The organism is Parathalassolituus penaei (assembly GCF_026626885.1).
GTDB classification, from domain to species: Bacteria; Pseudomonadota; Gammaproteobacteria; order Pseudomonadales; family Oceanobacteraceae; genus Oceanobacter; species Oceanobacter penaei.
Genome location: NZ_JAPNOA010000005.1, coordinates 1 through 57,671 on the forward strand (window position 1 = coordinate 1; position 57,671 = coordinate 57,671).

The following is a 57,671-nucleotide window of genomic DNA, read 5'->3' on the forward strand; positions in this document are numbered from 1 at the left end:
TTGCATGTGTTAAGCCTGCCGCCAGCGTTCAATCTGAGCCATGATCAAACTCTTCAGTTCAAAGTGTTTCGAGTGAAAGAATTCACTCTAAATCTTGCTCAGGAAAAAACTGACAATAAATGAATCATCGACAGAGTCTTACCTGATAATCTTATGACGCCAGATCATCCCGGTAAGCACCCACACGAATTACTTATGCAGATTGTTAAAGAACTTCTGAATGTCGACTTCGTCGTTCATTTCAGCGCAATGCATTCTACAGCATCATTCTTCATTGTCAAGCGTTATTTTAAAATTTATTTTTAAAATCAACCACTTAGAAGACTGATCGAGCTTCGCCTTGCAGACTTGCTCAATCGAGGCGGCGAACTATACCGGGATTTTCGGCAGGGTCAACCGTATTTTGCAAAATTATTTCAAAACGACTTTGGTCGTATCTGAGTGACCAAAAAACGCTCAAAAAGAAGAATAAACAGCATAGACGAGAACAGTACCGGTTCCAGCCAGTTGGCGCGGATTTGCAGTAAATAATGAATCGCTACCAGAACCGCAACGACATACACCAACCGGTGCAGCTTTTTCCAACGCGAAGCAAGACGGCGTTGCCAGTTACGGGTCGAGGTAACGGCCAACGGAATCAGCAACAACCAGCCAAAGGCACCGAGAAGCAGATACGGACGCTTGATGATTTCAGATGCAACGTCCTGCCACTGCCATTCCAGCAAAAATGCGCAATACGCGAGCAGATGCAAGGTTGTATAGAGAAAACACAAAAGCCCGAGCGTACGTCGATGCTGCAGAAGCAGTCTTTGACGGCCACGACGCCATAGCGTCGTGGCCGTCAAAGACGCGATAAGACAGTACAGCCCCCATTCACCAGTGAAGTGCACAATCGCCTTGCCGGGTTCAGGCCCGAGAATTTCCCAATCACCACTCTGAAGCTGCCAGATCTGAACCAGCAGCCAACCAAGAGGAATCAGTCCCAGTAACCAAGCAATAACACCTGCACCTATCGCACGCATGAGGAGATCCTGCCAATAGCGATGAATAACCCGGTTAATACAGTCGGGTCAGATCCATTCCTGTGTATAACGACGCAACTTCCTCGCCGTAACCGTTAAATGGCAGCGTCGGAATGCGGCTGTCTGAAAACAGTCCTGCCGGTAAACGGCGTTCTGAAGCCTGGCTCCAGCGTGGATGATCAACTGCCGGGTTCACGTTCGCATAAAAGCCGTATTCACGAGGATCGGTCTGGTTCCAGGTGGTCATTGGCATCTCTTCAATGAAGTCGATCCCGACAATCGATTTGATGCTTTTGAAACCGTATTTCCACGGCACAACCAGACGTAATGGCGCACCATTCTGATTGGGTAACACCTCGCCATACAGGCCCACAGCCAGAATGGTTAACGGGTGTGTCGCTTCATCCATGCGCAGGCCTTCACGATATGGCCACTCGATGGTTGAAAAACGGCTCTTCTGACCCGGCATTTGTGTCGAATCTTCGAGTGTACGGAAGCTGACATATCGGGCTGACGACAACGGACGCGCCTGACGGATCAGATCAGCCAACGGAAAACCGATCCAAGGAATCACCATGGACCAGGCTTCGACACAGCGCAGGCGATAGATACGCTCCTCGAGCTCTACACCAGCCAGAATATCTTCGAGGGTTCTGGTTCCAGGTTTTTCACACAAACCACCAATTGTCACCGACCACGGGTCGGTCTTGAGGGTATGCGCGTTGGCTGCCGGATCCGTCTTGTCGTAGCCAAACTCGTAGAAATTGTTGTAACCGGTGATAGCACCCCATGGAGCCGGCTTGTCGGTCTTGCCGTACTGGCTGTCATGAGCCTTGAGAATTTGCTGTTGTAACCATATTGGTCCAGCAGACACTTCCGGTGGAGTACGAGGGCGCTGCAGAGCAAACGCAGAGGAAGGAGCAAGAGCAGCCAATGCCAGTGCACCGGCTTCCGCCATAAATTGGCGACGATTCAGATATGCCCCTTGCGGGGTGATCTCGGACGGCAGTACATCGGATCGTTTACGTGTGCGAATCAGCATACGATTTCTCCAGCACGATCGGGTCAGGAAGGATATAGACCACTACCGTCCGCGAGGTTCACCCCGTCATCAAGCCTGACGACGGGATTTGCGCATACGGCGCGAAATGTAGAGCGCAGGGCCAGACAGTGCATATCCGAAGAAAATGGACAGCAGCACCTTGGCAGGGTCGAGGAATACCACAACAAACACTAGCACGATCACCAGCAGTGCGACAAACGGCACCTTGCCACGCAGATCGAGCCCTTTGAAGCTGTGATACTTGAGATTGCTAACCATCAGCAGACCCGCGACAGGTACCAGGAACGCCATCAACCAGCGAACGTCTTCGCCACTTACACCCATCTCACTGAAAGCCCATACAGTCCCCGCCACCAGAGCAGCAGCAGATGGGCTGGCCAAACCGGTAAAGAAGTTCTTGTCGGCAACAGCCAGCTGGGTGTTAAAACGCGCAAGACGCAGTGCAGCAGCAGCGGCATACACAAATGCAGCCATCCAGCCCAGCTTGCCGAGATCCTGCAGTGACCAGGTAAATGCCACCAGAGCCGGTGCCATACCAAAGGACACCATGTCAGAGAGGCTGTCGTACTCCGCACCAAAGGCACTCTGGGTATTGGTCATACGAGCCACACGCCCATCCAGACCATCCAGAACCATGGCGATAAAAATCGCAATCGCCGCCTTGTCGAAGAAACCGTTCATGGCGCTGATAATGGCGTAGAAACCAGAGAACAGCGCTGCGGTGGTAAACAGATTAGGAAGCAGGTAAATCCCCCGTCGACTGGCACGAACCGGAGCAGCTTCAGCAGTCTTGCAAGCATCAGGGGTTTGATCATCTGTCATCATTAGCCGAAATATCCCGATATTGGCACAAGGCCCGCATTATGCGTCATCCGGCGATGGCTGTCTTCCATAACGCCTGAATCAGAGGTTCCTCCAGTCTTGAGCTCTGGGCACAGACACCAATCAGAAACGGTTCCAGCTCTGGCTGAACCGACAGGACACGCACACGGCCAGATACCGGACTATTACGTAAAACCAGCTCAGGCACGACACCAACCCCCACCCCCAGAGCCACCATACTGACGATGGCTTCATTCCCCGCCACTTCAGCATCTATATGAGGGATCAAGCCCTTGGCACTGAACCACTGATTCACGCGCAGACGAGCAAGGCCACTGGCAGACAACACCATAGGCACCCTACTCCAGTCGGGATTGACCCGATCCAGTTGCGGAACCGACGCCATATTCCGCGGAGCAATAAAGAGTAATGGACTCGACGTCAGCGCCCGAAACGTTAACCCTGCCTCCAGCTGCTCTGGCCGTGCAGCCACCACAATGTCAGCATCAGCGCTCAGCACCTTGGGGATCGACTCGGCGGCATCACCGGTCTGGATACGCAAATCCACTAACGGATAACGCTCACGAAAACGAGTAAGAAGGTCCGGCAGGATGCTGATACTGGCCGTCACCGAACAATACAGGGACAGACTTCCATGCAAATCACTGACACGGGTATTCACCTCATTACGGAACGTATCCCACGACACCAGTGTCTGTTCTGCGTGCCGACGAAAACGCTCACCGGCAGAGGTCAGAACCAGCGGGGTACTGTCACGATTCACCAGAACCGTCCCCGCTTCCTCTTCCATACGCGCCAGTCGTCGGCTCAGGGTCGAAGGGCTCATATGTAACTGCTCCGCTGCCCTTCCCAGATGAAGGGTTGAGCAAAGCGTGAGGAATGCTTGCAAGTCTCTGTATTCCAAGACTTTTTACTCCGACACCAGAATTCACGTTGTAACGCTGCAGTGCTATTGCAGCAAATGCAACGCCACCGCGCAAATATTGCATTTTACGCAACAGCAAAGTTGCCATACCATGCGGTGGTTTTTTACTCCATCCACACCAGAATGAGGAAAAGAAGATGGGTGCCAATTACTTCAACACGCTGAACCTGCGTGAAAAGCTGGATCAGCTGGGCCGTTGCCGCTTCATGGATCGCAGCGAATTCGCTTCCGAGTGCGATTATCTGAAAGGCAAGAAGATCGTCATCATCGGCTGTGGCGCCCAGGGTCTGAACCAGGGTCTGAACATGCGCGATTCTGGTCTGGACGTTTCCTACACCCTGCGTGCAGAAGCGATTGCTGAAAAGCGTCAGTCCTGGAAAAACGCTACTTCTAACGGTTTCCCTGTTGGCACCTACGAAGAACTGATTCCACAGGCTGACCTGCTGATCAACCTGACTCCTGACAAGCAACACTCTGCTGTTGTTGGCGCCGTTATGCCTCTGATGAAGCAAGGCGCTGCGCTGGGTTACTCCCACGGCTTCAACATCGTTGAAGAAGGTATGCAGGTTCGTAAGGACCTGACCGTAGTAATGGTTGCTCCAAAGAGCCCAGGTTCTGAAGTACGTGAAGAATACAAGCGTGGTTTCGGCGTTCCTACCCTGATCGCTGTTCACCCTGAAAACGATCCAAATGGCGACGGTATCGAAATCGCCAAAGCATGGGCTGCCGGTACTGGCGGTCACCGCGCGGGCGTTCTGGAATCTTCTTTCGTTGCTGAAGTGAAGTCCGACCTGATGGGCGAACAGACCATTCTGTGCGGCATGCTGCAGACTGGCGCCATCCTGGGCTTTGAAAAGATGGTTGAAGACGGTATCGACGAAGGTTACGCCGCCAAACTGATCCAGTTCGGCTGGGAAACCGTTACCGAAGCTCTGAAATACGGCGGCATCACCAACATGATGGACCGTCTGAGCAACCCTGCCAAAATCGAAGCTTTCGATATGGCTGAAGACCTGAAAGAACTGATGCGTCCACTGTTCCGCAAACACCAGGACGACATCATGACTGGTCACTTCTCCAGCACCATGATGGAAGACTGGGCTGCTGGCGATGCCAACCTGCTGAAATGGCGTGAAGAAACCGCTGAAACCGGTTTCGAAAAAGCACCAGCTTCTGACGTTGTGATCGACGAACAGGAATACTTCGATAAGGGCATCATGCTGGTTGCCATGGTTAAAGCGGGTGTAGAACTGGCTTTCGAAACCATGGTTGAGTCTGGCATCGTTGAAGAGTCTGCTTACTACGAGTCTCTGCACGAAACCCCACTGATCGCCAACACCATCGCTCGTCGCAAACTGTACGAGATGAACGTTGTGATCTCCGACACCGCTGAATACGGCAACTACCTGTTCTCCCACGCTGCAGTTCCACTGCTGCGCGAGAAGTTCATGCCACACATCAGCACTGACGTGATCGGTAAAGGTCTGAACGTGAAGTCCAACTCTGTGGACAACAAGCGTCTGATCGAAGTGAACGACGCCATCCGCAACCACCCTGTTGAGTGGGTTGGTCAGGAACTGCGTGGTTACATGCAAGACATGAAACGTATCGTGGAAGCTTCCAACTGATACGTTTTCAGCTTGAAACGCTTAAAAAACCCGGCTGATGCCGGGTTTTTTATTGGGATATATTCGCCAGATTATCCACGCATTGGCATACACAGAAGAATATCAGGGATTTACCGGCGCCACGGCTTGCAGCCATTCCAGGCAAGTCGATACATCAAACGGCCAATCCAGCTCTGCACCGGACTGATCATGCCGTAACACCGGAATTCGAACGCCATAACGTTCAATATCGACCTCACTTTCACCAATATCTTCAAGATAAACCGACAGGTCAGTTCGGTAAACCGAACACTGGATCAGCACCTGCTGAGCCAGTTCACACAAATGACACCCCTCGGTACCGAGCAGGGTTAACTCCAGCATTACCTTCTCCTGAATATATCGTCATGCGCCTGAAATAATCTCATTAACTGACCTATCTGCAGACAAGTTTTTCAACAGCTGGCACATTCGCAGGCGATGCCTTCATATACGTTCGGAACAGTTGACCGAACCAGCCAGTCACATGAGATTGTCTTTTTAAGGTGATCACTATCCGGCCAGTTGCTGAAATACCGCTCGTCAGCCCCAAAGCACAAGTTGATAAGCACCTCATTATAATTTATAAGCATATGCAACATTCATTCTATACCCATTAAATCCGGGTATCCGTCATATCCCTGCATCTTTCGGATACAGGGCGGATAACGAAAACTACGAGTCTGACGAATGAGCCCCGAGCAAGGGTACCTGGCAGCCCATGTCATCAAACCGTTGGCGGTCACGCTGGCACACGTGGACGAGGATGCCAACCGCCTGCAAATACGCAACAGCACTCGCCAACTGGGTGAAGCTCCGGTATTGCTGCCGGCCGAGCAAGCCGACGAGCTGTTAAAGCGCTGGATGGCACTGAGTGATCCGGCTGCTTGCGTCATGGCCGCTCGCCGCTTCGACCCGGCGCAAAGTGCAGCACTGCATCATCTGGTGTTGTGCAGCAACAGTCTGCGCGAAGGCTTGTACTATCTGGAGAAATTCTCCGGCCTGTTGTCCGAGCAAATGTCGGTACAGGTCATGCGCCACCGCTCGGGTATGATCCGGGTGCGCATTTCATTACGCCAGAATATCAGGAGCAATACCGATCGTTGGCGCATGGAATTGCTACTCAGCACACTGGTGAGCTGGCTCTGCCAGCTGTGTGGTCCACAACTGAAAATCGAACACCTGTATCTACCATGGGAAGAACAACCATACGGGAGCTTATATGCACAGCGTTGGAATACTTCAGTCAGTTTTGATAATGAACACTGTGTGATGGAGTTCCAACCCAAAAGTCTCGACATGGGTTTGCATCAGACTAATCCGAATATCACCATGCTGTTACGTAGGGAAGTGGAAACCCATTTCCGCAAACTGGTACGCAGCGGAGCCCTCGCAGATCACATCGCCAGTGCATTTTCCACCGGAGTTCTGGCACTGTCAGCCGACCAGAAGGAAGTCGCTGAACACTTTCATATCAGCCCAAGAACGCTCAATCGTTATCTGCAGAAAGACAATACATCGCTAAAGCAGTTGATTACCGAAGCGCGCATCCATATGGCTCGTGATCTGTTGATGAATACTCGCCTGGGTATCGATGAGATAGCCCAGCGTCTGGGCCTGTCAGGTCGCCGGGCTCTGGACCGGATTTTTACCCGCTCCGAAAACATCAGCCCGGCGCGTTACCGCGACCAATCCTGCTTCCAGTCCGAGACCGAATAAGCCTGAGCGTTACGCTCATGCCAGTCCCATCAACCGCACACGCTGAATGGTAGCAACCGATACCAGGTCGGTAATACGTCCATCCATGGTCATATCAAACGCTTCCTGAAATGGTAAGCGACGGATTTCCAGAACTTCGGTGTCATCAAACTCGGTTTCACCTTCCGTCAACCCAGTTGCCAAAAACACAAAAGCCTGTTCATCGGTAATGCAGTTACTGACACAGAAACGTCCGAGTGGTATCAACGCTGAAGCCAGCAAACCGGTTTCTTCACGCAACTCTCGCAGCGCCGACTCTTCCGGAGACTCGTCCATCGGCCCACCGCCCATTGGCACTTCCCAATGATATTCATCAAAAGGGAAACGATGTTGGCCAATCAGCCAGACATCACCGTTATCTGCCAGCGGCAACACGGCAATAGCACGATTCTGGAAGGACACCACACCGTAGATACCCGGCAAACCATTCGGCTTGAGTACCTGGAATTCATTCACACGAATCCAGGGATTGGTATAGATTTCTTCTGAGGAAGTTATGGTGAAAGGACCGCGTTTTACGTGGCTCATGGTCGAAAATCCCTGACATCAGTTTCTGGGTAATTTCCCGAACAGTGCCATAGCCATCAGCCAGATACCACCGGCAATTACGCCGAACAGATGCGCTCTGGTTTCAACCCGACCGCCGATCACATCCATCAGCGCCTGATCGTTATAAAACGGGGTTTGCTCCCACAACACCTTGCCAACAATCACCAGCAACAACAGCCACGCAGGCCAGCCGCGATACAAGGGCATCAGGAATGGCACCACCAGCAACATTCCGTGTAACACACCAGAAAGGCCAACATACCGCTGCAGATCCGGTGCAAACCAGTACAACCCACCACCAACACCCAAAGCACACCAGGCGAACAGCCATACCAGCAGTTTCTCGGAAAGGTCATGGCGAATGATAAAACCGAGAAACGCCAGCCCGGCGGCATTTCCCAGTACATGGGTTAACGACAGATGAACAAAATGGCCACTGAACAAACGCCATATCTGGCCCTGATCAATCGCCTGACGATTAAACTCCAGCCATTCTCCCAGGCCCGGAATCAGCAATAGCAGCATCAGGGCAAAAGCACCGAACTCAAGCCGATAATCATGCAAACGCAAATCCAATGCCGAAGGCATCAAATGGCTCTTCTTCCAGCACGTCCCTGATGTTCCGCTTTACGGAGACGACGCCACATCCAGAATCCGGGCACCAGCCACCAGGGCTCAAGAAAACCGCCACCGCTTCCACCACCAGAGCCTCCAGATTCGCCCCCCGAATTACCGGAAGAACTCCCGGAGGCCGGTGCAGCGCTGACATCCGTCGTCACCGAATCCACGATTGGCTCAGCGTCCGGTGCTGCAATCGGAGTGGAAATTGTGGCACGCACCAGCAAGGCCATCATCAGATGGCGATCAGCAGTCAGCCAGGCATCTCCTTCTCCGCGCCAATTATTGTCAGCAAAACCATCGGCCAAACGCGAGCCAAGAACCGCACTGCCCTCCTGACTTGAAACAATCACTGCCACTGCGCTAGCAATCGGCACCTCGACAGGGTAGTCAAACAACATGCGTTTCCAACCAGGGGCGGCCTGACTGACCGTAGCGTGTGCCAATAACACCCCGCTATCCGGATCGCGTAGTTCAACATCAATACTGCCCTCTTCAATCACCAGCAGATCGATGCCATCCAGCCACTGCCAGCGATTACTAACATCCAGCTCCACTATCTGCAGCCACTGCTCACCCGAGAAACGGGGAATCCAGCCAGAATCGGCGGGAATATTGCCATCCCCGACAAATCCGCCCACCACAGAAGACTCCTCAAAAGACGTCAACACCTCTCCGCTCCAGTTCAGAGTGGCCAACGTCTGGCTATTGTCGTTACTGCTTACCGACGCCAACGATGTCACAGCCGTTCCTGAGGTGAGTGTAATAATCGGATTGCTGTTATCCAGAGGAAGGATCACATTGTCAAAGCGGCTCAATCCCGCGCTGCCATTCACATCCAGCAGAACCGCTTCCGGCAAGCCTGTCACCGGATGAGGACGGCTTTCGAGCAACAGATACCGCCCATGACGGTAAGGGTCCAGATCAATCCGGCGCACACCCGGAGCGGCCGGTATCGAAGTCACCTCCCGGCTCCACCCCAACAACGCCGACGGTGTTTCACCGGCACTGCTGCCGTTCCAGCCCCCCAACGCCATAAGACCACGACGACCAACGCCTTCAGCAATACCGTATTCAGGAATCAGGTCTGGCAATCCCAGCAGCAGATGCCCCAGTTCGTGGCATAACAAACCGATGGTGGCCAAGTGGTCGTTGTGTAACTCCCCTGCCATCACGTAGGTCGTCATGTGAATGGCACCGACAGTACCACTGGCGAGCAGGCCCTGATGCGCCCATATATTCGGATGGGGTGACAGACCGCCAGCAACCGCCTGTTCATAACCGGCCAAAAATACCACCAGCGCCAGCTCGTTGCCGTCCAGCCACCCATCATGATTACGATCGTACTGACCAAAGGCTTCGCCATAGCCGGCTTCATCCAGAGCGCCCAGTACGTCTACCATCAGATTACGGCTGTTACCGGAACCTGCGGAACGACCAAAGTCAGGGTGAGGATAAGGCAGGACAATATCAACAATGCCGCCATCGGCGATGCCATCGGCAGGGGTAATCCGGAAGTTCTGTTCAGAACTGTTCAGATAGAAATCTCTGACGCTATTGCCAGAGCCAAAAAAAAGATCGCCAACCTCGGCGTCAGAATAAGCTGGCAGAATATCGCCGAAACCAACCCGTACTACCAGCAAGGGTTGTTCAAACGGCCCTCCCCCATAGCGGTACTCACGACGGCCCGCTTCTTCAAGAGCAAAACTGGTCCCGGGTGCCAGCACCACCACGGCCATACAAACAGTAAAAAGGCGAACAAGGATGACAGGCATACCAGCAACAAGCTCGGAGAGAATCCTGCTTGAAGATTAGCTGGCAGCCCACACGCCAGAGGGCGTTGCAACAAGACGCTACCAATCAGCGAGCAATGTCACTGACAGATTACAAACAACTACAGAGCGTCAAATAACAGGCGATATAAGAAATCAGAAACGACGTTCGAGGTACTCAAGAATGGCTTCAGGACTGTAGAGCCAGTCACTGGTTTTGTCGCCGTCGACACGCAGACAAGGAACTCGTGGTGCACCACCACCATGAACCAGCTCGTTCAGAAAAGCATCAACTCGACGGACGTCTTTTTCAACCACTCGCAAACCCAAACGCTTGCAGTGGCGTTTGATCGAAATAGAAGAGGGGCAATTAGTGGCAAGATACAGATGCATGCGCCTGGACTCGCGCTCCAGAGTATTCAACTCCTGGATTGGACGAACTACCGGCTTTACCGGAATCAGGCGATCAGCGATATGCAACGCAAATCCCTGGAGCTGTCGGGTAATCTTCATACTCAGACGCACCACACAACAAAGAGGCAGCGAATTGTATTCCCACCAGCGAAAACTTCCAGTCCCGAAAACATGAAAACTGCTGCGACCAAAGCATCAAAAATCGTTATGTACCTGGGTAGCAGATCACAGATTCATCAAAAGTATGGTAGCCATGAGCGACAGAGTGACGGCAGTCATCATCCAGCGTGACCAGCGGCAGACCTTACAGGGACGGGCCATTTCGGTTCTCGGCGGTAATCAGTCATGATTTACAGACTAGACCGAAATGGCTGTTATGCCACTCGTTATGCCACTACAGGAGTCGCCGGGCACAAGTCCCGGCTCGGGGATTATTTGATCCAGTGGTTACGATCCAGCGAAGGCACAGAATTCCAGCCTTTCCAGTGCATCCACACTGCAACAGCCTTACCCACAATGTTCTTTTCTGGCACAAAACCCCAGACACGGCTGTCGCTGCTGTTACCGCGGTTATCACCCATCATGAAGTAATGCCCTTCTGGCACAACGTCGTTGTAGTCAGGACCTGCACTCACACCCACATTACCGAACATATCACTACGCACCACCCACTGGACGGTTGCTTCAGCATTGTCGAGTTTCTCGGTCGCCAGGAACTTGACCGGCGCAAATGATGGCTCACCACCCAGCTCGGTCGTTTCAATGGCTTTGCCGTTAACAGTAAGACGACCACCATGGTATTCAATCCGATCTCCCGGCAGGCCAATTACACGCTTGATGAAATAACGGGCGTCGTTCGGCGGGAAAAACACCATCACATCACCACGCTGCGGAGTACCGATGGGCACCAGCGTGTTACCAAATACCGGCATACGCAGACCATAGGCAAACTTGTTCACCAGAATAAAGTCACCCTCGATCAGGCCTGGCTCCATGGAAGCGGATGGAATCTGGAAAGGCTCAGCCACAAAGGAACGCAGTACAAACACCAGCGCCAGCACCGGGAAGAAGGATTTGCTCTGCTCCACCAGCATAGGCTCGGCAACCGAACCATCGTTGACAGTCAAACCGGCAGCGGCCAGACGACGAGGGGCCAGCCAGAGCTTGTCTACCAGCGCGACCAGACCGGTAACCAGAGTGGCGACCATCAGGACAAGGGGGAAATCAATGTTCATATATAAAGAGATTATCCGGATTCGGTAAAAGGCAGGATTCTACCCGCCAAGGGGGTTGCAGGCGAGTCAACATAGGCTAACGGCCGCGCCTTGATAGACCATCGGAGTTCACAATAATTCCGATGCAGCATTCTGGCGCCATTTTGTGGCACCTCTGCCACAATCCAGCAGCACTCAAAAATGACTACCGGGGTTATAACCGGAGAACTGGCGGGCCAGACTGGCAGCATAACTGTCGGTCATACCAGCCACAAAGTCGATGACACGCATGTAGGCTTGATACAACGGCCAGTTTGGCTGCGGCGCGGAACGTCCCATCAATTCCAGCAAACGCTGGTTGCGGAATGTTGAACGGCCATCGAGTGCACATTCTCGTGCAGCGCCCAGAAATGCCTCCAGCAGAATCGCCAGAGTTGAGTAGGAACCAATCTCGATCGACAACTTGCGGCCATCCCGGAAAATACGCTGCCGGGCCAGCTCCTTGGCACCATGAATCACCATTCGCACAGCTTCAGGGCAATAGTCGATCAGACCACCCACCAGCGCGCCGGCCAACAATGCCTTTTCATTACGCACAAATACAGAAGCCACTTCCTGCACCAGAATTTCCATGCAGTAACCGCGCAGGATTTGCAGATGACGGCGGGCCCCATCTTCGTTATCAAGATCGGCCTGAACCTGATCCCACTGGTTCTCAAGCAACGGCCGCAACAGGTCTTCCACCTCCTGATACTGCAGAAGTCCCATTTCCACACCATCTTCGAGGTCGATCAGGCCATAACAGATGTCATCCGCGGCTTCGACCAGATATACCAGCGGGTGCCGACACCAGCGATTCTCGCCACGCTCCAGCAATCCCAGAGAGTTGGCGACTTCACGCAAAATCGGCAGCTCGGACTGGTAACAGCCGAACTTGGCAGCACGTCCGTTACTGACTTCCGCCGACGTCCAGGGATACTTCAGAAACGCTCCCAGGGTGGCATGGGTCAGACGCATACCACCGTTGAAACGGTTGTACTCCACCTGGGTCACCAGACGAAACCCCTGGGCATTACCTTCAAAGGTCATCAGATCAAGCCGCTCGGCATCTGACAGCCCTTCCAGAAAACCGGCATGCGCTGGAGCCCGAAACCAGGCCCGGATAGCATCTTCACCGCAATGGCCATAAGGCGGATTACCAATATCGTGCGCCAGACAGGCCGCCTGAACCAGCGCACCGATATCGGCGGGATCGATATTCTCGGGCAATGTCAGGGAATATCCGACCAGACTCCCTAATGAACGGCCGACACATCCCACTTCCAGACTATGAGTCAGACGGCTATGCACGTGATCGTTATCCGTTAATGGATGAACCTGTGTTTTGCGGTTAAGACGACGAAACGCCGATGAAAACACAATACGGTCATAATCCTTGTGATAAGGCGTGCGTCCGGGGTCCAGCGATAACTTGCCTTGCGCCTCCCCGGAACGAACCGGAGCCAGCAAACGCTTCCACGACATAGTCCCATTACTCATCAGGTGCCCTCCGGGTAACTCCTGCGAACCGTAGTCCAAATCCATCTGACCATCCTAACACAGTGCTATAAGACTATTGTCTCGGCATCATCAAAGCAAAATAACCACATGATTTATATAATATTTTTAATATGCCAATCGTTATCTTTAACGCTAAGACCAAGGTCTATCTGTCGTTTGCCAGCAACCACCGCTACGTTAACAGGACCTGAAAAATAAAAATTAGGAGGGGTTTATGGCTTTCAAGTCAGAAGATGACAAAAAGGCGTACTGGAGCCGCAATATCAACCTGATGATCACACTGCTGGTTATCTGGGCGCTGGTATCGTACGGATTCGGTATTGTTCTGCGTCCAATGCTCGACGCAATTCCTGTTGGTGGTGTTGGCTTGGGATTCTGGTTTGCCCAGCAAGGCTCCATCTACGCGTTCCTTGTGATCGTGTTTTTCTACGCCAAAAAAATGCGCGAACTCGATAAAGAGTTCGGCGTTGACGAATAATAATAAGGGGTACCAGGAATGGATCTGACAACTTTAACCTACCTGGTGGTAGGTGCGACGTTTGCCCTGTATATGGGCATCGCGGTTTGGGCCCGAGCGGGTTCTACCGGTGAATTCTACGCAGCAGGCGGTGGTGTTCACCCGGTTGCCAACGGTATGGCTACCGGTGCTGACTGGATGTCTGCGGCATCCTTTATCTCCATGGCAGGCCTGATCGCCTTCCAGGGTTACGACGCTTCTATCTTCCTGATGGGTTGGACCGGTGGTTACGTTCTGCTGGCCTTGTGCCTGGCTCCATACCTGCGCAAGTTCGGCAAGTTCACAGTGCCTGACTTCATTGGTGACCGCTTCTACTCCAGCACAGCCCGTATCGTTGCGGTTGCGTGTCTGATCATTGCTTCCATCACTTACGTAATCGGCCAGATGAAAGGTATCGGTGTTGCGTTCTCCCGTTTCCTCGACGTGGACTACGCAACCGGTCTGTATGCCGGTATGGGTATCGTATTCTTCTACGCCGTACTCGGTGGTATGAAAGGTGTTACCTACACCCAGATCGCCCAATACTGCGTACTGATCTTCGCTTACACCGTACCAGCCATTTTCATTTCCCTGAACATTACTGGTAACCCGATTCCACAGCTGGGCTTCCTGGGTGACACCGCCGACGGCACGCCGTTTATGGTGAAACTCGACCAGACTCTGGTTGACCTTGGCTTCGCTGAATACACCGCCCAGAAAGGCAATACCTTCAACATCCTGATGTACACCCTGTCGCTGATGTTTGGTACTGCCGGTCTGCCACACGTAATCATCCGCTTCTTCACCGTACCAAAAGTAGCGGACGCTCGTACCTCTGCCGGTTGGGCACTGCTGTTCATCGCGATCCTGTACACCACTGCTCCAGCAGTAGGTTCCATGGCTCGTCTGAACCTGACCAACACGGTACAGACTGGCCCTGTTGGTTCTGCCGAAGGCAACCTCGCTTACGCTGAACGTCCTGACTGGTTCAAGAAATGGGAAAACACTGGTCTGCTGGCTTTTGAAGACAAGAACGGTGACGGTCGTATCCAGTACTACAACGACAAGAACGCTGACTTCAACGCCAAAGCTGCCGAGTTCGGCTGGAAAGGTAACGAACTGGTGAAAGTGGATCCGGACATCATGGTTCTGGCCAACCCTGAAATCGCCCAACTGCCTAACTGGGTAATTGCCCTGGTGGCTGCAGGCGGCCTGGCTGCTGCACTGTCTACCGCTGCTGGTCTGCTGCTGGCGATCTCTTCTGCCATCTCTCACGACCTGCTGAAGAGCACCTTCATGCCAGACATCAGTGAGAAAGCCGAACTGAATGCCGCTCGTATCTCCATGGCGGGTGCAATCCTGGTAGCCGGTTACCTGGGTCTGAACCCACCAGGCTTTGCTGCTCAGGTAGTAGCTCTGGCGTTCGGTCTGGCAGCTGCGTCTATCTTCCCGGTTCTGATGATGGGTATCTTCTCTACCCGCATTAACAACCACGGTGCGGTAGCCGGTATGCTGGTTGGTCTGGTGTCCACTCTGGTGTACATCTTCACCTACAAAGGCTGGCTGTTCATTCCTGGTACCGAAATGCTGGCCAACACTCCAGACAACTGGTTCCTGGGTATCTCCCCAGAAGCCTTCGGTGCTCTGGGCGCCCTGCTGAACTTCGTGACTGCCAATATCGTCACTGGTATGACCAAACCAGTACCGGAGCATATCCGTCACATGGTTGAAGATATCCGCGTTCCAAAAGGTGCCGGTGCAGCCCAGTCTCACTGATATCCACAATATAAAGTAGTAGCGCACACAGACGGCCAGGATTTCCTGGCCGTTTTTTTATGCCTGAAATTTAAACAGCAACCACACACCGATAATAAAAACCCCCGTCACTGCTAAAGCGACAGGGGTTTCAGGGTAACAATGCGGACCGATCAGAAGCGGGTCAGTTTGATATGCATCAGTGCCGTCGAAATCACATCACCAATCGCGGTATGACGCTCGATAATGGGTACATTCAGATCGGTCGCCAACGCTTCAAAGGTCAGCTTTAACGGCAAATCCGGATACAACCTACGCTTCTTGCGCACATAAATTTCCGATACTTCAATAAACTGATTAGGTAACTGGAAGTTGTGCAGCTGACGGATGTAGCGATTCAGAATGGCGCGATCGTATTCGATATAAAAGCCACATATTGGGCGGTTGCCGATAAAATCCAGCAGCTTCTCGATTGCTTCCGCCAACGACACCCCATTCAACCGGTCTTCACGCCGCAAATAATGCACACGAACCGCATTCGGGTCAGTCACTGCATCGGAACGAATGGTCAGATCCAGAGCATCTGCCAACAGGATTTCGTTCCCCCGCACCCGCACCGCGGCCACACTCAGTAACTCACCTTTTTTCTTGTCGAAGATACTGGTTTCACAGTCCAGCACGACGATTTCGTCCCCTTCGTAGGGTTCAGCCATATGGCGCCAGCGGCCTTCGGGGGGCAGTTGTCCGGGAATATGTTTGCGTAACCAGTGTGGCAACATCAGAAATTCTCCAGACGGAAATGACTGACCAGGGTTTGTTTGAACTTCTTAACCCGATGCAAGGCGTGGCGCAGCATGTTGCGGTCCACACTGCGCAGCAGTTTGACATCCAGCTGCTGGCTTAACCCGGGATTATCACCGCCGCGCTCCAGCTGCTGGCGCAGACGAATCCGCCAGAAAAAGATCAGCGCGTCCTTCAGACCCTGAGCGGTTTCGGCATCCACCAGCCCTTTTTCCTGCAGACGGTCGATACGTTCGAGAGTGTTGCAGTCATCAATCGCCTGTTCAAATGCAAGTGCTCGCACACCGTGCACCAGCGGAAAAATGCCACCCTTCTTGATATCCAGCTTGCCGTGATCCTCGCGGATATTACCGAGGATGGTCAGTGGCGTTTCAAACTGCAGCGCCGGTTTGGCAAAACGTGCCGACACAATACTGGCGCGCAGGGATTCCAGCTGCCAGCTGGCCTTGATCGGATGAAACAGGTGTGGACTACCACACACGGGTTCGGCATCCATAAAAATGGCCATATTCATCATGGCTTCCGGCTTGCCGGAGTCCAGCCAGCGCCGTACTCGGGCCTTCCAGCCATCGATGGTGTCAATCCAGCTATCGTTGATAAACATTACCCCGCCCGGACAAGGGGGATAACCAAAATCGAGCAAGGCCTGGTGCAACTGCTGCAACAACGGCAATACGGCTTCGCGATCGTGCTCGTTTTCCAGAATGATGGCGTTGTCCTGATCCGTCTTGAGGATCTGCTCCCCTCGCCCTTCACTGCCCAACACCAGAATACACACCGCGCGGCGTAGACGTTCCGGGAAAATCAGTTCAAACGCACGGTGAATCAGACGGCGGTTAAGAGTGGTAATCAGCTCCTGCAGGGCAATCATCTTCACACCCTGGTTGTTCATGGTAGCCACCAGGTTTTCCAGACGACGCGATGCCGATACCAGATCTTTCAGGCTCTTGGCCTGTTCGATACGCATGGCAATGATATGAGAGTGAGTCGAGAAGGTACTGAGCATATCCATCAGCTCCAGCAACCCGACAATTTCGCCGTCGCGTTTTACAACAACACGCTCGATTTTATGCTGGGTCATTTTCAGCAGCGCGTTGAACAGGAAGTCGCCGTAATTCACATGGATAAGATTGAACTGGGCAATGTCCTCCACCCGGGTCTGTTTGGTTTTGTCACCCAGCAGAGTCGACTTCAGCAAATCCGTGCCGGTAACAATCCCGACCCGCTCGCCATCACGCACCAGCAAGGCATCGTGCTTTTTTTCGAACATCAGCGAGGCCACACGGCTGAGATTGGTCTGGGGGGATACATACACCGCCGGGCGAATAACATCGTCATCAACCCGTGACAGAATAAATTCCGATACGCTCTGATCCTGCTGTTCTACCATCGACTGCTGGGTGCCGAGATCGGTATTGAAGAAAATCGACAGATCCCTGGACTCATTCAACAGCTCAATAAAATCCTTGGCCTTGAGCAAATAACACAGGGTTTCTTCCAGTGCCCGGTATTGATGTTTGCAGCCGGACTCCAGCACTGCCCGCACATCAAAGATGTCCTCCTTGCCGTATTGGGTAAAGACATGCTCACCGGTTTCGTCCGTTTCCTCCACCACCCCCTTATAGATGATATAGACCCCTGGTGCCGACTGGCCCTTGCGCAAAATCACTGCCCCAGCTGGAAAGAACACCAGATCCAGTCGCTGGGTCAGCCACGCCAGCTGGTCTTCCGATAGAAAACTGAAAGGCGGTTGATGAAGGTTGATCTGCAAGGTCATGACAGGGCTCCTTTCGGACATTATCCGTGCCTGCCGCTACGGCAATCAGCCGGAATTGCGGACACTCGTTATTATTGTTGGCCCGCCAATCACGGGCATCCAGCTTTTCATTTAGCCCCCGTCATGAGTAGCAGGGAATGTGACCAAAGGCTAAAAATGCCAGCACTATGACCGGGATCAGTCCATAATTGGTTAATGACACAATCGTTTATATGCCAATATAAATGCCAGATATACAACTTTGGTCATTCATCCATGACCATATCGATACGTCAGTAAGGGAGCGTGTTATGCTCCGCGGCGGTCAAAAAAGGCACAGTCTGCCCCGGCAGACCCGATAAGAACGAACACAAGGTGCAGCATGATTCCGGTTTGGCAACTGGTCCTGATTTCAGTCCTGTATATCGTCACCCTGTTTGGTATCGCCTGGTACGGCGATCGTCGGGCTCACCTCGGCAAACCGATCCACAATTCCGGCCTCGTTTACAGTTTGTCGCTGGCCGTCTACTGCACTTCATGGACGTTTTACGGCGCGGTTGGCCAGGCGGCTACCAGTGGCTGGATGTTCCTGGCTATTTACCTTGGGCCGATTCTGTTTCTGACCCTCTATTGGCGTTTGCTAGGCAAGATCATCCGGATTGCCAAGGAAAAACGTATCACCTCGATTGCCGATTTCATCGCCACCCGTTATGGCCGCGATCACACCCTGGCGATTCTGGTAACTCTGGTGGCAATTCTCTGCGTGGTGCCCTACATCGCCCTGCAGCTAAAAGCCATTTCCACCACCTTTGACCTGCTGATTGTGCCATTGGGGAATGACCCAACGGGGCCACATGACTTCTGGGAAGACACGGCGTTTTACATCAGCCTGGTGATGGCCATGTTTGTGATCGTATTTGGCACTCGGGATATCGACGCCAGTGAGCAACACCCCGGCATGATGTTGGCGATTGCATTTGAGTCGGTGGTGAAACTGGTGGCGTTTGTCGCCGTTGGCATCTGGGTGATGACCTATCTGTACGACTCTCCTACCGAACTGTTTGAGCTGACCCGCAAGGTCTTGCCGGAACATCCGCTGATTGCCGGCAAGATGGTCACGCTGTCATTCATGCTCCAAACCCTACTGGCCGGTTTTGCCATTCTGGCCTTGCCACGGCAGTTTCAGGTCAGTGTGATTGAAAACGAATCGATCCAGCACATTCGAATTGCACGCTTCCTGTTCCCGATTTACCTGATCCTGATGATGTTGTTTGTGGTGCCGATTGCCCTCACCGGCCACCTGTTTATGCAAGACATTGGCTTTGAACCGGATACCTATGTGCTGAGCCTTCCAGTCGCGCTGGGTCAGGAAGCACTTGCTGTCATGGCGTTTATTGGCGGTGGCAGCGCCGCCACCGGCATGATTATTGTCGCCACCATTGCCGTCAGCACCATGGTGTCCAACGAACTGGTGTTGCCCGCCATGTTCCGCCAGCAGCAGACCAGTACCGATATGCAGCATTCCAGCAAGGTTCGCACACTGGTGTTAACCGTGCGCCGCCTGGTCATTCTGTCGATGATTCTGGGTTCCTATCTGTTTTATCGGCTGGTCGGCGAGTTCGACTCGTTGGCCGCCATTGGCATGTTGTCGTTTGCCGCTGCCGCCCAGTTTGCTCCTGCCCTGATCGGCGGCATGGTCTGGCAAGGCGGTAATCGCCAGGGTGCGATTGCCGGCCTGGTAGCTGGTGTCAGCGTCTGGTTCTACGGACTGATGTGGCCATTTATTACCCAGAACCTGCCCGGTGTCAGCGAAGATCATCTGGCCGATATTGTTGCCGGTTTTAATATCGACCAGTTCAGTACCGGGGTGATTCTAAGCCTCGTCAGCAACCTGTTTTTTTACATCCTGTTTTCTGTTGTCACCAGTGCCTCCGTGCGCGAACGTATGCTGGCCGGTGACTTCACCAGCGCCCGCAGCCTGACCCAAAAAGACCGCATTTTGCCAGCCTTCGACTGCAAGGTGGACGACGTTCGGGTAGTGCTGGAACGTATTCTCGGCTTCCGTAAAACCGATGACTTCTTTACCGATTATCAGGCCCGCCATGGCATCCAGTACGACAATGCCATCGCCAGCAGCAGCCTGATTCAGGAAGCCGAAAAACTGCTCGGATCTGTGGTGGGATCCTCATCGGCACGGGTGATTTTTTCGACCCTGCTCGGTGGTGAGCGCATCCAGATTCGCGACCTCGCGTTCCTCGCCAGCGAAGCCAGTCAGGCCTTCTCCATGAGCCGTGAGCAATTACAGGCCGCACTGGAAAACCTGCAGCAAGGCGTCAGTGTGGTCGATCGCGACCTCAAACTGGTGGCCTGGAACCATCGTTATCTGGAAATTTTTAACTATCCGCCGGGCTTTATTCAGTCTGGCCGACCGATTCAGGAAGTGATCGCGTTTAACGCCAATCGCGGTTTTTGTGGCACCGGCGCGCTTGAAGAACAGGTCAACCGTCGTATGAGTTTCCTGCGCTCCGGCTCCGCCCACCAGTTCGAACGCTCGCTGCCCAATGGCGTGGTGATCTATATGCAGGGGCATCCGATGCCCGATGGCGGCTTTGTTACCAGTTTTACCGACATCACCGTCCACCGCCGTGCCGAACAGGCGCTGCGCGAGGCCAATGTATCCCTCGAACAACGGGTCGAAAAAAGCACCCAGCAGCTGGATGACGTAACCTCGCGCCTGATTGAAGCCAATAACAGCAAAACCCGCTTCCTGGCAGCCACCAGCCACGACCTGATGCAGCCACTCAACGCGGCCAAACTGTTCGCCTCCACGCTGGCGCAAAAACAGCTCAACGAGGAACAGGGCAAACTGCTGGAACACCTCGAAGGTGCGCTGCAATCCGCCGAAGACGTGTTATCAGTTCTGGTGGAAATCGCCAAACTGGATGCGGGAGCCATGGAGCCCAACCCGCATGCCATCCAGCTCAGTACCGTATTAAAACCACTGCGCGATGAATTCACTGCACTGGCGGCCGCCAAAGGGCTGAAGCTGAAAGTCCGCAATACCGGTTTATGGGTGCGCAGCGACGCCCACTGGTTACGTCGAATTCTGCAGAACCTGCTCAGTAATGCCGTGCGTTATACCCCGACAGGTGGTGTGGTGCTGGGGTGTCGTAAACGTGGCGAACAACTGGTGATTGAAGTCTGGGATACCGGCATCGGGATTCCATCATCCAAGCTGAAAGAGATTTTTGGCGAGTTCAAACGCCTGAATCAGGGCAAACAGGACAGCAAGGGGCTTGGGCTTGGCCTCGCTATTGTTGAACGTATGGCGAAACGTATGGGTCATGAAGTCAGTGTGCGCTCACGTCCCGGCAAAGGCACCTGTTTCAGCCTGACCGTTCCTGTTGCACCGCCCGATCTCAGCCGTCAGGACAACCACGACTCACGGGTACTCGCCAGTGCCAGTTTTGAAGGGGTTCCGACCTTCTGTATTGATAACGACGAGGAAGTGCTGGCCGGTATGAACGCCCTGCTCGACAGCTGGCAATGCCAGGTGTACTCCTGCAATGGCCTGCAAGACGTCGACAATATTCCATTCAAGCCGCGCATCATGCTGGCGGATTACCAGCTCGATAACGATGAAACCGGTTTGCAGGCGATGAACCACCTGCGCGAGAAATTCGCCGACCCACAGATTCCCGGCATTATCATTTCCGCCGATCCGCGCCAGTCGGTATCCGAAGAAGCCAAAGCCAACGGTTATCATTATCTGCGCAAGCCGATTCGTCCGGCTGCACTGCGCGCGCTGATCCGCCGTCTGATCAGCCAGCCTGCAGATCATGGCCAGCAAGACTAACTCTTCCGAGCAGGAATAAAAAAAGCGCCATCAGGTAATGCTGATCAATTAAGGACTTTTAAACAGCCTGATCATTGATTTCCGAATTTTCCCAGCGCAGCTGGCTGCCCAATGCCCATCTGGGCGAGCCGGGATTCACCGCAACGGCCGACCCGGCCGGGGCATGGATGCCCCGCAAGGCCAGTTGGTACAGGGATGTGCCATCTGGCCGGGGTCGAAAAGCTGTTGTCGGTGAAAACCGGAAACACGAGCCCTGTCGGGCTAAGCAGGGGGAGGCCCGCCCGGCCGGGGGACAAGGTCCCCCATGAGGGCATACGGTAGAGCCAATTAACAAGCCGAGCAGATCGTGACCAACCGATGCGGTAGCGACGTTTAAGAATGCCGACGGCTTTTAACTGATCGGCATTAGCGCCATCAGGCGCTTTTTTTATATCCGCAGAACAACCACTCAGTGCTGGGCACTGGCAATCTGGGTGTCTGGTCTTTCGATGTCGAGACTCTGTACTGCAATCACCGCCTGGGTACGAGTACGTACACCCAGTTTGCGGAAAATCGCAGTAACGTGGGCCTTGATAGTGGCTTCACTGACGTCCAGATCATAAGCGATCTGCTTGTTCAGCATACCTTCGGCCATCATGGTCAATACCCGGAACTGCTGAGGTGTCAGGCTGGCAAGACGCTCAGCCAGATCCAGCGCATTCTGGTTTGGTTGGTGTTGGTGACGACGTGCAACTTCCGGCAGGTACAGATCACCTTCCAGCACCTGGCGGATGGCGACCGAAATATCCTCCAGCGAGGATGACTTGGCGATGTAACCAGACGCCTGATGATCCAGGGCCTGACACATGATGGCTGGGTCTTCACAAGCGGACACCACAATCACCGGAATCTCCGGGTAATGGGAACGCAGGAATACCAGACCAGAGTAACCGTGAGCACCGGGCATCTGCAGATCGAGCAGAATCAGATCCGCATCGGCATGCTGTTCAACTACCAGTTGCAGTTCCGGCAACGATTCAGCCTGTTCAATGGTCACATCCGGGACCAGCTGTTTAACAGCCTGCTGCATGGCAGTCCGGAACAGGGGGTGATCGTCAGCAATAATTATTTTTTGAGCTAACTGCATGTAAATCCTCCACATAGCACAGAAAAACTTCCGTGCGTCCCTCGTTACTCCAAATCCCCCACAGACTCAGAATAGCGGATGCACTGGGGAAATCCTGGCGAGCGCACAAAAACAGACGCCGGCCGCAGAATTGCGGCCGGCGTTGTCAGTTTGCGCGATCAGACTGTCCGAATCAACGACGATTCAGACGGTTCTCAACCAGGCTGTCTACTACTGATGGATCAGCCAGAGTGGATACGTCACCCAGTGCATCGTGTTCGTTGGCCGCGATTTTGCGCAGAATACGACGCATGATCTTGCCAGAACGGGTCTTCGGCAGTCCTGGAGTAATCTGAATCAGGTCCGGAGTGGCCACCGGGCCAATCTCGGTACGAACCCAGTTACGCAGTTCTTTCACCAGATCATCGCTGGCTTCTTCACCGGCATTCAGCGTCACGTATACGTAGATACCCTGACCCTTGATGTCGTGCGGGTAACCCACCACTGCCGCTTCAGCCACTTTCGGGTGCGCAACCAGAGCAGATTCCACTTCAGCAGTACCCATGCGGTGACCGGAAACGTTGATCACGTCGTCCACACGGCCGGTGATCCAGTAGTAACCATCGGCATCACGACGAGCGCCGTCACCGGTGAAGTACATACCACGGAAGGTAGAGAAGTAAGTCTGTACGAAGCGCTCGTGGTCACCGAATACGGAACGAGCCTGGCCAGGCCAGCTGTCCACGATGACCAGGTTACCTTCCGTCGCGCCTTCCAGAATCATACCGGCGTTGTCGACCAGAGCTGGCTGCACACCGAAGAATGGACGGGTTGCAGAACCAGGCTTGGATGGAGTTGCACCTGGCAGAGGAACAATCATCACGCCGCCAGTTTCAGTCTGCCACCAGGTATCCACGATTGGGCAGCGCTGTTCGCCGACCACGTTGTAGTACCACTCCCAGGCTTCAGGGTTGATTGGCTCACCCACAGAACCCAGCAGACGCAGGGACTTGCGGCTGGTGCCTTCAATCGCTTTTTCACCTTCAGCCATCAGGGAACGGATAGCCGTTGGAGCGGTGTACAGAATGTTAACCTTGTGCTTGTCAACGATCTGGAACCAGCGGTTCACAGATGGGTAATTCGGCACGCCTTCGGAGATCAGGGTAATACCACCGTTAGCCAGTGGACCGTAGATCAGGTAGGTGTGACCGGTAACCCAACCGATGTCAGCAGTACACCAGTACACATCACCATCGTGGTAATCGAACACGTATTGGTGAGTGATGGAAGCCCATACCAGGTAACCGGCAGTAGAGTGCACCACGCCTTTTGGTTTACCGGTAGAACCGGAGGTGTACAGAATGAACAGCGGGTCTTCAGCGTTCATTTCTTCTGGTGGACAGTTTGGAGAAGCGATTGACACCAGATCGTGGTACCACACGTCACGGGATGGGTGCCATGCGATATCGGAGCCAGTGCGTTTAACAACGATCACTTTTTCCAGAGATTTGATTTCAGGGTGAGTCAGAGCCTCATCCACGTTGGCCTTCAGAGCCACTTTCTTGCCAGCACGAACGCCTTCGTCAGACGTGATCACGATCTTGGCGTTAGAGTCTTCGATACGGCCAGCCAGAGCTTCCGGAGAGAAACCGCCAAACACCACCGAGTGAATCGCACCGATACGGGTACAAGCCAGCATGGCAACCGCGGCTTCCGGAATCATCGGCATATAGATACACACGACGTCGCCACGACGCACACCCTGACCACGCAGAGCGTTGGCGAAACGGCACACTTCTTCGTGCAGCTGCTTATAAGTGATGTTCTTGCTTTCGTTCGGGTTGTCACCTTCCCAGATGATAGCGGTCTGGTCACCACGGGTTTCCAGGTGACGGTCCAGACAGTTGACAGAAGCGTTCAGGGTGCCGTCTTCGAACCAGCGGATCGCGCAGTTGTGATCATCGAAAGATACGTTGCGAACCTTGGTGAATGGACGCATCCACTCGATACGCTGCTGGCCCTGTTCGCGCCAGAAACCTTCCGGGTTGATAACAGATTGCTGATACATCTGGAGGTATTTATCGTTATCAATCCAGGCTGAATCCGCAAACTCCGGCTTCACCGGAAAAATCTTCTGATCGCTCATGGCGTCTCCCCTCTATTTAATTGTTTTATCGCTCAGTCCCTGTGTCTGAACAGCGAAGATACAGACTGCTCAGCCCATATTGGTCATTGGTGCCCTGTCCCTAAATTAGACAATGGTCTATTCGGAAAACCAGCGTTCCCGCAAGCCTCATAACCGTGTCTTCGGCGGCCCGGCTGAGGGTCAGTGCCGACCATTCGCTTCACTGCGAACATGTGCTGACCACACTCTAACGCGCCAAACCATTGAGCACACCTGTACCAAGGAAGTAGCCGGGGCAGACCAGCGTTTAACTTCCATGGCCCCAATCTGGTTAAAAATCAGCAGCACCGACTTTCAGAAACGTCCAGAGGATCTGGATGACAGCACTCGCAAAAACTGCAAAGCGTTTTTCCGCAGAACCTTGGACATTCTGAAAACCCTGTATGGTTCTGTGTGAAAGCATCGGATCACGTGAGCGATACCATACCATCGAGTCTTTTCCACCTTCGCCGCAGCCGCACGCTCGTGACACGTCTCCTGGGGGCTCGGGGTTTGCCTGGGGGCCCAGCACCATGGATTACCATGGCATAAAGACAGTCAATCCGGAATCAAGACTTGTCTCTGCCCTGATTAACTATCCCGGATTTCGCAACAATTTCGACCATTCAGAAAAGCGTTCAAAAAACGCTCCGCAACAAACACCGCCCAATCGTCGACAATCCATCAGAAGAAACAAATCAGAAAAAATACCTTTCGTCGGATATTCAAAATGTAACCATGAGTAGTGATTTATTTCTCATTTGAGACTCAATTCCAATTAATTGAAAAAATAACCCTTAAAAATGTTAAAAAATGTAAATTTGGGACAATGGTATTTTTTTTGCCGACATTAGCAACAAAATCAATACCATTATTGTAGGACAATCAGATTATCCTGAAAAAACACAAGGTTAGGCGTTTTTTTAAGCCAATATCAGCCACAGATGCGGCAATTGACGCTTGTTAAGGCACTATCTACCATTCGCTCGACTATTAACAAAAATATACAAAAAGACATACAAAACCACTTAACCGCAATAATAAAAAGCCAGCCAGAGACAAGCTGATGGAACTTCCCAACCAACAGTTTGTCGTGCCGGCTTTTTTGGTTTGTTGCGGCATACCGAACATGCGCACTACGCGAACGATCGGGCCACCTTACCGGGAATAAGGAGACAAGAATGACATGTCTTAAACAACTGGCATTAATCGGAGCCGGGTTACTGGCGTCATCTATGAGTTGGGCGGTTGGCACCGCAGCTGGCACTAATATTTCGAACACCGCCACCGCCAGTTACACATTGCCAGGCGGCACCAGTACTCTGACCAAAAGCAGCACCGTCAGCCTGGTCGTCCTTGAACTGATCGATGTCAACGTTGTTTCCGGAAACAGCAGCAGCGTTTCAACTACAGCGGGCGCCACTAACCAGGTATTAACCTACACCGTTACCAACGTAGGTAACGGTCAGGAAGACTTCGTACTGGATGTCACCCAGTTAACGACCGATAACTTCGATACCACTAACGTGCGGGTATATCGCGATACTAACGGTAATGGCGTCTTCGATTCTGGTGACACCCAGCTAACCGCAGGCTCTTCTTCCATAGGCTTGCTGGCTGATGCCAGTGCCACCATTTTTGTGGTGTCCGATGTTCCAGGTACTGGCACAACTGGCGACCTTAGCCAACTACGCCTGACCGCCTCCTCCGAAACGGTTGACACCCGAGGAGGAACTCCTGGTAGCAGCATCTCCGGTGCAGGATCCGGCGGCGCACCCGATGCAGTGGTGGGGAATAATTACACCAGTAATGCCACGGGCACCCTTGAGCTGGGAACCAGTAGCGCCAACGTCAGCATCAACAAAACCATTGTTGGCACCGTTGATCCTTTTGGTGGCAACACCCTGGTACCTGGCAGTGTCGTGACCTACAACATCGCCGTTGTGGTTACCGGTACTGTTAATAACCTGACCATCAGCGACCCGATTCCATCACAGATGGACTATGTCGCCAGCTCCCTGACGCTGGATAGCACCGCCCTCACCGACAGCAGTTCCGATACCGACGCTGGTAGCTTTAACTCATCACTTGGTACCAGTGGCACCGTATCGGTCAATCTGGGATCACCATCCAGTGGCAGCAGCTACACCATCCAGCTCAAAGCTGAAATCAAGTAACCGGAGTTATGAATATGCGCATGATCAAAATGCTGGTTGGCGCCCTTGCGTTTGCCCCCCTGATGGCATTCGCTCAGGTCAGTCTGACCACCACCGCCTTCCATATTGTGGCGGTAAAACAGGCCGATGGCTCTGTGACCGAAGAATGGCAAAAGCCTGAAAACATTGTGCCGGGTGATCTGGTGGGTTATCGCATCCACTACGTTAACTCCGGTAAGGAAACCGCAACCGACGTGGTGGTGAACAACCCGGTGCCAGACAACACCGAATACGTCGTCAACAGCGCGGCTGGCATGAATAGCCAGATCACCTATTCCGCGGATCAGGGCAAGAAGTTCGCCCGGGCTGCTGAATTAACCGTCGAAGAGAACGGTGCACAACGCCCTGCGAAGGCGAGCGAAATTACCCACATTCGCTGGAGTATCAACTCCGTAGCCGCTGGTAGCAGTGGTGATGTGGAATTCAAGGTTCGAGTCAAATAACCGGGAGACTTATTAATATGAAACTGCAAAAAGCCCTTTGGCTGCCTGCGGTAGTAGCGGCCCTGAGTGGTGTGTCTACTGCTAATGCTGGCTCCGTCAGCTCACCTAACAGCTACACCGATGCGGGTACAAAAGTATCCAACACCGCGTCTGTTTCTTATGCTGTTGGTGGCACCAACCAGACCGATGTTGATTCCAACACCGCAACCTTTCTGGTTGACGTTAAGGTCAACTTCGTTGTTGACCGAGTAGAAACGTCTCCGTACACCGTTAGTAACGGTGGTACCACCAAAACGGTAGCAGCGTATACCATTTCCAACCTTGGTAACGCGCCAATGTCTTTCCTCGTCACCAAACCAGTGGATCAAGCCACCAACACAACCGTGTCTTATCCTACTCCGGTGGCTGACACCATTGACTTCCCTTCAAGCCCTGCCTTCAGCTTTACCGGCTCAGGCGACACCACTCTGGGTAACGGAGATGATGCTACCCTCACTGCCGTAGGCTCGCACTACGCCACGATCCTGGTACAACCAGACGAAACCTACACCGTCTACGTCACCATGACAGATGCCGGGTTTGTTGGTGTTGATGCCGATATCGCCTCTCTGCTGACGACTGTATATGGCTACAAGGCTTCCTATAGCTCCGATGGCACCTTGGCAGCAACCGAGCATGATGTAGACACTGGCGACCAGGACCCAACAAACGGCTCCACCGCCACCTCTGGTAGCGATAATATCAACGCCGTTGATATTGTTTATGCTGATGTGGGCCGCAACAACACCGAAACCGTTGATAACGCCGTAGAACTGGACTTCCCATTCCTGGCGATTGTGAAAACTTCTCAGGTCATCTCCGACCCTATCAACGGCACTACCAATCCAAAAGCCATTCCTGGCGCCGTTGTTGAATACTCCCTGGAAGTTCAGAACTGGGGCGGTGCTGCTGCTGCCGGCATTAACCTGTCGGACGCGATTCCAGCCAATACGACCTATGTTGCCAACTCCACCGAGCTTGATAGTGTTGCAGTGACCGATACCGGCACTATGGCTACTACTGTCGAAGCAACCATTGCGACGCTTGCGGCTGCCACAGTACCAGGCCACCCAGCTGGCTATCCAACTCCAACCAGTACGGCAACTGGTACCCCAACGACAAAAACCGTCACGTTCCGCGTAACCATCAACTAAGACTGCCCCATGCAGCAGCCTGTTATTCATTTATCAGCCATTACACCACCCGCCGGGCCTTTGGCCTGGCTGCGTGGTCGGCTGACAGTGATTCCAACGCTGCTGCTTATTCTGTCTGGCGGAGTGGTCCATGCGGCGACCACTCCTGCCAACACCGAAATTACCAACATTGCGGTTGCCGACTATCTGGTTGGCAACAGCAGTGTGCGCCGAACCAGCTCGGTATCCCTTACGACAGAAGAAATCAGCTTTAGCCCGGCAGCGACCGGTGCCACGCTTGAGTTTTTACATCAGTCGAGCGCCACGGCTTCCGACACCATTACCCTTAACGATTCCGAATGTGCGGATAGCAGCGGCAGCTTTACCAGCTCCAGCAGCTTTCTGGATATGACCGGCAGCAGCCAGGCCATTCCGGGTAACTACAGCATCACCACCTCAGACTACGGTTTTAAAGTCGGTGAACCTTTGCTGGTGCGTGTTGAAGATCAGGATCAGAACCTCAACCCGGTGCGTCTGGATACCGTTGAAGTCACCATTACCAACAGTATGGGTACCGATACAGAGCTATTGCGCCTGACCGAATCCGGCGTGGATACCGGTATTTTTTATGGCGTACTGAACACCGTAGCCCTCGACAGCAGTATCGCCAGTTATAACTGTGAATTGTCGATGATGAACGGCGAACAGGCTGTTGCCCTCTATATAGATAACAACGACGACACCGACAGCCTGCGCGACAGCGCTGATTTTGACCCCTACAGCCGTGTGTTTGATGCCTATTCCGGTGCACTGTTGAGTGGTGTGACCGTTAAAATTATTGACACCAGTACCGGTCAGGAAGCCACCGTATACGATGACGACGGTGTAACCCGTTTCCCATCCGAAGTGGTGACCGGCTCCGGCACCGCCATTACCGCCAGTGCCACTGACAGCACCGGCAGCCAACCGGTATTCCCGGAAGGTGCATTTCGTTTCCCGTATCTGCCAAACGGCACGTATCAACTGGAATTTGTTACCCCAACCAATTACCGGATTCCATCCCAGGCCACCGATGCCCAGATCAACAGCCTGAGCACTGGCCCATACCTGTTAAACGGTATCTCCCGCGCCGGAGAATTTACGGTTCGTAACCATATTTTTGCCACCGATATTCCGGCCGACCCACTCGACTCCGGCATTATCCTGCGCAAGGTTGCCAGCGTTACCAGCGCCGGTGTGGGTGACTATATCCGTTTCAGCGTCACCCTGACCCTGGCCGACGTAAACCTTACCGATGGCAAACTGGTAGACCTGTTGCCAACCGGACTGCAATACGTCAGTGGTTCCACCCAGTTTGGTGACGAAGCCGCGACCGACCCGGAAATCAGCAGCAACGGCCGCACCCTGACGTTCAGCGTGCCGGATACCGATGCCAACGCGACCTTCACTGTCAGTTACGTAACCCGGGTTACGCCTCAGGCCCACGACTATGTGGTTAACCGGATACAACTGGTCGATGACGTCTTGACCACCCAGGAAGCTACGGCGCGCGTACAGATCGAAGATGAATTCTTCCGCGATCGTTCACGCCTGTTTGGCCGTGTATACGTGGGCGACTGTAAAGCCGACAGCCAGAAAGAAGGTGTTGAAGGTATCCGTCTGTATATGGAAGACGGCACCTATGTGGTAACCGACGAAGCCGGTGAATGGCATATCGAAAACGTTCGCCCAGGCTCACACGTTGTCCAGATCGACACCGTTACCCTGCCACCATGGCTCGAACTGCAGACCTGTGACAACCTCGGTTTCCATGCCGGTCGCAGCTTCAGCCAGTTTGTGGATCTGCAACCGGGCACCCTGTGGCGCGTGGATTTCACCCTGAAAATGAAAGAACCCGCCAAAGGTGAAATTACCCAGTACCTGACCCAGACCCTGGCGCCACTGGCAACCGATAGCGATGGTCACCTGCCATTTAACTCCCCTGTTGCTGAAAAGCTGCACTACCAGCTGGACGTCACCGGTACCGGTCTGGCCGTTAATCAGGTGGTGCAGATGGTATCCCTGCCGGAAGGTGTTATGTATGAGCAGGGCTCCAGTACCCTGGACGGCAAACCAATCCCGGACCCACGTTATATCAGCAACACCCTGATGTACGACCTGGGGGATAAACCGGCTGAGTGGAAACAGCAGATCCTGTTTAACGGTATTGTGACCGACAAAGCCATAGCCGGTGAACTCAAGACCAAATCCGTCACCCGCTTCCAGGTAGAAGATAAAAAAGGCCAGGTTCCAGCGGTCGAGACCCGTGCGCGCCTGACCTTGCCACCGCCCAAAGAGCTGATCGAGCAGCCACGTTATCCGAAGTTCGACGTGTTTTTTGCCGAACTATCCGATGATGACAAATACACCATGGACTCCGTAGTGGAGCGTCTGCTGGATCTGCGCGACCTGAAACTGGAAGTTGTCGGCCACACCGACACCACCCGTATTGCACCACGCAGCCGCCATATTTTCCCGGATAACCAGGCGTTGTCGGAAGCGCGTGCGCAGTCGGTTGCCAACTATCTGAGTGAAGAACTGGAACTGACCCCCGAACAGATTTCGGCCACCGGTAAAGGTGAAACCGACCCGATTGCCAGCAACGATACCGTTGAAGGCAAGGCCCAGAACCGTCGAGTTGAAGTCAAACTGCTGGGTGGCAAACCGGATATCAAACTGGAATCCCTCGGTGCCCAGTTACAGACCGAGTCGATTGAAGCCAGCATTCCGGGGATTGCCCGTCTGAACGGTGGCGCTGGCAGCGCTGCCACTGCGGCAGGTGGCGAAGACTTTGTCGAAATGAAGCACATGCCAGAGTTTGATGAGACCTGGTTTGCCCAACAGCCAGAAGAACCCACCTGGGTCTGGCCGCGTCTGGATATCAGCCCGAGCATTTCCGCGACCCACGTGGCAATTATGCATACCAAAGGCCAGCGTGTACGTCTGCTGCTGGAAGGCAAGGAAGTTGATCTGATCAACTATGACACCAGCTACCCGAGTGCACGGCGAAACCTGATGGTCAGCACCTGGCGTGGTATCAAGATTCAACCCGGTGCCAACCGTTTTACCGCCGAGATCCGTGATAGCCGTGGCAATCTGGTTAAAACCATGGAATCTCGTGTCCAGTATGCCCAGATACCTGCCAAGGCTGAACTGTTGACCGACCAGAGTGTGCTGGTTGCGGATGGTATTAACCCTCCACAAATCAAGGTACGTCTGACTGATAAAGACGGTTACCCGATTCGCGCTAACCTGCAAGGCTCGCTTGATATCAGCAATCCGTATCAGCTGTTGAAGATCAAGCAGGAGCAAGATGCTAATCCATTAAACGGCAATACTGAAAATACCTACTACGTGGGTGAAGATGGTATTGCCAATATTCGTCTGCAGCCGGTTTCCAAAGCCGGTGAAGTGGTACTGACTTTTACTTATGACAACGGCCAAAGTGACGAACTGCGCGTGTGGTTAAAACCACAACCACGCGAATGGATCCTGGTTGGTCTGGGTGAAGGTACCTGGGGTTATACCAACAGTGGTGGTGACGCCGAAAGCCGCAAGGCCGCCGGTATTGATGACAACATCTATAACGATGGCCGTGTTGCGTTTTATACCCAGGGCCAGATCAAAGGTGAATGGTTGCTGACCGCTGCCTACGACAGCGGCAAACCTGAGTCTGAGGCTTTCTCTCATCTGATTGATGCCGACCGTTATTACACTCTGTACGGTGACGCCAGCGAACAACAACTGGATGCCAGCTCGGCGCGTAAGCTGTATGTGCGTATTGAACGTGACCGTTTCTACGCCATGTTTGGTGATATCAACACTGGCCTCAACAAAACCAAACTGGGCGCTTACAACCGTAAAATGACCGGTGTGCAGTCCGCTTATGATGGCAAAAACATCGAAGCTACCGGTTTTGTAGCCCAAACCAATAACGGTTTTATGCGTGACGAAATCCAGGGTGACGGCACCTCCGGTTTGTACCAGCTGAGCCAGCAATCCATTGTCCAGAGCAGTGAAACCATTCGTATTGAAGTGCGCGACCGTTACCGCAGTGAAGTGATTATCTCCAGCAAGACCCTGGTGCGCGATGCCGACTACGTGCTGGATTACCAGGATGGCACCATCTACTTCAAGGAACCGATTCGTGCCACCGACTCCGACTTTAACCCGCGTTATATCGTTGCGGAGTACGAGGTCGATACCGGTGCTGACTCATTAGGCTTTATCTCCGGTGGCCGTGCCGGTGTCAAACTGATGGATGACAAGGTTAAAGCCGGTATTACCTCCCTGAATCAGAACCAACCTGACCAGCACGGTGAATTAAACGCCGTGGATGCCAAGGTGCGTATTGGCAAAACCGAAATTGCTGCGGAAGTGGGTCAAAGCAGTCAAAGCACCACCGAAGGAAAACAGGATGGCAGCGCCCATCTGGTTGAGGTCACTCATCGTTCTGACAAAGCCGAGGCCAAAGCCTATGTGCGCCGCCAGACTGAAAACTACGGCGTAGATCAGACCATCAATAGCGAAAACGACTATGCCAAAGAAGGTGTGGACGGTGCGGTATTCCTCAGTGATAACGATCGTCTGCAAACCCAGACCTTCCACCATCAGCAGCTGAGCACCGGTTACGACACCTATCAGAACGAAACCGAGTTACAACACGACCTCAATGACGAGCAGCAGCTCAGCTTTGGTACCCTGAATTACCAGGCAGAATCCGAAAGTGGTGATGAATACGCCGACCAGCTGACCGCCGGAGCCAGCACCAAGGTGATGGGTGGCCGTATGCAAGTCAGTGCCAAAGCCTATTCCAACATCAGCCGTCGCAGTACCTCCTACGACGAATTAAAACTGGGTACCGACTATAAACTGACCGAACGTACTACCCTGTTTGCCAGCCATGAAACCGGCTTCAGTCGTGAAGCACCGGAACGCACCAGCTCTGGTGTACGTACATCTCCATGGAAAGGCGCCAAGGTCGAGCAGAGTGTTGAACAGTTCCGTCAGGAAGATGCGTACCAGTTGATGGCACTGTCGGGCATCAACCAGGATTTCGAAATCGATGACCGCTGGACCGCCAGCCTCGGTTTTGACCAGGCCCGTAATATCGAAGCCAACCAACCGGCTGAAGATATCGACATGACCGAAGACTACTACGCCACCCATACAGGTCTGGCTTACACCACCAAAGCCTGGCAGTGGAACAGCCGTCTGGAATACCGCGATGGTAGTGTGACCGACAAGTGGGTAGCTCGTAGTGGTCTGTACCACCCGGTGAACGATGACATCGCGACTGGCGGCAGTCTGGACTACTTCCGTTCCCTGAAGGAAGGTTCCTATTCCAAGGAGCTGGATGTGGTATACGACCTCGCCCTGCGCCCACGCCAGTCACCATTTGCCATGCTGGCGCAGACCCGTTGGTCACAAAGCTCCACTGGCGGTGAAAACGTCACTAACGACCAGCGTACCCGCAAACTGATCCAGAACTTCCATACCAACTGGCAGGTGTCAGACTACGATCAGCTGGCCAACCAGTACGGTATCAAGCGGGTGCTGGATCAGTACAACGGCGGTGATTACGCCTCCACCACGGATTACATGGCTGCTGAATGGCGTCACCACTTCAGCGAACACTGGGATATTGGCGCGCACGGCCGCCGTCTGCACCTGTATGAAAGTGAGCAGGTTGAATACGGCACCGGCCTGTCGATTGGCTGGATTCCGAAAACCAACGCCTGGTTGGGCGTAGGTTACAACTTCAGCGGCTTTATCGATGGCGACTTCTCCGCCGCCAACTTTACCGCCAAAGGTGTGTTCCTGAAGATCCGCTTCAAGGCCGACCAGAACAGCCTGGCCGGTATGAGATCACAGTTCTACTAGCGCCCGGCCAGATCCGGTCGGACGTCGGACGTCGGACGTCGGACGTCGGACGTCGGGCGTCGGGCGTCGGGTCCTATCTTGTGGGCATAAATGCCCACACTACAACCGAGCACCTATTAACACCGAATTCGCCCAGCGCAGCTGGCTGCCCAATGCCCATCTGGGCGAGCCGGGATTCACCGCAACGGCCGACCCGGCCGGGGCATGGATGCCCCGCCAGCTCAGTTGGCACAGGGATGTGCCATCTGAGCGGGGTCGCACAGCCGTTGTCGGTGAAAACCGGGTAAACGAGCCCAGTCGGGCAAAAGCAGGGGGAGGCCCGCCCAGCCGGGGGACAAGGTCCCCCAAGAGGGCAAGCAGCCTGGCCAATTAACAAGCTGAGTTGCCGCCAGACGTCGGGCGCGATTTTTGTGGACATAAATGCCCACCCTACAACCGAGCAACTATTAACACCGAATTCGCCCAGCGCAGCTGGCTGCCCAATGCCCATCTGGGCGAGCCGGGATTCACCGCAACGGCCGACCCGGCCGGGGCATGGATGCCCCGCCAGCTCAGTTGGCACAGGGATGTGCCATCTGAGCGGGATCGAACAGCCGTTGTCGGTGAACACCGGAGAAACGAGCCCAGTCGGGCAAAAGCAGGGGGAGGCCCGCCCGGCCGGGGGACAAGGTCCCCCAAGAGGGCAAGCAGCCCGGCCAATTAACAAGCTGAGTTGCCACCAGACGTCGGGCGCGATTTTTGTGGGCATAAATGCCCACCCTACAACCGAGCAACTATTAACACCGAATTCGCCCAGCGCAGCTGGCTGCCCAATGCCCATCTGGGCGAGCCGGGATTCACCGCAACGGCCGACCCGGCCGGGGCATGGATGCCCCGCCAGCTCAGTTGGCACAGGGATGTGCCATCTGAGCGGGATCGAACAGCCGTTGTCGGTGAACACCGGAGAAACGAGCCCAGTCGGGCAAAAGCAGGGGGAGGCCCGCCCGGCCGGGGGACAAGGTCCCCCAAGAGGGCAAGCAGCCCGGCCAATTAACAAGCTGAGTTGCCACCAGACGTCGGGCGCGATTTTTGTGGGCATAAATGCCCACCCTACAACCGAGCAACTATTAACACCGAATTCGCCCAGCGCAGCTGGCTGCCCAATGCCCATCTGGGCGAGCCGGGATTCACCGCAACGGCCGACCCGGCCGGGGCATGGATGCCCCGCCAGCTCAGTTGGCACAGGGATGTGCCATCTGAGCGGGGTCGCACAGCCGTTGTCGGTGAAAACCGGGTAAACGAGCCCAGTCGGGCAAAAGCAGGGGAGGCCCGCCCGGCCGGGGGACAAGGTCCCCCAAGAGGGCAAGCAGCCTGGCCAATTAACAAGCTGAGTTGCCACCAGATCCGATCGAGACCCGGCCAGACGCCAGAGTTTTGCTTTTTGGGACAGAACAACACCAATACGGCCATTTATCGATAAATGGCATGAGACATGGTCGTTAAATGCAGTGAACGGTATATTCTTGTATTGAACTGTTTCACAAAATCACTGTCAGCAGGACGCAGCCATGTTCAAGCCCCTTTCCCTTTCCGTAGCTCTGACCAGTGCCCTGCTGGCCAGCCAGCCAGCCAGTGCAGAATTCCGTAACGAATCCTTCAGTGTATTCGGTGCCGCCGGTTTCGAATGGGTCAGCTACGAAGAGAAAATCCCGAACTTCGGTGGTTACAAGGTCAAATCCGACTTTGATGCCGTTAACTTCGTGCAACGCACCGGTGGTTACACCGCCATCAACGAAGACTGGGGATTTTATATCACCACCGCCTCCACTCTGATCGCCATGGAACGTATGGAAGAATGGAACGCTTCCGGTTTTGCAGGCCCAGTGCAGCAGGACATGGCAACCATGAACTTCAACACCATCGACCTGACCATGGCCTACCACCTGCACAATGGCACTTACCTGACGGCCGGTGGTCACTATCAGAAAATCGCGTTCTCTCGTTATGACTGGCGTTCAACCAGTTATTCCAACCAGTTTGCCGATGGAATCGAGAGCAATATCCGCAACGATGCCGCCCTTATGAACCAGATTGCGACCGATGTTGCGGCAGGCAAATACACCGATATCAGCACCGTTGACGAGTACATGGAAGCCATCCGCTTCTCGCCAGAAGAGAACCAGGACGTGATTCTGGAAGATGCTGCCACTTTTGGCGCCATGGTTGGTGTTGGTTATGACAGCTACTTTGTAGATCGCAATCCGGGTATACGTTGGCTGGGGTCTTTTGAAGTGGGTACGGTCATGTACGAACACGTACTGAATACATCCAATACCCGCGCCATGAACAAGGCATTTGCTGGCGGTCTGGATGCCCGTGCCCGTCTCGGTGTCGGTTACCAGTTCAGCAAGAAATTTGCGCTGATGCTGGTGTCGGATGCCCATTACAGCCATCGAGATGCCATTAAAGAAACCACCTCTGAAGGCACCGTCAGCCGTCCGGAAAACACTCTGACAGCGCTGTCCGGTTACCTGAGCCTGAGCTGGAACTTCAAGTCCTGATCGACTCCGGCATCTCCGCCAGCCACCAACAAAAACGCCCGTTATCTAACGGGCGTTTTTGTTTTTACCTGGCCTGATCAAGGCACCAGCTGGCTGATCTCCAGAGACTGGCGTTCTGTTTCGCGGTTGCTGACCGGAGCTGACTCAATCTGCCAGTCACCACTGCTGGCAACCGGTTTGCCAGTCAGTGATACACGCGCCACCAGCACCACTTCGTTAAAGCCGCTGATGTTCATGCCCGGCGCCATTGCCATGCTGTCATCCAGTGTTACGTCCAATGGCAAATCGGCTACAGTTACACGTTTTACCGCCAGAGGCATTGGCGGACCCGCCACAGCACGGGCCAGAATAAATACCGGCGCATCCGCAGGCACCTTCTGACGGGCTTCGTCGCTGATGCTGACATGCAGTTTCAGACTGGCACGTTGCATCCAGGACAGATCAACCTTTTCACCATTGGCTTGCAAAGCCGATACTGCACGTTGAATACCTTGTGCCAGCATCTGGGCTTCCGGGCCATCCGGCAGGCTTTGCCATAGCACTTTCCAGTGGTTGATGGCTTCTTGCGGATGCTTCAGCTCAAACGCCAGGATACCCGCCAGCCCCAGTGCCTGACGGCTGTTGGGTTGCAGAGCCAGTGCATCTTTCAGCAACTGATAAGTAGGTTCGTCGGCTTTCTGATCAGAACCGTAAAACCGCGCTTCCGCCAGCAGGGTCATGGTCGCCGCACGATCGTCAGTGGCATCCGCTGGCAACACATCCAGAATGTTCTGGAACGCCTGAATCGCCGCCGGATAATCACCCGTAGCACTCAGCAGACGGGCATTAAGATAACCCCATTCCAGATTCTTGGGATTACGAGCAGCCGCATGACCCAGCAGGCTCATCAGCTGTTCCCGTTCGCCCTGGGTCAGCTCTACCTTTTCACCCTTGTCGAGTAACGCCGTCGCCTGCAACTCCGGCGCAGAGCCCCACAGTTGGTACAGAGCTACCGAACTCATCAGAGTGATGATCAGTACCGCCGTCAGCAGCACATAAGCACGACCATCACGGGTACGGATTTCCGCACGTTCTTCCGCCTGAGCCAGAAACTCACGGTCCAGCTCCAGTTGCAGGGCGGCTTTTTCATCCTCTGGCAGATCAGAACTTTCGAGTTCGGTACTGCGTTCACGGTACAGCTGCAGGTTGGTGGCAGCCCCTTGCTGGTTATCCACAGCCCGATACCAGACCGGTTTCCACAGTAACAACGCCAGGGGCAGCAGTAATACTGCCAACATCAGGATCATGCCTTGGGCTCCTCATTCTTGCTGCCAGCACCGGCACGTAATGCCTGCAAACGGGCCTGTTCTTCAGGGGTTAACGGCGCAACCGCTGGACGACCACGACGAATCATGGCGACGACCAGCAAACCAATTACCAGTGCCGCAACTGGTCCGAGCCACAGCAGCCAGGTGTCTGCACGGAACGGTGGTTTGTAACGGACGAAATCGCCGTAACGGGCCACCATGTAGTTTTCGATGTCGTCGTCGGTTTTGCCTTGCTGCATCAGTTCGTAAATCTTGTCGCGCATATCACCGGCGACCGGTGAGTTGGAGTCGGCAAGATCCTGGTTCTGGCACTTGGGACAACGCAGTGACTCATTCAGCGCCTGAAAGCGGGCAATCTGCTCGGCGTCGTCGAAATGGTATTTATGGCCGTTTACCACTGCCAGCGCAGGCCAGGACAACAAGGCCAGCAACAAAGCGAATACTCGTAAAGGTTGATTCATCCCTGTGCCCTCTTACTTCAGCGCCCGGTATTCGGCTTCGAGTTTTTCCCAGACACGAGCATTCAGGTCACCCACGTGTTTGCCACGAATGATGCCCTGACTGTCGATCAGGAAGGTTTCCGGCGCGCCGTACACCCCAAGGTCGAGGCCCAGTTTGCCATCCGGGTCACGCAGAACCAGATCGTATGGATTGCCGTAGTTGAACAGCCACTGGCGTGCCTTTTCGTCATCGTCCTTGTAGTTGATGCCGTAAATAGTCACACCTTCTTCGGCGAGAATATTCAGGAACTCGTGTTCAGCCTTACAGGTTGGGCACCAGGTAGCCCAGACGTTCACCAGCGCCGGTTTACCCAGCAGATGTTCACGCCCCAGCGGAGCACCACTTTCCAGAGCATCGGTATTAAAGGTCGGGAACGGCTGGCCAATCAGCGGAGATGGCAACACGTCCTTGTCTTCACGACCAATCGACAGGAAAAACACCACCCCCAGAATCACACAGGCAAGCAGAGGCAAAAACAGAAAAAGACGCTTCATACCGGCAATTCTCCTCCGGACACTTCAGAACGACGCTGACGATAACGTTTGTCGAGCATGGCCAGCAGACCACCAATGGCCATAAAAATGGCACCCAGCCAGACCCAGCGCATGAATGGTTTCACCTGCAGACGCATACCCCAGGCACCGTTATCCAGCGGTTCACCCATAGATACATACAGGTCGCGGAACAGGCCCACGTCGATTGCGGCTTCGGTCATGATGGAGCCACGTGCGGTGTAACGACGTTTTTCAGGTTCCAGCGTGTTGATCAGCTGGTCGCCGTCATACACCGAGAAACGGGTAATGTCAGAGATATAGTTCGGGCCTTCGTAATGACCAGCACGTTCGAAAACAAACCGGTAGTCACCCAGCGTGTGCGACTCGCCCGGCGCCATACGCACGGATTCTTCCTGACTGTAATTGGCCACCATGGTGACACCCACAATGGTCACACCCACACCGATATGGGCGATGATCATGCCGAGGTAACTGAGGCCAAGGCCGCCGATACGCGACAGCTGGCCACGAGCCTTGCGCCACACGTCCAGTAAACTGCCAACAATCAGCCAGGCCGCCAGACCAATCCCCATCACCACTTTCAGGTTGATAGAGGATGCCATCACAAATGGAGCAGCGACCGCTACGACTACGGCCAGAATCGCCGCCAGCCACAGCATGGTGAACAGACGGCCGAAGGAATCGGCTTTCCAGCGCGCAATCGCACCTGCTGCCGTGGCAATCGCCAGAATCATGGAAATTGGCACAAACATGGTGTTGAACCACACCGCACCCACGGAAATCTTGCCGTTGCCGAGGAAGTCGACAAGCAGCGGATAGAGGGTACCCAGCAGGATAGCGAAGGCCGCCACCACCAGCAGAACGTTGTTCAGCAGCAGGAAGCTTTCACGGGAGATCCACTCGTAACGCCCAACGGAAGCCACGGTTGGCGCCTTGATGGCGTACAGCAGCAGCGAACCACCGACACAGATACCCAGCAGCGCCAGCACAAACACACCACGCTCAGGGTCGGAGGCAAACGCATGCACCGACGTCAGCACACCGGAACGCACCAAAAAGGTACCGAGCAGACTCAGAGAGAAGGCAAAAATCGCCAGCAACACGGTCCAGCTTTTGAACAGACCCCGTTTTTCAGTCACGGCCAAGGAGTGTAACAACGCAGTGGAAACCAGCCACGGCATCAGGGAGGCATTTTCAACCGGGTCCCAGAACCACCAGCCGCCCCAGCCCAGTTCGTAATAGGCCCACCAGCTTCCCAATGCGATACCAATGGTCAGGAAGATCCAGGCGGCAGTGGTCCATGGACGAGACCAGCGTGCCCACGCCGCATCCAGACGACCGCCCATCAGCGCGGCAATCGCAAAGGCAAACGCCACACACAGACCCACGTAACCCATATACAGGGTTGGCGGATGCACGATCAGGCCAAAGTCCTGCAGCAGCGGGTTAAGGTCTGCACCTTCGGTTGGAATGGAAGGCAGGTTACGGGCAAACGGATTGGAGGTTTCAAGTGTAAACAGGATAAAACCACAGGACACCAGGCCCATGATGCCCAGCACACGGGCCAGCATTGGCAGTGGCAGCGAGCGACTGAACAGCGCTACCGCCAGACCCCAGCACCCCAGCAGAGTTACCCACAGCAGCAGCGAGCCTTCGTGAGCACCCCACACCGCACTGATCTTGTATGGCGTTGGCAACGCGGTATTGCTGTTGCTGGCCACATAGGCAACCGAAAAGTCGTCATGCACAAAACACCAGCCCAGCATAAACAGACTGAGCAGCAGGAACATCGACTGGGCAGCCGCCAGCGGTCGGGCATAGGCCATCAACAAACCATGACCACGCTTGACGCCCCACAGCGGAATCAGGGTTTGCAGCGCCGCTACCACCAGCGCCATGATCAGCGCCAGCTCACCAAACTCCGGGGCAGCCGTCAGTTGCGGCGACAGATCGCCATACAGATCAAACATGCTTGTGTCTCATTGGTTGAAAAGTGACGGTTGCCCCGAAGTCGCCTTCAGGGCACTCCGCCTCAGTTACTGCTTGCCGGGTTCTGCATGGCAGCTTTGCCGTCTTCATGCGCCTGATCGAGGGCATGTTTGACTTCCGGCGGCATGTATTTTTCATCGTGTTTGGCCAGCACTTCAGAGGCCTGCAGGGTGCCGGACTCATCCAGCTTGCCCAGCGCCACAATACCCTGACCTTCACGGAACAGGTCCGGCAGAATGCCTTCGTAATGAATTGGCACCGTGGCCGCGCCGTCGGTTACCTGAAAGGTCACCGCCAAACCGGTGTCATCACGCTTGAGACTGCCAACCACCACCAGACCACCGGCACGAATGGTGCGGCCGACCGGAACTTCGCCGTTGGCGATCTGGGTCGGAGTCTGGAACAGGTTGACGTTTTCACTCAGCGAATACATCAGCAGGCCCACCGCAGCACCGATGGCCACCACCATAAACAGGATCAGCTGCAGGCGTTTTTTACGTTGTGGATGCATCGTTGTTCTCCTCGGAAACAACCGCAGATGAACTGCGTTCACGGCGCAGACGACGAGCCTGCTCAGTTAACAGGCGTCGCCGATCGAGAATCGGTAACACAATGTTGATGGCCAGCACCAGAAAGGTGAGGCCGTAAGACAGCCACACGTAAAAACCGTGCCGTCCCATCGCAATAAATTCGGCGAAGCTGTGAAATTCCATCAGCGTTGCCCCCCTTTGATACGCGCTGCGACTTCAGGCAGTTCCTGAATCCAGCTGCGTTTACGTTCGTGCCAGAGAATTTCGTTACGGGTGCGCAGGATCACCAGCAAGGCAAACAGCAGATAGGTCGCCACAATCATGATCAACAGCGGGATCAGCATGTCCGGGTGCATGGGTGGACGCTCGGTCAGCTTGAGGGTGGCTGGCTGATGCAGGGTGTTCCACCAGTCAACGGAGTATTTGATGATCGGAATGTTCACCAGCCCCACCAGCGACAGAATGGCACCGGCCTTGTGGCTGGCGTCTTCGCTTTCAATCGCACGCTGCAGCGCCATCACCCCGAAATACAGGAACAGCAGAATCAGCATCGAGGTCAGACGCGCATCCCAGACCCACCAGGTGCCCCAGGTCGGTTTGCCCCAGATCGCGCCGGTAAACAGCGCAATCAGGCAGAAGCTGGCCCCCAGCGGCGCAACCGCACGCGCTACCCAGGCCGCCATTTTCATTCGCCAGATCAGGAAGATGGCACCGGATACCGCCATGATCATGTAGCCGCTCTGGGCGATAATCGCTGCCGGTACGTGAATGTAGATAATCCGGAAGCTGTCACCCTGCTGATAATCCGCCGGAGCAAACAGCAACCCCATCACCACGCCAACCAGCATGCCAACACCGGACAGCAGCGCCAGCCAGATAATCCACTTCCCCGTCAGTTCATAGAACCACTTCGGCGAACCGAGGCGGTGGTACAAACGCACAAGCCATTGCCACATAACAGCACTCCAACTCTCAATCGGCCTGTCAGCGTGACAGGTTCAGGCGCAAGGCAGCTGCCGCCGCAAACGGCGTCAGACACATGGCCAATGCCAGCATGGCGCCCAGAAAGCCCAGCTGACTGTTAAAACTCATACCAATGCTGGCGTGGTACACCGCACTGGCCGCAAAAATCAGCACCGGAATATACAGCGGCAGAATCAGCAGACTCAGCAACAGGCCACCACTGCGCACCCCGGCGGTTAACGCCGCTCCCACCGACCCCAGCAAACTGAGAATCGGTGTGGCAATCAGCAGGCTCAGCACCAGCGCGCCATAAGCGTCATCCGGCAGCGCCATCATTAATGCCAGCACCGGCGACATCAGGGTCAATGGCAGACCACTGCACAACCAGTGCACCAGCGCCTTGGCCAGTGCCAGCATATACAGCGACTCACCGGAGGCCAGCCACTGTTCCAGCGTGCCGTCCTCAACGTCGGCCTTGTACAGTGAATCCAGTGACAGCAAGGTCGCCAGCAAGGCCGCAACCCAGATAATGCCACCGGCAATTTTCGCCAGAAACGCCGGATCCGGATCGACGGCGAGCGGGAACATGGCCGCCACCATCAGGAAAAACATCAACGGGTTCAGCCATTCACCCGGATTACGGGCTGCCAGCAACAAATCGCGGCGTACCGTTGCACGTACCAGACTCATGAACGTCCCTCCGTGGCGCGCACTCCCAGCTCCAGACGGCGCAGGGATGGAATCCCCTGCAAGGCATGGTGACTGGTGATAATCACCGCACCACCGGCAGCAACCTGACGCTGGATACGTTCTTCCAGCCAGGACACCCCTTCCACGTCGAGGGCCGTAAACGGCTCATCGAGAATCCACAGCGGCGCAGGCACCAGCGCCAGACGCGACAAACCAACACGGCGCTGCTGACCAGCCGACAACTGATTGCAGGGAGTATCCTCAAACCCGCCCAGCTGCACTTCGGCCAGAGCCTGCCAGAGATCGTCTTCGTGTAATTCCAGCCCGGCGTTCTGCCACGGGCTCATCAGCCAGCGCAGATTCTCGATGGGTGTCAGTGCCCGTTTGATCGCCGCCAGGTGGCCAAGATACACACGGTTGGCGGCATACTCGGCAAAACAATCGTGTAACGGCTCGGCGTGCCAGAGCAAATCACCTTCGTAATCGCGATTCAGACCCGCCAGCAAACGCAGCAAGGTGGTTTTCCCGGCACCGTTCGGACCGGCCAGCTGCAGCAGGTCACCGTTACGGACATCCAGGTCCAGATTTTCAAACAGCACACGGTCGTCACGCTCGCACAACAACTGGCGAGCGCTCAGGGAAACACTATCGGCAGCAAACGACAGGGCCATGACTACTCCGGTTCACACGACCCGCAAAATGGCAGGCCGAAAAGCGCACGCATTATATACAAAAACCGCGCGGGCGCTGCCTTGAACATCCGTTGACCAGGGTCATGAAGCCACTCAAGTTCAGGTCGTTCTGGCCGATATTGGCGAACATGAGTAATCCGATTATTCCCCTGCTGCCTGCCAGCCTGCGCCAGCAACTGTCGCGTCCGACCACCAGCGACAGCGCGCCAGCCAGCGTCAATACTGAGTCCGACGGCCGTCCGGTGCTGAGCGAGCAGCTGGTTGAGCTGTTATCGACCAGCAGTCGGGGACGCAGCCTGTTAGACCGTCTGGCAGCTGCCAGTGCGGGCCAGACCACCGAAGTTGCTGCGAAGGTAGCAAAGAATTTCGACCAATTGAGCACAGGTGCGACCAATCGCCGCACCTCGTTACTCGACCTGCTTGTTACGGAACAAAAACTGCCGGTGCAGGTGCGTTTGAGTCAGCCAGCAGCAACCTTGCCGAAAGGGCTGGATCTGCAATTACTGAACCGCAGCGGCCAGTGGTTTGTGCGCTCGGCACCACTTGCCAACAGCGCTCTCACGGGGCCCTCGAACCAGTTGTCTGCAACCAGCGGCAACTCGAACACTTCCGTGGCAGACTCGCAAAGCCTACCTGCCGGTTCCGGGAGTCGTGTTATGAGTGCATCGATTGGCAACCCATCAGGCAACACACCCGCTCTGCCGCCGTTAACAACCGCCCTTGGTTATAACGGCAAAACTGCGGCAGCCGGGCTGACCCAGGCGTCTCCTACAGCTCCGTCTACAGCTACATCTGCAACACCAGCGTCCAGTCCAGCGGCGACCCCGACTCCAGCGCTCAGCAGCACCACTAACATCACAAGCAACACACCCAACAACAACCCCACGGCTGCTCAGCCGGATTCCTTGCCGTCAGGAGTAAAACTGCCAAACCCAGAGCTGTTACAACGCTGGGTCAGTGGTCGGCAGGCGTTATTACCAATGCCACCGTCCGCCGCGCCGCCATCAGCCTCGACCAATCTGTATCAGCCGCAGCGACCAACAAATGGCGCATCATCCGCCAATACCACTTCCAGCCCTGCTACGGCCACAGCAGACAACCATGTGGCCGCCAGTCAGCGCTTGCTGGGCGCGCTGGCGCAGGTTGTACAGAGCCGTAATCCTGCGCTGCGCCAGATTCTGCAGAACTTTGTTCAGCAGCTGCCGACCAGTGAGCAGCTTGGCACCCAGCAAGGTGTGCGTAGCGCGTTACAACAGAGCGGGCTGTTTATGGAGTCCAGCCTGTTTGCTCTGGCCAATGGTACGGAAGACGACTCCGCCAGCCGTCTGTTGCAGGAAGCCAACCGCCTGTTTGGCGGCCTGAATAACAACGCCGATAACCTGCTGGCGGGTCAGCGGGACATAAAAGCCGTGCTCGGACGGTTATTGGCAGCCAGCCAACCGGGCGCACAAGCCGACAACGCCGAGCAACCCACTCTGCTGCGGCTGCAAACCGACTCTGGCGCATCCCCTCTGCAACGACAGTTACAAACCGCGCTGGCCGATATCGAACTTCAACAGCATCGTCTGATCACCCAGCATCAGGCCCCGGACAACAGCGGTCTGGATACCAGCCTGTTGTATCGCCAGCAGGAACGACCCGCTGCGGTAGCCATGAGCTGGCACCCGGATGACGACAGCTCCCACGAGCAAACACATAAATCCACAGCCAAAGCCCAGTGGCGACTGCAATTACAACTGGAACTCGACGGTATTGGTTGTGTGCAGATCGACGCCCGCATTGGCTGGCCAAAACTGGCGGTGACCTTCTGGTCGCAGAATCCGGACAGCTTGCGCCAGTTACACCAGCAGCTACCGGGCTTGCGTCAGCGTTTACAGGCCGCCGGAGCGGAAGTGAATGATCTTGATGCCCGTTTTGGACAGGCCCCCAGTGGAAACCAGACCCGCATCCAGCGCAGTCTGGTCGATCTCTTTACCTGAACTGAACCGGACCACACGTCAGTCGTCACCAACAGGATAACCAGAGCCAACTTAAGCCGAGCTTAAGTGGCCCCCCGACAACAGGAGCAAGTGATGGCCACCCAGGATAAAAAGCCCGGCATTCCGGAATCCTTGCTCAACAGCACGGCCGCCGTGGCATTGGGTTATCAACCCGACAAACATGACGCCCCGCATCTGATCGCCCACGGCGAAGACGCCCTCGCACAGGCGATTATCAGCCTGGCGCTGGCACACAACATTCCGATTTACGAAAACGCCGAGTTAACCCGCTGGTTGGGGCAATTACAGCAAGACGAGGAAATCCCCGAGGCTTTGTACCGGGTGATTGCCGAGATTCTGGCGGTGGGTTTGAGCCTGCGCACACAAACGCCGCCAGGCTGAAAACCACGCCGAAGGACTGACTCAGGCCAGCGCCGAGACCGGCTGATCCAGTGCCGACAACAGCCAGTGGATGTGAGGTTGCAGCACATCGTCCGGAATCAGTTCCAGACCATTCATCAGCATGGGCAGGGAACGGTAGTGATAACAGTCCACCAGGCCGTGAATAGACGTCAGGAAAAACAGCGCGACGCGACGTTTTTCGGCTTCCGAACGGGATGCCAGCGCTGGTGACACATCTTCCAGCAACACCAGCGTATGACGCTGCCATTCTTCCTGCAGACGATCGAGCTGCATGGCCACGCCCTGATCTTCATCGGTCAGAGGTTCGGTACCCACGCTGCTACGTGGTGGCTGGAACATCAGCTGGTAATAACCCGGGCGACTCCGGCAGAAACCGATCAGCTGACGCACAAACTGTTCCAGCAGTTCAGCGGCAGGCAGCTGGATGGCAACCGGCTGACGGATTTGCTGGAACAACAACTCAAAACCACGGCGGCGGATATTCAGCAGCAGCGATTCCTTACCGGGGAAGTAGTTGTAGATGTTACTGGCCGTCATAGACAAGGCGGATGCCAGTTTGCGCATGGACAGAGCATGGAAACCCAGATCTGCCATCACGGTTGCCGCGCTGTCCATAATGCGTTCACGTTGCCACGCGATTTCTTCCGCTGAAAACGGCTTCTTGGGCATAAGTCCCTCCTGCGACTTTAAATTATGGTCTTCTCGATCCAATTATCTAACGATCCTACATTGAGGATAGCAATTCGACCAACCGCGATACTCGCCGAATTACAGATTTCCAGAAACGGAAATTCAGGTTATTGACCTGAAACAACCCAAAGAACGTTCAAGAAGCTATCGTTAACGCCTGTTCTTTCGACCTCTGGCCTATGGTGTCCAACTGGCGCCCACAGTAAGGTCATTCCAGCCCTTCACCAGAACACGAGCCCCTCATGACAGAATCCGTATTTTGGGACCCACTGCTGATTCAGCGTTACAACCGTCCTGGCCCTCGCTACACCTCGTATCCAACTGCGGTGGAATTCCAGAGCGTTGATTCCGATGCCATGGAACAACAGGCGTATGCCCAGCGCGATCCGGAGAAACCGTTGTCGCTGTATTTGCACATCCCGTTCTGTCGTCACGTCTGTTACTACTGCGGTTGCAACAAGATTGTGACCAAGGACACCAGCCGTGCCGCGCCGTATCTGGATTACCTGAAAGATGAAATCCGCCGCAAGCGCGCGCTGTTGCAACCGGCTGCCGACGGCCAGCTGGCAGCGGTTGAGCAGATGCACCTGGGCGGTGGCACACCGACGTTCCTGAGTGATGACGAACTGGTGGATCTGGTTACCTTCCTGAAGCAGCAATTCCGCTTCAGTACAGCCGACAATGCGGACTTCTCCATCGAAGTGGACCCACGGGAATTACGCCCGACCACCCTGACACTGCTGCGCGAGCTGGGCTTTAACCGCATCAGCTACGGCGTGCAGGACCTCGAACCCGAAGTTCAGGAAGCGGTGAACCGGGTGCAATCGGAGGAAATGATCCGTCAGGTGATGAACGAAGCCCGCGAACTGGGTTTCCACTCCATCAACATCGATCTGATTTACGGCCTGCCCCACCAGACACTCGAAAGCTTCGCCCGCACCATCGAAACCATTATTGATATCAGCCCGGATCGTCTGTCGGTGTTTAACTACGCTCACCTGCCGGAACGATTCAAACCACAACGCCGTATCAACGCCGAAGACCTGCCACCCGCAGAAGAAAAGCTGGCGATTCTCGGCCACTGCATCACTCGCCTGTCGGAAGCCGGTTACCACTACGTGGGCATGGACCACTTCGCCAAACCGGATGATGAACTGGCGATTGCCCAGGCATCCGGTACCCTGCACCGCAACTTCCAGGGTTACACCACCCACGGCAGCTGCGACCTGCTGGGCTTCGGGGTGTCGTCCATCAGCCAGATTGGTGATTATTACCTGCAAAACCAGGTGAAACTGGAACACTACGAAAACTGCCTGAACCAGCAGCAATTGCCGCTCAACAAAGTCTGTGAGGTGAGTGCCGATGACCATATCCGTCGTCGTGTGATCACCGAACTGCTGTGCCACCTGCACATCAATTTTGATGCACTGGACCAGGAATTCGGCATCAACAGTCGTGATTATCTTGCTGCTGATATTGATCGCCTGACGCCTATGCATCAGGACGCTCTGGTCGATATTTCCAGCGCTGGCATCCATATCACCGAACGCGGTCGTTTGCTGGTACGTAACGCCTGTATGGCCTTTGATACCTACCTGCAACGCCACGAGCAGCAGCGTTTCTCGCGGGCGATCTGAGCATGTGGTCCGCTTGGCAGTCCCGTTACCAGCGTTTGTCGCGCTGGCAACGCGGGCTGCTGGAAGCCGTTATGATGCTCGCCCTGTTCAGCGCCGTACTGGCGTGGAATGGTCGGCATTTGTTGCCATCGGCACAACCGGCTCCTTCGCTTGGCGGCACGCTGCTGGTCAGTAAACACACCATCAGCAACCTGCCTGATAGCCGCCCGCCCGTTACCATCGATTGGCAACAGCAGCCGCGCACACTCGTGTATTTTTTTGCGCCCTGGTGTGGTGTCTGCCGGGTCAGCATGCCGGGCTTAAACAGCCTGCCGCGAGACAACCTGCAAGTGATCGCCGTGGCGCTGGATTGGCAATCCGCAGAAGAAGTGCAGCAAATGGTGCAGGAAACCGGCTTTGACGGCACGGTGATGCTCGCCAGCCACGAGATCGGTCAGCAATGGCAGATACGTGGTTATCCGAGTTATTACGTGGTGGACAATCAGGGGCTTATATTGCATCAGGATACCGGCCTCAGTACCCCGCCCGGTTTGTGGTTACGCACTCACCTGTGAATCAACGCAACGGCTGGCCGGACTGCGGCTGCCAATATCCCCAGCGACGACCATCAAACTGGAAATACACACTCTGGTGAAATGGCCGTTTGCAGGACTCCAGACTGCGACGCGCCCGATACAGCTGTTTGACGCCATCGAGGGCTAACCAGCTGGCCGGACTCTCCACACACCAGGACATTTCTGCCTCCAGATACCAGTAAGGTTCTTTCCAGACCGGAGCCGAAATCTGCGGAATATCCAGCACCCGACCGCGTCCGTAGAACAACCATTCAGCATCGGATTGGCGCAATGCGTCCTGGGCTGGATGGATACGATACAGCCAGCCGCCCTGTACCCGAGCACTGCCATTTGCGTCATTTTCCCGCACGATCTGACGCTCCCGCTGCAAGATTCCGGCATTGGCCAACGCCTCCAGAGCATCTTTTTCATGACCACTGGCGTCGCTTGGAAGGGTCAACGGAAAGCGCCAGTCGGGCCACACAAGATCGTCCGGAAACAGTGAAATCTCCAGCAAAATCCGGGCGTTGGCACGATCCAGCGGCGGTGGTGCAGAATTTTCTGCATGCCCCGAATGAACCTTTGCCAGAACCAGAAGCCAGATCAGGAAAGTGAAATATTTTTGTAACACTGGTTCACCTGCCCGGTGTTTACCAATACCATGGCGCCTCCTTGGCCTAAGCGCGGCGATGTCACCCAACTGTCACAGGGTTGAACTACAGTCGCCAGGATTAAACCAACAGTCAGGTTATCGACATGCAACAAGCCACTGCTCATCAGAGTGCCGCGAGTAACGACGCTCCTCTCGTGGCCCGAATCACTCAAGACCCGGCCGAGATTCGTCAGGCCATGCAATTGCGTTATCGGGTTTTTGCGGAAGGCATGGGCGCTCACATTGATTCCGGTGAAGCCGGTATCGATCGCGACCGCTTCGATGACCTCTGCCTGCATCTGATCGTGAAAGACGTCAGCACAGATCAGGTAATTGGTTACAGCCGCATTATCACCTCCGATGTCGCTGAACAGACTGGCGGTTTTTACTCGGCGACTGAATTCGACCTGAGCCAGGTCATCCAGCCAGGCAAGTCCTATATGGAAATCGGTCGTACCTGCGTAGACCCTGATTTCCGCAGCGGCGCCGTTATCGGCATGCTGTGGTCCGGTATTGCCCAGTTTATGTCGGCTCACAACTACGACTACCTGATGGGTTGCGCCAGCATTCCGCTGAACGAAGGTTATGCCCGTGCTATCGCGGTCGTGAATCACCTGCGTGAAAAACACTTCACTCCGGAAACCCTGCGCGCCGAGCCAAAAGTGCATCTGCCTCGCTTCAGTGTAGACATGGATGGCGCTCCTTACGTGCCCTCCCTGCTGAAAGCCTACCTGCGTATCGGTGTGAAGGTGTGCGGCGAGCCTTGCCTCGACAAGGAATTCAACGTTGCCGACGCCCTGATCCTGCTGGGTCGTGACGACATCAACCGTCGTTACCTGCGTCACTTCGCCAAAACCGAAGGCTGATTCGTCAGTCAACGCTAAAACGGGTGCCTTGGGCACCCGTTTTTGTTTCCGCCCTCTCCCGCTACCCCATCGCGTAATTATCCCGTCCTGTCACCGGCACTCTGGCCAGTTTCTGCTAGGCTAAAATGAAACCCTACGCAATCGTGGGGGGCTTTCTTTCAGGGGAAAATCATGGAAAACATGAACATCAGGCAAGCCATTGAAACCATATGGGAGCTGATCGAAGCGCTTGAACAGGCCTACTGGGAAGCCAGCGAGATGGAACACAAGGACCGGGTCTTCAACGTGCTGCAAATTCTGAACCGTGAATATATGGAACTGCTTAAGCTGAGTGTGCAGGACCATCACTTCGACTATGAGGTGATCACCGCCGCACCGGGCCATCTGTTACCCGTACTGCGCGATCTGTCCAAACACAGCAACGCGGTATGTCGGCGCCTCTCTACCCGCGAACAGCTGGAAGAACGCCTGGTTGTTTACATTCGTGCGGTTGCAGATGACCCGCACTGATCAAAAACTACGGCATGGGCATTATTAGTACCCTCATGAGTCAAGTCACATCCAGCATCAACTCACCAAAGCGGCAGTGCCTATGCCGCCCGAGATGTTTGGCCATATACAGCGCCTGATCCGCTTCGTGGATCAGGCTTCGGTGGCTGCTGTCATTACGAGGTGAACACCAGCTGCTGCCAAGACTGATACTCAAGCAACCATGTTGGCCATCGGGATGTTCGATCGCCAACGCATCCACGGCCTGTAACAAACGCTCTGCCACCACTCGCACACCATCGGCCTGTAACGACGGCACAATCACGGCAAATTCTTCACCGCCATAACGCGCCACCAGATCGTGTGAACGGTTCACTCCGGAAGCCAGCGTATGTGCCACACGGCACAAACATTCATCACCAGCCTGATGTCCAAAACGATCGTTATACTTTTTGAAGAAGTCGATATCGATCATCACCACGCCAATACCGGAGTCATGGCGCTGCGCCCAGCGCCATTCACTTGTCATAAATTCGTCAAAGTGTCGACGATTGGCCAGCCCGGTCAAAGGATCCACATGAGACAACCCTCGCAACAGACGTAACTCGTTTTGTTGCCGCAATACCGCCAACACTCGCGCCAGCACCAACTCTGGCACCAAAGGTACTGTTAAATACTGACACGCTCCCTGATTCAAAGCCTCAATCTCTGCGGCAACAGACTGCTCACCCATCAACACCAGCTGGCCACTGCGGGTTGCCGGATGTGAGCGCCAACGCATCAGAAATGCAGCCAGATCCAGACCTGGCATATCGTCAGCCAGAATCAGCAGGTCAGGCACCGGTACCGGCTCGTCCATCCAGGCCAACAAACGCTCGGCTGACGGCAGACTGACAAAATCGCCACAGTCCCGCAGCAATTCGGCCAAGAGGGATTGCACGACCAGCGAAGGTGTTGCAACCAAAATCAACGGCTGTTTATGCATGGTCTTCTCCAAACAAACGCCTTGTATTTCAGCAGACATTTCCAAGATGTCAGGCAACATCAATGCCAGACAAGATAGATGGCACGATTTCTGAAATCAGTAAAACGATCAACGGTCGAAATAGAGCAAATTATCGGCTTCCGCTACACTCGCGGGGCAAACCACCACGAGACTGATTCATGCACTTACGAATCTGCGCCCTGATCTGTATTTTGCTGCTGAGCGCCTGCGGCAAAAAAGACGAAGAACTCAGCAATGCTCCCGTCGCACCGCTGCCTGACTTCGCCGCTATTGAAGATACCAAGGCCCGTAAACTGGCTTTTTTTGAGTACCTGAAACCACTGGCAGAACGCGCCAACCAGGAAATTCTGGCCGAACGTAAAATCGTTGAAGGCTGGGATGGCAGCAGCACGGCCAGCGATGAGGTTCAGGCCCTGATCAACAAATACGAAATCCGGGCAACCGAACCGAAACAGCAAAAAGAACTGCTGATGCGTCGGGTGTATCCGGTACCGGTATCACTGGCATTGGCACAAGCCGCATCCGAAAGCGCCTGGGGCACCTCACGTTTTGCTCGCGAAGCCAACAACCTGTTCGGCCAATGGTGTTATAGCCCGGGCTGTGGTCTGGTGCCATCACGTCGGGCCCCTGGTGCTTTCCACGAAGTTGCCAAATTCGACAACCCGCTGGAAGCCATCCGCAGCTACATGCGTAACATCAACAGCCATCCGGTTTACCAGCCATTACGGGTAGAGCGCCAGAAACAGGTCGCCAGCCAGGGCTATGCTACCGGCGAACAACTGGCCAATGGCCTCAGCAAGTATTCCGAACGCGGTGGCATGTACATTTACGAAGTACGCCGCCTGATTTACCGCAACAAACTCGATGCCTACGACATTCCGGACGGTATGGAAGCTCCGGCCCGCATGAGCAAGCCGGTTCGTCCTGAAGTGATGGTCGCCACCAGCAAAGGCAGCGGCCGTGATCACGAAACCAGTGATGACGACCGTCTGCAGGCCGAACAGGCTGAACTGGGTGGTGACGTTGCCGATCCGGTCGAGGCCGCCGATGCCGCAGCGGCATCATCCGAAGCCGCCGCCGACGCCAGCCCGGTCCCTGTCGCCGAACCGGCGGTTGAAGAAGCCAAAGCCGAACCGGCCAGCAACAGCGAACCGGCTGCTGCGCCAGCTCCAACGCAGGGAGAAGGTTAATGAGCACCGGTGAGCGCCGCCAATCGCGGCGCACCAGCGCCAATGGCCTTGAGATCGACCTCTGCACCCGTAACTGGCTGGGGCGCTGGATGCCGCCGCATCGGGTCATTGGTGCCGATCTCTCTCATCATGGCCTGGCCGTGATCACACCACTGAAACTGAAAGAGGGCCAGCTGCTGCGCCTGACCATTGGTAATCGCCAGCATCGCCTGCTTGATCTGCCTGCCCGGGTTATTCGTGCCGAAGCCCGTGGCGCTGACTTCCTGTATGGCATTCGTTTCGAGCTTGATGATCTGAGTCAAGCCGCCCGTCGCAGCTACGACACACTACTGAAACTCCTGCAGGATAGCGTGTCACACTGAAGACACATTTATCCGGGGCCAATACAGCCCCAGTGGAACAAGGAGTTTTCCATGGCAGAACCGGTACTGGTGATTAACTGCGGCAGTTCTTCGATCAAATTCGGGCTGTTCGCCCGTGCCGAACTGGATACCCCCATGCTCACTGCCCTCGCCGAACGCCTCGGCGAGGAGTTTCCTCATCTGATCATTCATGGCGACCCGGAGCTTCGTAAAGACCTGCCCGCTGGCGCCGACCACCGCACGGCCCTGCAAGCCTTTATGGATGCCGCCGCCCACGTTCTGCACGACCTGCAAGGCATCGGCCACCGGGTGGTCCATGGCGGTGAGTTATTCCACGACAGCGTCCTGCTCAACGACAACGCCATCGAGCAGCTGGAAAGCCTGTCGTCACTGGCACCGCTGCATAACCCACGCAATCTGCTGGGGATTCGCCTGACTCACGAACTGTTCCCGGATACACCGCAGGTTGCGGTGTTTGATACCTCATTCCACCAGACCATGGACCCGCAGGTGTATCTGTATGCCGTACCGTACCAGTGGTACGAACAGTCGGATGTGCGCCGTTACGGCTTTCATGGCACCAGTTACCGTTATGTCGCTGCCGAAACCGCACGCCGTCTGCAAAAACCGCTCAGTGACTGCAACCTGCTGATCACCCACCTCGGCAATGGCTGCAGCGCCTGCGCGATCCGCGCTGGCCGTTCGGTGGATACCAGCATGGGCCTGACGCCGATGGACGGCCTGGTGATGGGATCACGCTCCGGTTCGGTCGATCCGGGTCTGGCGGATCACATGCATCGCCACGACGGACTCGATTACCAGCAGGTCATGACCGATCTCAACCAGCACAGCGGCCTGCTGGGACTGTCCGGCATCAGCAACGACATGCGCAGCCTGCTGGAAGCCGAAGCCGCTGGACATACCGAAGCCAGTCGCGCCATCAACGTCTTCTGCTTCCGTGCCGCCCGCGAGCTGGCGGCGCTGTCCTGTTCGCTGCCGAGCATCGACGCCGTGGTATTTACCGGCGGTATTGGTGAACACGCCGCCGTGATTCGACAGCGCATTCTGGCGCAGTGGCGCAGCATCCGTTTCTGCCTGAGTGATGATCTCAACGCCCGCCATGGTGATGACAACGGCCGCATCAGCCTGCCCGGCACACCATTGGTGATGGTGGTGCCCACTCACGAAGAAAGCATGATCGCTCAGGACACCTTCCGCCTGATCAGCACCGGAGCCAGGTATGAGTAACCCGATTCATGTGTTTGTTGCTCCGGCTTCCGCGGAAACCGGCCTCACCAGCATCAGCCTGGGTCTGCTGCAGTTTTTTGATCGTCGTGGTCTCAAGGCCGGTTTTTTGAAACCGGTGGCGGTTGATCACCAGCAGCCGGAGCGTTCCACCGCACTGGTACAAGCGGTTCGCCATCTGAACCCACCCGCCCCCATGGCGTTTGATCAGGTTCAGCAACGTATCAGCGCCGGTCTGCTCGACCGGGTGCTGGAGGATGTGGTGGCGCTGCAGGACAACGTACTGCAAGAACAGCCCGACGTAGTTCTGGTGGAAGGTATCGTGCCCGACCGCACCCAGCCCTACAGCGCCCGCCTGAATCAGGAAATCGCCAAGGCGCTGGATGCCAGTCTGATTCTGGTGGTAAACGGCGAACAACCGGGTGATGCCCGGTTGTTACACGAGCTGGAGTTACAGCTGTCGCTGTACCTCAATCTGGGCGTGGAAGTGCTGGGTTTTGTGGTCAACAAATGCCATCCGAAATTGCAGGTACCGGCCAACATCAAGGTTCAGGAGCACCTGATTCCCTGTCTGGGCCAGATTCCGTTCAGCCAGGCGCTGCTGTGGCCGCGCACCAGCGACCTGCTCAAACCCTGCCATGCCCATCTGCTGCACACAGGTGATCCCGACCGTCGGGTGCAGTCGATTTGTGTGGGGGCAGCCAGCCTCAACCAGACGCTGCCTGCACTCAATGCCGGTACGCTGCTGATTACCCCGGCCGACCGTTCCGACCTGATTCTGGCCGCCGCCCTTGCCAGCAGTAACGGCATGCCACTGGCCGGGTTGCTGCTGACCGATTGCCACAGCAAGACCATTGAGCCGGATGCACTCAACCACCTTTGCCAACCGGCCTTCAGCAGTGGTTTGCCAGTGCTGTGCAGCGAACAGTCGCTGGCCTGCCTGACCGGGCGCTTGCAACAGCACAGCTCACAAGTGCCGGTAGATGACCAGCCACGAATCCTGCAGATCATGAATCAGGTCGCCGACCATCTGTTTGCCGACACCCTGCTGCAGACCATCGGCGCGCCACACCCGCGCCATCTGAGCCCGGCTGCGTTCCGTTACCAGATCGTCAGCAAGGCCCGCGCCGCCAGCAAACGTATTGTGCTGCCGGAAGGTGAAGAACCTCGCACCGTGCAAGCGGCGATCAACTGCCAGCAACGTGGTATCGCCCACTGCATCCTGCTGGGTAATCCCGAACGTATCCGCCAGATCGCCAGCGCCAATGGCCTCGATATTCCCGACGGCTTGCAGCTGCTGGATCCGACCACAACACGCCTGCAGTACGTGGATTCCATGGTTGAACGCCGCAAACACAAACAGCTGACGGCACAAGCCGCGCTGTCACAACTGGAAGACAACGTGGTGCTGGGCACCATGATGCTGGCCGACAATCATGTCGACGGACTGGTATCTGGCGCCATCCACACCACCGCCAACACCATTCGCCCGGCCCTGCAGTTAATCAAGACTGCGCCCGGCGCCCAGCTGGTGTCATCGGTATTTTTTATGGGCCTGCCGGATCAGGTACTGGTGTACGGCGACTGCGCGGTTAACCCCGATCCCAATGCCGAAGAACTGGCCGACATCGCCATCCAGAGCGCCGACTCCGCACTGGCTATGGGTATTCCTGCACGAATCGCCATGATCAGTTACAGCACCGGCTCCTCCGGCAGTGGTGCCGATGTCGACAAGGTCAAGGTGGCCACCCAACGCGTCCGCGAACGTCGTCCCGACCTGC

47 protein-coding genes (1 of these 47 running past the window's edge) are annotated in these 57,671 nt (G+C 55.1%); 20 read left to right on the forward strand and 27 right to left on the reverse strand.

Annotation, left to right across the window (positions count from 1 at the left end; all coding sequences use genetic code 11):
* Positions 1-416: 416 nt before the first annotated feature.
* The 4 genes from OUO13_RS00790 to ilvY all read right to left on the reverse strand — a co-directional run bounded on the left by OUO13_RS00790 (position 417) and on the right by ilvY (position 3,832).
* Positions 417-1,022: a protein-methionine-sulfoxide reductase heme-binding subunit MsrQ gene (locus tag OUO13_RS00790; RefSeq protein WP_283171942.1), complete on the reverse strand. Its 606-nt coding sequence runs from the start codon at positions 1,020-1,022 to the stop codon at positions 417-419.
* A 34-nt stretch (positions 1,023-1,056) separates the two neighbouring features.
* Positions 1,057-2,064, reverse strand: a complete 1,008-nt coding sequence (msrP, locus tag OUO13_RS00795) for a protein-methionine-sulfoxide reductase catalytic subunit MsrP (RefSeq protein ID WP_283171943.1) — start codon at positions 2,062-2,064, stop codon at positions 1,057-1,059.
* 69 nt (positions 2,065-2,133) lie between these two features.
* Complete coding sequence (pssA, locus tag OUO13_RS00800; protein ID WP_428982305.1) at positions 2,134-2,907, reverse strand: CDP-diacylglycerol--serine O-phosphatidyltransferase; 774 nt, start codon at positions 2,905-2,907, stop codon at positions 2,134-2,136.
* Positions 2,908-2,953: 46 nt separating this feature from the next.
* Positions 2,954-3,832 carry an HTH-type transcriptional activator IlvY gene (gene ilvY / locus OUO13_RS00805; protein WP_283171945.1) on the reverse strand — a complete coding sequence of 293 codons (879 nt, stop codon included), beginning with the start codon at positions 3,830-3,832 and terminating at the stop codon, positions 2,954-2,956.
* Between the two features lie 158 nt (positions 3,833-3,990).
* Here ilvY and ilvC point away from each other — a divergent pair, with 158 nt between their 5' ends.
* Positions 3,991-5,481 carry a ketol-acid reductoisomerase gene (ilvC, locus tag OUO13_RS00810; protein WP_283171946.1) on the forward strand — a complete coding sequence of 497 codons (1,491 nt, stop codon included), beginning with the start codon at positions 3,991-3,993 and terminating at the stop codon, positions 5,479-5,481.
* A gap of 102 nt (positions 5,482-5,583) precedes the next feature.
* Here ilvC and OUO13_RS00815 read toward each other — a convergent pair whose 3' ends face one another.
* The gene (locus tag OUO13_RS00815) at positions 5,584-5,844 is read right to left on the reverse strand and encodes a glutaredoxin family protein (protein ID WP_283171947.1); all 261 of its coding nucleotides are present in this window, start codon (positions 5,842-5,844) and stop codon (positions 5,584-5,586) included.
* Between the two features lie 345 nt (positions 5,845-6,189).
* Between OUO13_RS00815 and OUO13_RS00820 the strand changes: the two genes are divergently transcribed.
* The gene (locus OUO13_RS00820; protein ID WP_283171948.1) at positions 6,190-7,218 is read left to right on the forward strand and encodes a helix-turn-helix transcriptional regulator; all 1,029 of its coding nucleotides are present in this window, start codon (positions 6,190-6,192) and stop codon (positions 7,216-7,218) included.
* A gap of 15 nt (positions 7,219-7,233) precedes the next feature.
* Here the strand turns inward: OUO13_RS00820 and OUO13_RS00825 are convergent, their stop codons facing one another.
* The 6 genes from OUO13_RS00825 to OUO13_RS00850 form a co-directional block, all read right to left on the reverse strand.
* Complete coding sequence (locus OUO13_RS00825) at positions 7,234-7,785, reverse strand: NUDIX domain-containing protein (RefSeq protein ID WP_283171949.1); 552 nt, start codon at positions 7,783-7,785, stop codon at positions 7,234-7,236.
* An 18-nt stretch (positions 7,786-7,803) separates the two neighbouring features.
* Entirely contained in the window at positions 7,804-8,394 is a 591-nt protein-coding gene (gene rrtA, locus OUO13_RS00830; RefSeq protein ID WP_283171950.1) for a rhombosortase, read from the reverse strand.
* Positions 8,394-10,199, reverse strand: a complete 1,806-nt coding sequence (locus OUO13_RS00835; RefSeq protein WP_283171951.1) for an immune inhibitor A domain-containing protein — start codon at positions 10,197-10,199, stop codon at positions 8,394-8,396. Before OUO13_RS00835 ends, rrtA begins: the two co-directional genes overlap by 1 nt.
* A 153-nt stretch (positions 10,200-10,352) precedes the next feature.
* Positions 10,353-10,709, reverse strand: coding sequence for a glutaredoxin family protein (locus tag OUO13_RS00840; protein ID WP_283171952.1), 357 nt, complete (start codon positions 10,707-10,709; stop codon positions 10,353-10,355).
* A 332-nt stretch (positions 10,710-11,041) separates the two neighbouring features.
* Positions 11,042-11,839 (reverse strand): signal peptidase I, encoded by a 798-nt coding sequence (gene lepB / locus OUO13_RS00845; RefSeq protein ID WP_283171997.1) that lies wholly within the window; start codon positions 11,837-11,839, stop codon positions 11,042-11,044.
* A gap of 180 nt (positions 11,840-12,019) precedes the next feature.
* On the reverse strand, positions 12,020-13,363 hold the full coding sequence (locus OUO13_RS00850; protein ID WP_283171953.1) for a deoxyguanosinetriphosphate triphosphohydrolase: 1,344 nt from the start codon (positions 13,361-13,363) through the stop codon (positions 12,020-12,022).
* 235 nt (positions 13,364-13,598) lie between these two features.
* Between OUO13_RS00850 and OUO13_RS00855 the strand changes: the two genes are divergently transcribed.
* Both OUO13_RS00855 and OUO13_RS00860 read left to right on the forward strand, forming a co-directional pair.
* On the forward strand, positions 13,599-13,862 hold the full coding sequence (locus tag OUO13_RS00855) for a DUF4212 domain-containing protein (protein WP_283171954.1): 264 nt from the start codon (positions 13,599-13,601) through the stop codon (positions 13,860-13,862).
* A gap of 18 nt (positions 13,863-13,880) precedes the next feature.
* Positions 13,881-15,656, forward strand: coding sequence for a sodium:solute symporter family protein (locus OUO13_RS00860; RefSeq protein ID WP_283171955.1), 1,776 nt, complete (start codon positions 13,881-13,883; stop codon positions 15,654-15,656).
* A 152-nt stretch (positions 15,657-15,808) separates the two neighbouring features.
* Here the strand turns inward: OUO13_RS00860 and OUO13_RS00865 are convergent, their stop codons facing one another.
* Together OUO13_RS00865 and OUO13_RS00870 are read right to left on the reverse strand one after the other, a co-directional pair.
* Positions 15,809-16,414: a 3'-5' exonuclease gene (locus tag OUO13_RS00865; protein ID WP_283171956.1), complete on the reverse strand. Its 606-nt coding sequence runs from the start codon at positions 16,412-16,414 to the stop codon at positions 15,809-15,811.
* Positions 16,414-18,213 (reverse strand): DUF294 nucleotidyltransferase-like domain-containing protein, encoded by a 1,800-nt coding sequence (locus OUO13_RS00870; protein ID WP_283171957.1) that lies wholly within the window; start codon positions 18,211-18,213, stop codon positions 16,414-16,416. The genes OUO13_RS00865 and OUO13_RS00870 overlap by 1 nt, the downstream gene beginning before the upstream one ends.
* 361 nt (positions 18,214-18,574) lie before the next feature.
* On the opposite strand from OUO13_RS00870, the gene OUO13_RS00875 reads away from it, so the two are divergent.
* The gene (locus tag OUO13_RS00875) at positions 18,575-22,048 is read left to right on the forward strand and encodes a PAS domain-containing hybrid sensor histidine kinase/response regulator (RefSeq protein ID WP_283171958.1); all 3,474 of its coding nucleotides are present in this window, start codon (positions 18,575-18,577) and stop codon (positions 22,046-22,048) included.
* A 448-nt stretch (positions 22,049-22,496) separates the two neighbouring features.
* Here OUO13_RS00875 and OUO13_RS00880 read toward each other — a convergent pair whose 3' ends face one another.
* Positions 22,497-23,174 (reverse strand): response regulator, encoded by a 678-nt coding sequence (locus OUO13_RS00880; RefSeq protein ID WP_283171959.1) that lies wholly within the window; start codon positions 23,172-23,174, stop codon positions 22,497-22,499.
* 172 nt (positions 23,175-23,346) lie between these two features.
* On the reverse strand, positions 23,347-25,299 hold the full coding sequence (acs, locus tag OUO13_RS00885) for an acetate--CoA ligase (protein WP_283171960.1): 1,953 nt from the start codon (positions 25,297-25,299) through the stop codon (positions 23,347-23,349).
* A 1,199-nt stretch (positions 25,300-26,498) separates the two neighbouring features.
* On the opposite strand from acs, the gene OUO13_RS00890 reads away from it, so the two are divergent.
* The 5 genes from OUO13_RS00890 to OUO13_RS00910 all read left to right on the forward strand — a co-directional run bounded on the left by OUO13_RS00890 (position 26,499) and on the right by OUO13_RS00910 (position 37,610).
* Positions 26,499-27,494, forward strand: a complete 996-nt coding sequence (locus OUO13_RS00890; RefSeq protein ID WP_283171961.1) for a hypothetical protein — start codon at positions 26,499-26,501, stop codon at positions 27,492-27,494.
* 14 nt (positions 27,495-27,508) lie between these two features.
* Positions 27,509-27,976, forward strand: coding sequence for a hypothetical protein (locus OUO13_RS00895; protein ID WP_283171962.1), 468 nt, complete (start codon positions 27,509-27,511; stop codon positions 27,974-27,976).
* Positions 27,977-27,993: 17 nt separating this feature from the next.
* Complete coding sequence (locus OUO13_RS00900; protein ID WP_283171963.1) at positions 27,994-29,169, forward strand: hypothetical protein; 1,176 nt, start codon at positions 27,994-27,996, stop codon at positions 29,167-29,169.
* A gap of 9 nt (positions 29,170-29,178) precedes the next feature.
* The gene (locus OUO13_RS00905; RefSeq protein ID WP_283171964.1) at positions 29,179-35,070 is read left to right on the forward strand and encodes an OmpA family protein; all 5,892 of its coding nucleotides are present in this window, start codon (positions 29,179-29,181) and stop codon (positions 35,068-35,070) included.
* A gap of 1,547 nt (positions 35,071-36,617) precedes the next feature.
* On the forward strand, positions 36,618-37,610 hold the full coding sequence (locus OUO13_RS00910; protein WP_283171965.1) for a hypothetical protein: 993 nt from the start codon (positions 36,618-36,620) through the stop codon (positions 37,608-37,610).
* A gap of 77 nt (positions 37,611-37,687) precedes the next feature.
* Here OUO13_RS00910 and ccmI read toward each other — a convergent pair whose 3' ends face one another.
* The 9 genes from ccmI to ccmA all read right to left on the reverse strand — a co-directional run bounded on the left by ccmI (position 37,688) and on the right by ccmA (position 44,776).
* A complete protein-coding gene (ccmI, locus tag OUO13_RS00915) occupies positions 37,688-38,896 on the reverse strand; it encodes a c-type cytochrome biogenesis protein CcmI (protein ID WP_283171966.1) in 1,209 nt (402 codons plus the stop codon).
* Positions 38,893-39,378 (reverse strand): cytochrome c-type biogenesis protein, encoded by a 486-nt coding sequence (locus OUO13_RS00920; RefSeq protein ID WP_283171967.1) that lies wholly within the window; start codon positions 39,376-39,378, stop codon positions 38,893-38,895. Before OUO13_RS00920 ends, ccmI begins: the two co-directional genes overlap by 4 nt.
* Positions 39,379-39,390: 12 nt before the next feature.
* Positions 39,391-39,912: a DsbE family thiol:disulfide interchange protein gene (locus tag OUO13_RS00925; protein WP_283171968.1), complete on the reverse strand. Its 522-nt coding sequence runs from the start codon at positions 39,910-39,912 to the stop codon at positions 39,391-39,393.
* A complete protein-coding gene (locus OUO13_RS00930) occupies positions 39,909-41,903 on the reverse strand; it encodes a heme lyase CcmF/NrfE family subunit (protein WP_283171969.1) in 1,995 nt (664 codons plus the stop codon). The genes OUO13_RS00925 and OUO13_RS00930 overlap by 4 nt, the downstream gene beginning before the upstream one ends.
* Before the next feature lie 62 nt (positions 41,904-41,965).
* Complete coding sequence (ccmE, locus tag OUO13_RS00935; protein WP_283171970.1) at positions 41,966-42,433, reverse strand: cytochrome c maturation protein CcmE; 468 nt, start codon at positions 42,431-42,433, stop codon at positions 41,966-41,968.
* Positions 42,417-42,635: a heme exporter protein CcmD gene (ccmD, locus tag OUO13_RS00940; protein WP_283171971.1), complete on the reverse strand. Its 219-nt coding sequence runs from the start codon at positions 42,633-42,635 to the stop codon at positions 42,417-42,419. The genes ccmE and ccmD overlap by 17 nt, the downstream gene beginning before the upstream one ends.
* Positions 42,635-43,408: a heme ABC transporter permease gene (locus tag OUO13_RS00945; RefSeq protein WP_283171972.1), complete on the reverse strand. Its 774-nt coding sequence runs from the start codon at positions 43,406-43,408 to the stop codon at positions 42,635-42,637. Before OUO13_RS00945 ends, ccmD begins: the two co-directional genes overlap by 1 nt.
* Positions 43,409-43,436: 28 nt before the next feature.
* Positions 43,437-44,105 (reverse strand): heme exporter protein CcmB, encoded by a 669-nt coding sequence (gene ccmB / locus OUO13_RS00950; RefSeq protein WP_283171973.1) that lies wholly within the window; start codon positions 44,103-44,105, stop codon positions 43,437-43,439.
* The gene (gene ccmA / locus OUO13_RS00955) at positions 44,102-44,776 is read right to left on the reverse strand and encodes a cytochrome c biogenesis heme-transporting ATPase CcmA (protein WP_283171974.1); all 675 of its coding nucleotides are present in this window, start codon (positions 44,774-44,776) and stop codon (positions 44,102-44,104) included. The genes ccmB and ccmA overlap by 4 nt, the downstream gene beginning before the upstream one ends.
* Positions 44,777-44,925: 149 nt before the next feature.
* On the opposite strand from ccmA, the gene fliK reads away from it, so the two are divergent.
* A complete protein-coding gene (gene fliK, locus OUO13_RS00960) occupies positions 44,926-46,776 on the forward strand; it encodes a flagellar hook-length control protein FliK (RefSeq protein ID WP_283171975.1) in 1,851 nt (616 codons plus the stop codon).
* A gap of 93 nt (positions 46,777-46,869) precedes the next feature.
* Positions 46,870-47,178, forward strand: a complete 309-nt coding sequence (locus OUO13_RS00965; protein ID WP_283171976.1) for an EscU/YscU/HrcU family type III secretion system export apparatus switch protein — start codon at positions 46,870-46,872, stop codon at positions 47,176-47,178.
* Positions 47,179-47,199: 21 nt separating this feature from the next.
* Here OUO13_RS00965 and OUO13_RS00970 read toward each other — a convergent pair whose 3' ends face one another.
* Positions 47,200-47,868, reverse strand: a complete 669-nt coding sequence (locus OUO13_RS00970; protein ID WP_283171977.1) for a TetR/AcrR family transcriptional regulator — start codon at positions 47,866-47,868, stop codon at positions 47,200-47,202.
* Between the two features lie 263 nt (positions 47,869-48,131).
* On the opposite strand from OUO13_RS00970, the gene hemN reads away from it, so the two are divergent.
* Entirely contained in the window at positions 48,132-49,526 is a 1,395-nt protein-coding gene (gene hemN / locus OUO13_RS00975; RefSeq protein ID WP_283171978.1) for an oxygen-independent coproporphyrinogen III oxidase, read from the forward strand.
* 2 nt (positions 49,527-49,528) lie between these two features.
* Positions 49,529-50,080: a redoxin family protein gene (locus OUO13_RS00980; protein ID WP_283171979.1), complete on the forward strand. Its 552-nt coding sequence runs from the start codon at positions 49,529-49,531 to the stop codon at positions 50,078-50,080.
* Position 50,081: 1 nt separating this feature from the next.
* Here the strand turns inward: OUO13_RS00980 and OUO13_RS00985 are convergent, their stop codons facing one another.
* Positions 50,082-50,711, reverse strand: a complete 630-nt coding sequence (locus OUO13_RS00985) for a hypothetical protein (RefSeq protein WP_283171980.1) — start codon at positions 50,709-50,711, stop codon at positions 50,082-50,084.
* A 125-nt stretch (positions 50,712-50,836) separates the two neighbouring features.
* Here OUO13_RS00985 and OUO13_RS00990 point away from each other — a divergent pair, with 125 nt between their 5' ends.
* Together OUO13_RS00990 and OUO13_RS00995 are read left to right on the forward strand one after the other, a co-directional pair.
* Positions 50,837-51,598 carry a GNAT family N-acetyltransferase gene (locus OUO13_RS00990; protein ID WP_283171981.1) on the forward strand — a complete coding sequence of 254 codons (762 nt, stop codon included), beginning with the start codon at positions 50,837-50,839 and terminating at the stop codon, positions 51,596-51,598.
* A gap of 171 nt (positions 51,599-51,769) precedes the next feature.
* Positions 51,770-52,108: a hypothetical protein gene (locus tag OUO13_RS00995; protein WP_283171982.1), complete on the forward strand. Its 339-nt coding sequence runs from the start codon at positions 51,770-51,772 to the stop codon at positions 52,106-52,108.
* A 40-nt stretch (positions 52,109-52,148) separates the two neighbouring features.
* On the opposite strand, the gene OUO13_RS01000 is transcribed toward OUO13_RS00995, so the two are convergent.
* A complete protein-coding gene (locus tag OUO13_RS01000; protein ID WP_283171983.1) occupies positions 52,149-53,072 on the reverse strand; it encodes a GGDEF domain-containing protein in 924 nt (307 codons plus the stop codon).
* Positions 53,073-53,251: 179 nt separating this feature from the next.
* Here OUO13_RS01000 and OUO13_RS01005 point away from each other — a divergent pair, with 179 nt between their 5' ends.
* The 4 genes in view from OUO13_RS01005 to pta are tightly spaced (at most 51 nt apart) and all read left to right on the forward strand, a layout consistent with a single transcriptional unit that may run on beyond the window.
* Entirely contained in the window at positions 53,252-54,283 is a 1,032-nt protein-coding gene (locus tag OUO13_RS01005; protein WP_283171984.1) for a glucosaminidase domain-containing protein, read from the forward strand.
* Positions 54,283-54,645, forward strand: coding sequence for a PilZ domain-containing protein (locus OUO13_RS01010; RefSeq protein ID WP_283171985.1), 363 nt, complete (start codon positions 54,283-54,285; stop codon positions 54,643-54,645). The genes OUO13_RS01005 and OUO13_RS01010 overlap by 1 nt, the downstream gene beginning before the upstream one ends.
* Positions 54,646-54,696: 51 nt before the next feature.
* Entirely contained in the window at positions 54,697-55,893 is a 1,197-nt protein-coding gene (locus tag OUO13_RS01015; RefSeq protein ID WP_283171986.1) for an acetate/propionate family kinase, read from the forward strand.
* Positions 55,886-57,671, forward strand: the 5' portion of a protein-coding gene (gene pta / locus OUO13_RS01020; protein WP_283171987.1) for a phosphate acetyltransferase. Its footprint extends 305 nt past the window's final position; only the first 1,786 of its 2,091 coding nucleotides appear in the window; the start codon lies at positions 55,886-55,888; the stop codon falls past the right edge of the window. Before OUO13_RS01015 ends, pta begins: the two co-directional genes overlap by 8 nt.

What these genes read in the sequence shown, in the direction of transcription:
- OUO13_RS00790 (WP_283171942.1), bottom strand. Translation starts at nt 1,022, where the DNA reads ATGCGTGCGATAGGTGCAGGTGTTATTGCTTGGTTACTGGGACTGATT.
- msrP (WP_283171943.1), bottom strand. Translation starts at nt 2,064, where the DNA reads ATGCTGATTCGCACACGTAAACGATCCGATGTACTGCCGTCCGAGATC.
- pssA (WP_428982305.1), bottom strand. Translation starts at nt 2,907, where the DNA reads ATGACAGATGATCAAACCCCTGATGCTTGCAAGACTGCTGAAGCTGCT.
- ilvC (WP_283171946.1), top strand. Translation starts at nt 3,991, where the DNA reads ATGGGTGCCAATTACTTCAACACGCTGAACCTGCGTGAAAAGCTGGAT.
- OUO13_RS00815 (WP_283171947.1), bottom strand. Translation starts at nt 5,844, where the DNA reads ATGCTGGAGTTAACCCTGCTCGGTACCGAGGGGTGTCATTTGTGTGAA.
- OUO13_RS00820 (WP_283171948.1), top strand. Translation starts at nt 6,190, where the DNA reads ATGAGCCCCGAGCAAGGGTACCTGGCAGCCCATGTCATCAAACCGTTG.
- OUO13_RS00825 (WP_283171949.1), bottom strand. Translation starts at nt 7,785, where the DNA reads ATGAGCCACGTAAAACGCGGTCCTTTCACCATAACTTCCTCAGAAGAA.
- rrtA (WP_283171950.1), bottom strand. Translation starts at nt 8,394, where the DNA reads ATGCCTTCGGCATTGGATTTGCGTTTGCATGATTATCGGCTTGAGTTC.
- OUO13_RS00835 (WP_283171951.1), bottom strand. Translation starts at nt 10,199, where the DNA reads ATGCCTGTCATCCTTGTTCGCCTTTTTACTGTTTGTATGGCCGTGGTG.
- OUO13_RS00840 (WP_283171952.1), bottom strand. Translation starts at nt 10,709, where the DNA reads ATGAAGATTACCCGACAGCTCCAGGGATTTGCGTTGCATATCGCTGAT.
- OUO13_RS00850 (WP_283171953.1), bottom strand. Translation starts at nt 13,363, where the DNA reads ATGAGTAATGGGACTATGTCGTGGAAGCGTTTGCTGGCTCCGGTTCGT.
- OUO13_RS00855 (WP_283171954.1), top strand. Translation starts at nt 13,599, where the DNA reads ATGGCTTTCAAGTCAGAAGATGACAAAAAGGCGTACTGGAGCCGCAAT.
- OUO13_RS00860 (WP_283171955.1), top strand. Translation starts at nt 13,881, where the DNA reads ATGGATCTGACAACTTTAACCTACCTGGTGGTAGGTGCGACGTTTGCC.
- OUO13_RS00865 (WP_283171956.1), bottom strand. Translation starts at nt 16,414, where the DNA reads ATGTTGCCACACTGGTTACGCAAACATATTCCCGGACAACTGCCCCCC.
- OUO13_RS00870 (WP_283171957.1), bottom strand. Translation starts at nt 18,213, where the DNA reads ATGACCTTGCAGATCAACCTTCATCAACCGCCTTTCAGTTTTCTATCG.
- OUO13_RS00875 (WP_283171958.1), top strand. Translation starts at nt 18,575, where the DNA reads ATGATTCCGGTTTGGCAACTGGTCCTGATTTCAGTCCTGTATATCGTC.
- OUO13_RS00880 (WP_283171959.1), bottom strand. Translation starts at nt 23,174, where the DNA reads ATGCAGTTAGCTCAAAAAATAATTATTGCTGACGATCACCCCCTGTTC.
- acs (WP_283171960.1), bottom strand. Translation starts at nt 25,299, where the DNA reads ATGAGCGATCAGAAGATTTTTCCGGTGAAGCCGGAGTTTGCGGATTCA.
- OUO13_RS00890 (WP_283171961.1), top strand. Translation starts at nt 26,499, where the DNA reads ATGACATGTCTTAAACAACTGGCATTAATCGGAGCCGGGTTACTGGCG.
- OUO13_RS00895 (WP_283171962.1), top strand. Translation starts at nt 27,509, where the DNA reads ATGCGCATGATCAAAATGCTGGTTGGCGCCCTTGCGTTTGCCCCCCTG.
- OUO13_RS00900 (WP_283171963.1), top strand. Translation starts at nt 27,994, where the DNA reads ATGAAACTGCAAAAAGCCCTTTGGCTGCCTGCGGTAGTAGCGGCCCTG.
- OUO13_RS00905 (WP_283171964.1), top strand. Translation starts at nt 29,179, where the DNA reads ATGCAGCAGCCTGTTATTCATTTATCAGCCATTACACCACCCGCCGGG.
- OUO13_RS00910 (WP_283171965.1), top strand. Translation starts at nt 36,618, where the DNA reads ATGTTCAAGCCCCTTTCCCTTTCCGTAGCTCTGACCAGTGCCCTGCTG.
- ccmI (WP_283171966.1), bottom strand. Translation starts at nt 38,896, where the DNA reads ATGATCCTGATGTTGGCAGTATTACTGCTGCCCCTGGCGTTGTTACTG.
- OUO13_RS00920 (WP_283171967.1), bottom strand. Translation starts at nt 39,378, where the DNA reads ATGAATCAACCTTTACGAGTATTCGCTTTGTTGCTGGCCTTGTTGTCC.
- OUO13_RS00925 (WP_283171968.1), bottom strand. Translation starts at nt 39,912, where the DNA reads ATGAAGCGTCTTTTTCTGTTTTTGCCTCTGCTTGCCTGTGTGATTCTG.
- OUO13_RS00930 (WP_283171969.1), bottom strand. Translation starts at nt 41,903, where the DNA reads ATGTTTGATCTGTATGGCGATCTGTCGCCGCAACTGACGGCTGCCCCG.
- ccmE (WP_283171970.1), bottom strand. Translation starts at nt 42,433, where the DNA reads ATGCATCCACAACGTAAAAAACGCCTGCAGCTGATCCTGTTTATGGTG.
- ccmD (WP_283171971.1), bottom strand. Translation starts at nt 42,635, where the DNA reads ATGGAATTTCACAGCTTCGCCGAATTTATTGCGATGGGACGGCACGGT.
- OUO13_RS00945 (WP_283171972.1), bottom strand. Translation starts at nt 43,408, where the DNA reads ATGTGGCAATGGCTTGTGCGTTTGTACCACCGCCTCGGTTCGCCGAAG.
- ccmB (WP_283171973.1), bottom strand. Translation starts at nt 44,105, where the DNA reads ATGAGTCTGGTACGTGCAACGGTACGCCGCGATTTGTTGCTGGCAGCC.
- ccmA (WP_283171974.1), bottom strand. Translation starts at nt 44,776, where the DNA reads ATGGCCCTGTCGTTTGCTGCCGATAGTGTTTCCCTGAGCGCTCGCCAG.
- fliK (WP_283171975.1), top strand. Translation starts at nt 44,926, where the DNA reads ATGAGTAATCCGATTATTCCCCTGCTGCCTGCCAGCCTGCGCCAGCAA.
- OUO13_RS00965 (WP_283171976.1), top strand. Translation starts at nt 46,870, where the DNA reads ATGGCCACCCAGGATAAAAAGCCCGGCATTCCGGAATCCTTGCTCAAC.
- OUO13_RS00970 (WP_283171977.1), bottom strand. Translation starts at nt 47,868, where the DNA reads ATGCCCAAGAAGCCGTTTTCAGCGGAAGAAATCGCGTGGCAACGTGAA.
- hemN (WP_283171978.1), top strand. Translation starts at nt 48,132, where the DNA reads ATGACAGAATCCGTATTTTGGGACCCACTGCTGATTCAGCGTTACAAC.
- OUO13_RS00980 (WP_283171979.1), top strand. Translation starts at nt 49,529, where the DNA reads ATGTGGTCCGCTTGGCAGTCCCGTTACCAGCGTTTGTCGCGCTGGCAA.
- OUO13_RS00990 (WP_283171981.1), top strand. Translation starts at nt 50,837, where the DNA reads ATGCAACAAGCCACTGCTCATCAGAGTGCCGCGAGTAACGACGCTCCT.
- OUO13_RS00995 (WP_283171982.1), top strand. Translation starts at nt 51,770, where the DNA reads ATGGAAAACATGAACATCAGGCAAGCCATTGAAACCATATGGGAGCTG.
- OUO13_RS01000 (WP_283171983.1), bottom strand. Translation starts at nt 53,072, where the DNA reads ATGCATAAACAGCCGTTGATTTTGGTTGCAACACCTTCGCTGGTCGTG.
- OUO13_RS01005 (WP_283171984.1), top strand. Translation starts at nt 53,252, where the DNA reads ATGCACTTACGAATCTGCGCCCTGATCTGTATTTTGCTGCTGAGCGCC.
- OUO13_RS01010 (WP_283171985.1), top strand. Translation starts at nt 54,283, where the DNA reads ATGAGCACCGGTGAGCGCCGCCAATCGCGGCGCACCAGCGCCAATGGC.
- OUO13_RS01015 (WP_283171986.1), top strand. Translation starts at nt 54,697, where the DNA reads ATGGCAGAACCGGTACTGGTGATTAACTGCGGCAGTTCTTCGATCAAA.